This is a genomic window from Psychroserpens burtonensis DSM 12212 (assembly GCF_000425305.1).
In the GTDB taxonomy this organism is placed as follows: Bacteria; Bacteroidota; Bacteroidia; order Flavobacteriales; family Flavobacteriaceae; genus Psychroserpens; species Psychroserpens burtonensis.
The window spans coordinates 57,672-115,342 of record NZ_AUDE01000011.1; the positions used below are offsets into that span (position 1 = coordinate 57,672).

At 32.0% G+C, this 57,671-nt stretch carries 46 protein-coding genes and 1 tRNA gene (2 of these 47 cut by a window edge); 23 read left to right on the top strand and 24 right to left on the bottom strand.

What is annotated here, in order from left to right; translation table 11 throughout:
• Together H593_RS19880 and H593_RS0104865 are read right to left on the bottom strand one after the other, a co-directional pair.
• A protein-coding gene (locus H593_RS19880) for a M56 family metallopeptidase (protein WP_084142268.1) crosses the window boundary here: on the bottom strand, positions 1-1,789 show its 5' portion. Its footprint begins 662 nt before the window's first position; the window shows 1,789 of its 2,451 coding nt (coding positions 1-1,789); its start codon is at positions 1,787-1,789; its stop codon lies off the left edge, out of view.
• A gap of 83 nt (positions 1,790-1,872) precedes the next feature.
• On the bottom strand, positions 1,873-2,244 hold the full coding sequence (locus H593_RS0104865; RefSeq protein ID WP_028871404.1) for a BlaI/MecI/CopY family transcriptional regulator: 372 nt from the start codon (positions 2,242-2,244) through the stop codon (positions 1,873-1,875).
• A gap of 125 nt (positions 2,245-2,369) precedes the next feature.
• Between H593_RS0104865 and H593_RS0104870 the strand changes: the two genes are divergently transcribed.
• On the top strand, positions 2,370-3,740 hold the full coding sequence (locus H593_RS0104870) for a M28 family peptidase (protein WP_028871405.1): 1,371 nt from the start codon (positions 2,370-2,372) through the stop codon (positions 3,738-3,740).
• Between the two features lie 71 nt (positions 3,741-3,811).
• Here the strand turns inward: H593_RS0104870 and H593_RS0104875 are convergent, their stop codons facing one another.
• The gene (locus tag H593_RS0104875) at positions 3,812-5,200 is read right to left on the bottom strand and encodes a dipeptidase (RefSeq protein ID WP_028871406.1); all 1,389 of its coding nucleotides are present in this window, start codon (positions 5,198-5,200) and stop codon (positions 3,812-3,814) included.
• Between the two features lie 118 nt (positions 5,201-5,318).
• Between H593_RS0104875 and H593_RS0104880 the strand changes: the two genes are divergently transcribed.
• Positions 5,319-5,400 (top strand) — tRNA-Leu (locus tag H593_RS0104880).
• Positions 5,401-5,774: 374 nt separating this feature from the next.
• On the opposite strand, the gene H593_RS19885 is transcribed toward H593_RS0104880, so the two are convergent.
• The 12 genes from H593_RS19885 to H593_RS0104940 form a co-directional block, all read right to left on the bottom strand.
• Positions 5,775-6,452 carry a hypothetical protein gene (locus H593_RS19885; protein WP_051229623.1) on the bottom strand — a complete coding sequence of 226 codons (678 nt, stop codon included), beginning with the start codon at positions 6,450-6,452 and terminating at the stop codon, positions 5,775-5,777.
• Between the two features lie 173 nt (positions 6,453-6,625).
• Positions 6,626-7,501, bottom strand: a complete 876-nt coding sequence (locus H593_RS0104890; RefSeq protein WP_028871407.1) for a PD-(D/E)XK nuclease family protein — start codon at positions 7,499-7,501, stop codon at positions 6,626-6,628.
• A gap of 62 nt (positions 7,502-7,563) precedes the next feature.
• Entirely contained in the window at positions 7,564-8,241 is a 678-nt protein-coding gene (locus H593_RS0104895) for a hypothetical protein (RefSeq protein WP_028871408.1), read from the bottom strand.
• Positions 8,238-11,423, bottom strand: coding sequence for a type ISP restriction/modification enzyme (locus tag H593_RS0104900; RefSeq protein WP_028871409.1), 3,186 nt, complete (start codon positions 11,421-11,423; stop codon positions 8,238-8,240). The genes H593_RS0104895 and H593_RS0104900 overlap by 4 nt, the downstream gene beginning before the upstream one ends.
• A 314-nt stretch (positions 11,424-11,737) precedes the next feature.
• Complete coding sequence (locus H593_RS0104905) at positions 11,738-13,432, bottom strand: ATP-dependent nuclease (RefSeq protein ID WP_028871410.1); 1,695 nt, start codon at positions 13,430-13,432, stop codon at positions 11,738-11,740.
• 133 nt (positions 13,433-13,565) lie between these two features.
• Positions 13,566-14,228 carry a hypothetical protein gene (locus tag H593_RS0104910; RefSeq protein ID WP_157588778.1) on the bottom strand — a complete coding sequence of 221 codons (663 nt, stop codon included), beginning with the start codon at positions 14,226-14,228 and terminating at the stop codon, positions 13,566-13,568.
• A 457-nt stretch (positions 14,229-14,685) separates the two neighbouring features.
• Positions 14,686-14,823 (bottom strand): hypothetical protein, encoded by a 138-nt coding sequence (locus H593_RS20740; RefSeq protein WP_157588779.1) that lies wholly within the window; start codon positions 14,821-14,823, stop codon positions 14,686-14,688.
• A 118-nt stretch (positions 14,824-14,941) separates the two neighbouring features.
• Positions 14,942-15,898 carry a DUF6371 domain-containing protein gene (locus tag H593_RS0104920; RefSeq protein WP_028871412.1) on the bottom strand — a complete coding sequence of 319 codons (957 nt, stop codon included), beginning with the start codon at positions 15,896-15,898 and terminating at the stop codon, positions 14,942-14,944.
• A 119-nt stretch (positions 15,899-16,017) separates the two neighbouring features.
• Positions 16,018-17,367 (bottom strand): DUF3987 domain-containing protein, encoded by a 1,350-nt coding sequence (locus H593_RS0104925; protein ID WP_028871413.1) that lies wholly within the window; start codon positions 17,365-17,367, stop codon positions 16,018-16,020.
• Between the two features lie 67 nt (positions 17,368-17,434).
• Complete coding sequence (locus tag H593_RS0104930) at positions 17,435-17,719, bottom strand: helix-turn-helix domain-containing protein (RefSeq protein ID WP_028871414.1); 285 nt, start codon at positions 17,717-17,719, stop codon at positions 17,435-17,437.
• Between the two features lie 102 nt (positions 17,720-17,821).
• Positions 17,822-18,718: a hypothetical protein gene (locus H593_RS0104935; RefSeq protein WP_028871415.1), complete on the bottom strand. Its 897-nt coding sequence runs from the start codon at positions 18,716-18,718 to the stop codon at positions 17,822-17,824.
• The gene (locus H593_RS0104940; RefSeq protein WP_028871416.1) at positions 18,718-19,977 is read right to left on the bottom strand and encodes a tyrosine-type recombinase/integrase; all 1,260 of its coding nucleotides are present in this window, start codon (positions 19,975-19,977) and stop codon (positions 18,718-18,720) included. The genes H593_RS0104935 and H593_RS0104940 overlap by 1 nt, the downstream gene beginning before the upstream one ends.
• 425 nt (positions 19,978-20,402) lie before the next feature.
• On the opposite strand from H593_RS0104940, the gene H593_RS0104945 reads away from it, so the two are divergent.
• Positions 20,403-22,778 carry a GAF domain-containing protein gene (locus H593_RS0104945; protein WP_028871417.1) on the top strand — a complete coding sequence of 792 codons (2,376 nt, stop codon included), beginning with the start codon at positions 20,403-20,405 and terminating at the stop codon, positions 22,776-22,778.
• An 18-nt stretch (positions 22,779-22,796) separates the two neighbouring features.
• Here H593_RS0104945 and H593_RS0104950 read toward each other — a convergent pair whose 3' ends face one another.
• Complete coding sequence (locus H593_RS0104950; RefSeq protein WP_028871418.1) at positions 22,797-24,002, bottom strand: Pycsar system effector family protein; 1,206 nt, start codon at positions 24,000-24,002, stop codon at positions 22,797-22,799.
• Between the two features lie 181 nt (positions 24,003-24,183).
• On the opposite strand from H593_RS0104950, the gene H593_RS0104955 reads away from it, so the two are divergent.
• The 5 genes from H593_RS0104955 to H593_RS0104980 all read left to right on the top strand — a co-directional run bounded on the left by H593_RS0104955 (position 24,184) and on the right by H593_RS0104980 (position 31,837).
• Positions 24,184-25,746: a protein adenylyltransferase SelO gene (locus H593_RS0104955; RefSeq protein ID WP_028871419.1), complete on the top strand. Its 1,563-nt coding sequence runs from the start codon at positions 24,184-24,186 to the stop codon at positions 25,744-25,746.
• A 252-nt stretch (positions 25,747-25,998) separates the two neighbouring features.
• The gene (locus H593_RS0104965) at positions 25,999-26,280 is read left to right on the top strand and encodes a DUF427 domain-containing protein (RefSeq protein WP_028871421.1); all 282 of its coding nucleotides are present in this window, start codon (positions 25,999-26,001) and stop codon (positions 26,278-26,280) included.
• Positions 26,281-26,313: 33 nt separating this feature from the next.
• Positions 26,314-26,838 (top strand): peptide-methionine (S)-S-oxide reductase, encoded by a 525-nt coding sequence (locus H593_RS0104970; RefSeq protein WP_028871422.1) that lies wholly within the window; start codon positions 26,314-26,316, stop codon positions 26,836-26,838.
• Between the two features lie 10 nt (positions 26,839-26,848).
• Positions 26,849-28,066 (top strand): bifunctional alpha/beta hydrolase/OsmC family protein, encoded by a 1,218-nt coding sequence (locus H593_RS0104975; protein WP_028871423.1) that lies wholly within the window; start codon positions 26,849-26,851, stop codon positions 28,064-28,066.
• A gap of 72 nt (positions 28,067-28,138) precedes the next feature.
• Positions 28,139-31,837, top strand: a complete 3,699-nt coding sequence (locus H593_RS0104980; protein ID WP_028871424.1) for a metallophosphoesterase — start codon at positions 28,139-28,141, stop codon at positions 31,835-31,837.
• Here the strand turns inward: H593_RS0104980 and H593_RS0104985 are convergent, their stop codons facing one another.
• Positions 31,838-32,647, bottom strand: a complete 810-nt coding sequence (locus H593_RS0104985) for a hypothetical protein (protein WP_028871425.1) — start codon at positions 32,645-32,647, stop codon at positions 31,838-31,840. It abuts the gene before it with no gap.
• A 123-nt stretch (positions 32,648-32,770) separates the two neighbouring features.
• On the opposite strand from H593_RS0104985, the gene H593_RS0104990 reads away from it, so the two are divergent.
• Both H593_RS0104990 and H593_RS0104995 read left to right on the top strand, forming a co-directional pair.
• The gene (locus H593_RS0104990; RefSeq protein ID WP_028871426.1) at positions 32,771-33,457 is read left to right on the top strand and encodes a glycerophosphodiester phosphodiesterase; all 687 of its coding nucleotides are present in this window, start codon (positions 32,771-32,773) and stop codon (positions 33,455-33,457) included.
• The gene (locus H593_RS0104995; protein ID WP_028871427.1) at positions 33,454-34,680 is read left to right on the top strand and encodes a BaiN/RdsA family NAD(P)/FAD-dependent oxidoreductase; all 1,227 of its coding nucleotides are present in this window, start codon (positions 33,454-33,456) and stop codon (positions 34,678-34,680) included. Before H593_RS0104990 ends, H593_RS0104995 begins: the two co-directional genes overlap by 4 nt.
• Here the strand turns inward: H593_RS0104995 and H593_RS0105000 are convergent.
• Positions 34,658-36,910, bottom strand: coding sequence for a response regulator (locus tag H593_RS0105000; RefSeq protein WP_028871428.1), 2,253 nt, complete (start codon positions 36,908-36,910; stop codon positions 34,658-34,660). The genes H593_RS0104995 and H593_RS0105000 overlap by 23 nt on opposite strands.
• A 190-nt stretch (positions 36,911-37,100) precedes the next feature.
• Between H593_RS0105000 and H593_RS18525 the strand changes: the two genes are divergently transcribed.
• The 7 genes from H593_RS18525 (at position 37,101) to H593_RS19890 (ending at position 45,016) form a co-directional block, all read left to right on the top strand.
• A complete protein-coding gene (locus tag H593_RS18525) occupies positions 37,101-37,574 on the top strand; it encodes a DUF1697 domain-containing protein (protein WP_245585011.1) in 474 nt (157 codons plus the stop codon).
• A gap of 96 nt (positions 37,575-37,670) precedes the next feature.
• Entirely contained in the window at positions 37,671-38,756 is a 1,086-nt protein-coding gene (locus H593_RS0105010) for a diphosphomevalonate decarboxylase (RefSeq protein WP_028871429.1), read from the top strand.
• An 81-nt stretch (positions 38,757-38,837) separates the two neighbouring features.
• Positions 38,838-39,767, top strand: a complete 930-nt coding sequence (locus H593_RS0105015; RefSeq protein WP_028871430.1) for a mevalonate kinase family protein — start codon at positions 38,838-38,840, stop codon at positions 39,765-39,767.
• 48 nt (positions 39,768-39,815) lie between these two features.
• Positions 39,816-40,718 carry a geranylgeranylglycerol-phosphate geranylgeranyltransferase gene (locus H593_RS0105020; protein ID WP_028871431.1) on the top strand — a complete coding sequence of 301 codons (903 nt, stop codon included), beginning with the start codon at positions 39,816-39,818 and terminating at the stop codon, positions 40,716-40,718.
• The gene (locus tag H593_RS0105025; RefSeq protein WP_028871432.1) at positions 40,719-41,669 is read left to right on the top strand and encodes a carbon-nitrogen hydrolase family protein; all 951 of its coding nucleotides are present in this window, start codon (positions 40,719-40,721) and stop codon (positions 41,667-41,669) included.
• A gap of 39 nt (positions 41,670-41,708) precedes the next feature.
• Positions 41,709-42,578 (top strand): pseudouridine synthase, encoded by an 870-nt coding sequence (locus H593_RS0105030; RefSeq protein ID WP_028871433.1) that lies wholly within the window; start codon positions 41,709-41,711, stop codon positions 42,576-42,578.
• A 140-nt stretch (positions 42,579-42,718) separates the two neighbouring features.
• The gene (locus H593_RS19890) at positions 42,719-45,016 is read left to right on the top strand and encodes a response regulator (RefSeq protein WP_169338347.1); all 2,298 of its coding nucleotides are present in this window, start codon (positions 42,719-42,721) and stop codon (positions 45,014-45,016) included.
• 16 nt (positions 45,017-45,032) lie between these two features.
• Here the strand turns inward: H593_RS19890 and H593_RS0105040 are convergent, their stop codons facing one another.
• Together H593_RS0105040 and H593_RS0105045 are read right to left on the bottom strand one after the other, a co-directional pair.
• Positions 45,033-46,034: a transglutaminase domain-containing protein gene (locus tag H593_RS0105040; protein WP_245585012.1), complete on the bottom strand. Its 1,002-nt coding sequence runs from the start codon at positions 46,032-46,034 to the stop codon at positions 45,033-45,035.
• Between the two features lie 26 nt (positions 46,035-46,060).
• Positions 46,061-46,486 carry a carboxypeptidase-like regulatory domain-containing protein gene (locus H593_RS0105045; protein ID WP_028871435.1) on the bottom strand — a complete coding sequence of 142 codons (426 nt, stop codon included), beginning with the start codon at positions 46,484-46,486 and terminating at the stop codon, positions 46,061-46,063.
• A gap of 554 nt (positions 46,487-47,040) precedes the next feature.
• Between H593_RS0105045 and H593_RS0105050 the strand changes: the two genes are divergently transcribed.
• The 6 genes from H593_RS0105050 to H593_RS0105075 all read left to right on the top strand — a co-directional run bounded on the left by H593_RS0105050 (position 47,041) and on the right by H593_RS0105075 (position 52,786).
• Positions 47,041-48,438 (top strand): type III PLP-dependent enzyme domain-containing protein, encoded by a 1,398-nt coding sequence (locus tag H593_RS0105050; protein WP_028871436.1) that lies wholly within the window; start codon positions 47,041-47,043, stop codon positions 48,436-48,438.
• A complete protein-coding gene (gene speB / locus H593_RS0105055; protein ID WP_028871437.1) occupies positions 48,431-49,372 on the top strand; it encodes an agmatinase in 942 nt (313 codons plus the stop codon). The genes H593_RS0105050 and speB overlap by 8 nt, the downstream gene beginning before the upstream one ends.
• Positions 49,362-50,339 carry a deoxyhypusine synthase family protein gene (locus H593_RS0105060; RefSeq protein ID WP_028871438.1) on the top strand — a complete coding sequence of 326 codons (978 nt, stop codon included), beginning with the start codon at positions 49,362-49,364 and terminating at the stop codon, positions 50,337-50,339. The genes speB and H593_RS0105060 overlap by 11 nt, the downstream gene beginning before the upstream one ends.
• On the top strand, positions 50,339-51,868 hold the full coding sequence (locus H593_RS0105065; RefSeq protein WP_028871439.1) for a bifunctional GNAT family N-acetyltransferase/carbon-nitrogen hydrolase family protein: 1,530 nt from the start codon (positions 50,339-50,341) through the stop codon (positions 51,866-51,868). The genes H593_RS0105060 and H593_RS0105065 overlap by 1 nt, the downstream gene beginning before the upstream one ends.
• 44 nt (positions 51,869-51,912) lie before the next feature.
• Positions 51,913-52,239 (top strand): hypothetical protein, encoded by a 327-nt coding sequence (locus tag H593_RS0105070; protein ID WP_028871440.1) that lies wholly within the window; start codon positions 51,913-51,915, stop codon positions 52,237-52,239.
• Positions 52,240-52,444: 205 nt separating this feature from the next.
• The gene (locus tag H593_RS0105075; RefSeq protein WP_028871441.1) at positions 52,445-52,786 is read left to right on the top strand and encodes a hypothetical protein; all 342 of its coding nucleotides are present in this window, start codon (positions 52,445-52,447) and stop codon (positions 52,784-52,786) included.
• A gap of 14 nt (positions 52,787-52,800) precedes the next feature.
• On the opposite strand, the gene H593_RS0105080 is transcribed toward H593_RS0105075, so the two are convergent.
• The 4 genes from H593_RS0105080 to H593_RS0105095 all read right to left on the bottom strand — a co-directional run.
• A complete protein-coding gene (locus tag H593_RS0105080; RefSeq protein WP_342663073.1) occupies positions 52,801-54,069 on the bottom strand; it encodes an MptA/MptB family glycosyltransferase in 1,269 nt (422 codons plus the stop codon).
• 131 nt (positions 54,070-54,200) lie between these two features.
• On the bottom strand, positions 54,201-55,691 hold the full coding sequence (locus H593_RS0105085; protein ID WP_028871443.1) for a cellulose synthase family protein: 1,491 nt from the start codon (positions 55,689-55,691) through the stop codon (positions 54,201-54,203).
• Positions 55,688-56,386 carry a glycosyltransferase family 2 protein gene (locus H593_RS0105090; RefSeq protein WP_028871444.1) on the bottom strand — a complete coding sequence of 233 codons (699 nt, stop codon included), beginning with the start codon at positions 56,384-56,386 and terminating at the stop codon, positions 55,688-55,690. The genes H593_RS0105085 and H593_RS0105090 overlap by 4 nt, the downstream gene beginning before the upstream one ends.
• 90 nt (positions 56,387-56,476) lie before the next feature.
• Positions 56,477-57,671, bottom strand: the 3' portion of a protein-coding gene (locus tag H593_RS0105095; protein WP_028871445.1) for a 4Fe-4S binding protein. Its footprint extends 386 nt past the window's final position; the window shows 1,195 of its 1,581 coding nt (coding positions 387-1,581); the start codon falls outside the window, past its right edge; it ends in the stop codon at positions 56,477-56,479.

Genomic DNA, 57,671 nt, shown 5'->3' on the forward strand with positions numbered 1-57,671 from the left:
GTAATGCATCTGGGAATGATTCAGCGTTGTTACGTTGCTTGTCGGTCATTCTTTTATAAATGTTTGTAAAGTTTACTAAATCCTTTTCACTTACAGGAGGAATCAATTTGCCTTGTCCTATATCAATAGTTTGTTGTTTTATTGCTTTGGCATAGGCATTGTAGGCAGTCACTTCTTTTCCGGTTGGCTGGTTTTGCTGTGTTTGATTTCCCGGCGGCGGCGGCGGAAGTGTATCAGAAATGTTATCTAAATTATATAGGTCGATTAGTGTGTTGACTTTATTAACCATATCGCTTGGGGAGTTATTTTCGTGCCTAAACACAATATTTTTTGATTTGTTTTTATCATTCCATACGCTTTTAAATTTAGCTTCAACAGACTTCAACGAGCCTGATTTATCATTAACTGAAAACTGCCCTTTGCTGTTTAATAAGATCCAAGTTATTTCGTTTTTTATAACTTTTACTGGAGGCGTTGGAGCTGGAGGTTGAGGCGGGAAATTCGGGAAGGGTTGTGCGCTTTCCTTTTGAGTAGTACTCATGAGTTTGTATAAATAGTTTATGCGTTCAATATCTTTGAGTTTAATGATTGGATTATTTTTGGATTGCGCGTTAATTTTTTTTGCAAGTATATTGTATTCTGCAACTTGCTTTGGCGTAGCCTCCTCTTGTGAATCATTTTGAAATTCTGAGATTCTACTGGTACACACTGTCATTTTTTTTATACCGATCTCCTTCAATTTCTTGGAGACATCTTTTGCGATTTTCACATCGGCATCTTGGAAAACTTTTATGGTCACCTGTAGTTTTAAATCTCGACGATACAGCTCCTCAATATCTTCATAAGTTATTATTTTATTTTCAAGTAAAAGCTCTCCATCTTCATTAAGATATAATTCGATAATTTCTGGTGGAATAATTTCTATTTCAAGCTGTTCACTTTCAGTAAACCCATAAAATAATAATGCTAATACTGGTAAAATTAATAGGCTTCTTAGCCAAATGGATCGTTTTGATGTGTGTGTGTTCATGACTGTAAATCGTTTTTTGATTGATGAATAATTAATGGCATTTGCTAATTCTTGGTGTTCGGCTTTTGATGAGAAAGCCAATAAAATGGTTTGGTATGTTGATGGTTCAATTCCGTTTTGCAAAACAGCGCGATCTGCTAGAAACTCGTGGTTGAGTTTTACGTCGCGTTTTAGTAGATAGATTAAAGGATTAAACCAGAATATGATTTGTAACAGTTCTAAAAGAAGCACATCAATACTGTGTTTTTGTTTTGCATGTGTTTGTTCATGTATAAGCACTTCTTTTGGGATGTCATTCTGCTCAAACTTGTGTTTATTGAAGAATATATAATTAAAGAAGGTATGTGGGGTTTTTAAATTAGAAACCAATACGTGTATAAAACTTCCCGTTTTTAGTTTAGGATTATTCTTAATTCTAGAAATTATAGTATTGAGGTTGATGCAAAATTTCAATAGAAAAACGAAAATACCCAAACCGTAAAGTGACCACAAAATGATTGGTGTATAATTTACTTCAATAACTTCTGGAATGGTTTCAACCATATCAGAATCGGAGACTACAAAAGAGTTGTGTTCTTTATCGATGACAGGCTCTATGTACTCAATAAAAGTTAATGATGGGATCACAAGTGCCAAAACCAATGTGGCTAGCAAATAAAAGCGCTTAAACTTATGGACACTAGATTTTTCGAATAACAGCTTATAGAATACCATAAAAATAGCAAGGCAAGCACTAAATTTTAAAAGGTAGATGAGCATAACTATTTAATTTGATGGTTTTTATTGTTTTTTTATTGTCTCATTGAACCTTGTAGATTCTCTCTATTTGTTATAGTACTAATCTACTTTGGTTTGTTTTTAATTTCGTTATCAATTAAAGCTTTCAAGTCTTCTAATTCTTCTTTGGTGAGATCTGTTTCTTTGGTAAAAAAAGAAGCAAATTGCGAAGCACTATCATTAAAAAATGTTTTAATAAGTGTGTTGACGTGCTTGGAGAAATAGTCTTTCTTTTTAACCAAGGGATAGTATTCACGCGATTTTCCGTAGAGCTTATAGGCAACAAAACCTTTATCTATCATGCGTTTTAAAAGGGTCGCAACTGTGGTTGTTGCGGGTTTTGGTTCTGGATACGCTAGCAGTAAATCTTTCATAAAACCTTTTTCAAGCTTCCATATATATTGCATGAGTTGTTCTTCGGTTCTAGATAATTGCATTGCTCTACATGTTTAGAATTAACTCTACAAATGTAGAGTTAATATTGTTAAAAACAAAATTGCATTAAAATAATATAGTTCAAATACACTATATTTGGAACATTAGAATAAGAAAAACCCCTACAATGAAAGCCTTACACACTGCAATACTGTGCATTTTACTATGTACATTTTCTTCATATTCACAAAACATTGAAGATATCATCAATCAAGTTGATATTGCTAAAATAGCAGTCACTATTAATGAGTTTTCAGGAGAACAAACAACGCTAGTTAACGGTAACACAGTTACTATATTAAATAGAGAACAAGCTAGTAATGAATTAGCTGGAAATTATCTTGTTGAGCAATTTGAGGTACTAGATAATATTACCATAACAGAACAACTCTTTAATACTAACGGTAGAAATGTTATTGCAACTCAAATTGGTAAAACCAACCCTAATGATATTTATATTGTTTGTGCACATTACGATACTGTAGCAGATTTTTGCGCAGATGATAATGCGTCTGGTACCGCTGCAGTTCTAGAAGTTGCTAGATTGTTATCTACACAATGTTTAGATAATACCATTATTTACGCACTTTGGGATGAGGAGGAAATAGGTCTTCGTGGTTCTCAGTTTTATGCTAATCAAGCAGCTGCTCATGGCGATAATATTCTTGGTGTTTTAAATATGGATATGATTGGTTATGATGGGGATGCTGTTGGGCAACCGGGAGATAATGAGTTTGATATTGACTATCGAAATATCGCAGGTTCTGTGGCAATGAAAGACGATATTATTGCAGTTTTAAACGCATATCCCTTTGATTTAAGTGTTATAGAAGTTAATCCAGGAACGACTGCTAGTGATCACGCCAGTTTTTGGGGAGCAGGATATACTGCTTTATTAGTAGGAGAATCATGGGAAACCAATGATGAAACACCTTTTTATCATACAGCTCAAGATCGTTTTGCGACGCTAGATTTACCGTACTTAAATGAGATGGTGAAATTAGTAACCGGTTATATGGTGACTAAGGGAAGTTTAGTTGCTGTAGATAATACGGTAGCGCAAACCACGACAACGCTTACATCCAATCAAAATTCTTCTAATTATCAATGGTTTAACTGTGATACAGATACTGCTATTTCTGGCGCAACAAATCAATCTTTTACTCCAGTGGCAAATGGTAGTTATGCCGTAGAAGTAACTTCTGGGACATGCACAGAGCGCAGCGAGTGTTTAGTATTTGATACTTTAGGTCTGGATTCTTTTTCTGCGGATGAATTGAAAATATATCCAATACCAGCTCAAAATTTTATTATGATAGAACTCTCTTCGGAAATATCTACCGATGTAAACTTGTTTGATGTTTCCGGGAAACTAGTTCTTAATAAAACGATAACGGAAAGCACAGAATTAAATATCAAAAGTTTACCTCAAGGGATCTACTTTCTGAAGGTAAGCACAGATGAAAAATCTGGAACTTATAAGATTGTGAAAAAATAAGACAGTTTTAAAGTCTTCCAATTTCCAAAGAAAAAAAGAATGCCACCAACTATTAATTGGTGGCATTTTGTTTATTTACTGAGCTCCGTAAAATACTTGTAGAATAAAGGTATCGTTTCAATGCCTTTAAAGTAATTCCAAACGCCGAAATGTTCGTTAGGAGAGTGAATAGCATCGCTATCCAAACCAAATCCCATTAATATCGTTTTGCTTTTTAACTCCTGTTCAAATAGTGATACAATAGGAATACTTCCGCCACTTCTTTGTGGTATTGGTTTTTTTCCAAACGTATCATAATATGCTTTTGAAGCTGCTTCATAACCAATACTGTCAATTGGTGTAACGTAACCTTGTCCGCCATGATGAGGTGTAACTTTCACTGTTACACCAGCAGGAGCAATGCTTTCAAAATGTGTTTTGAACAACTCTGTAATCGCTTCCCATTCTTGATTTGGCACTAGACGCATCGATATTTTAGCAAAGGCCTGACTTGCAATCACTGTTTTTGCGCCTTCACCAATATAGCCACCCCAAATACCATTGACATCGAGCGTTGGTCTAATAGAATTACGCTCATTAGTTGAATAGCCTTTTTCACCATAAACGGAATCGATACCTATTGATTTTTCATAGGCATCCAATGAAAAAGGAGCTTTTGCCATTTCTGAACGTTCAGCATCAGAAAGATCTTCAACCTTATCATAAAACCCAGGAATGCTGATGTGATTATTCTCGTCATGTAAAGACGCAATCATTTTGGTTAAAATATTTATTGGATTTGCTACAGCACCTCCATATAATCCAGAATGAAGATCGCGGTTTGGACCAGTAACTTCAACTTCAACATAACTTAATCCACGAAGACCAGTAGTGATTGACGGTACATCTTGAGCTATCATTCCTGTATCTGATATGAGTATGACATCATTCTTCAGTTTTTCTTGATTAGCTTTCACAAACGTAGAAAGATTTACACTGCCAACCTCTTCTTCTCCTTCAATCATGAATTTGACGTTACATGGTAATTGATTGGTCTCTGTCATAAACTCCATAGCCTTGACATGCATATACATTTGACCTTTATCGTCACAAGCACCGCGAGCAAATATCGCGCCTTCTGGATGAATAGCTGTTTTCTTGATTACAGGTTCATAAGGTGGTGAATCCCATAATTCAATAGGATCTGCAGGTTGTACATCATAATGTCCATAAACGAGAATGGTAGGTAAGTTTTTATCTATTGTTTTTTCGCCATATACGATTGGGAAACCTTGAGTTTCACAAATTTCAACATGATCACAACCAGCCTTTAAAAGACTGTCTTTAATAATGTCTGCAGTTTGAAACACATTATCCTTGTAAGCAGGATCTGCACTTACAGATGGTATTTTAAGAAGGTCTATAAGTTCATTCAGAAATCTATCTTTATGTTCTTCAATATAGGATTGAAAATGTAGCATATTTTAGTTGTTTTAAGATTCTTTCAAAAATACAAAATCAATAAGCAATATTTTCTTAAATAAAGTTAATTGAATTAAGAAACTATTTTTTATATTTGCAATCCCTTTTGGGACAAATGCAGGCGTGGTGGAATTGGTAGACACGCTAGACTTAGGATCTAGTGCTTTACGGTGTGGGAGTTCGAGTCTCCCCGCCTGTACAATAAGCCTTGTAAATCATTGATTTTCAAGGCTTTATTTTTTTGGTTGACAATGGAGTTGACAAACTCAAGGTGTTTAATTCAATCTTTATTCCATTATTTACTGAAATCATCACTTTTAGTGCCTACAGGGAATAAGATATGATACCAAAGAGAATTTAATGCATATCTTAGATATCTAAACCAATAAAGTTTCTTTTTTATCATAATTAAATTTAGTTTTCGGTATTATTGCCAACGGTCTTGTGTATGGTTAGTTGCGTGATTAAGGAACTAATTTAGCAAATAAATCACAGATAGAATATTCCGCAGGAATGTTCGTAAGTCGGCAGTGAACAAGCAATTAATTATACACCGTGTTGTATGTAGTTTTTTTATTCAAAATATTTTTGAACTTTGTATTCTATTCCAATGTTAGATGTATTTATAACTTCAATTCTTGATCCTTTAAAGCCTATTATTTTTCCTTCGTTTAAGTCGTATGATAAATCTTGGTTAAAGGCAGGGCGAATCATATTATTTATGAACTCGCGATATGTGAATTTTACAACATCACCTTCTTTTCCATTATAAATTAGTTCTTTTTTAAAACAATCTTCACAATTTTTATCAACTATTGTGGTTTTAATAACTTCAATATTGCCCTTTTTAGATTGTTTGGTTATAAATCCTTTTCCACTGTTTTTTACATAAGGAATATAAATTTTTGTTTCGGTATTATAAGCGACTCCTACTGTGCCTCGAGGATAGCGATATTCTTCATCATAACAATATAACATCCATATTTCTCTTGTAATACCATAGTACGGTAATTTGTCTCCAGCTTTAATTGGGTATTTAATAATTCCAATCTTTAATTCAGGCGAGGATATAACTTCTAATGCTTGAGTGATTTTTTCATAACCAGATACTATAATTGAATTTCCAATTTCGGCTGTATATATTTCATTAAGTTCTTTAGTATTATATAATTCGGATTCTATGAAGTCATTTTGTCCAAATGCAAGTATTGGAAAAATTAAAAGAATTAAGGTCTTAAATTGTGTTCTCATATTTTTTTTAATTACATACAACGGTCTTGTATATGAAACGTAGTGCGGAAAATAAGCGACTACTTTTCGGATAAGCACAAGCCGAATTTTTAAATTTTACTGATTATTTTATTTTTGGCAATTCGTCAAATTTAAAAATTTGGCGACTTCCTAAAAATGCCTGAACCTTCCTGTTAGCCACAGGTTTTGTTTATTTTTTCCAATATTACTTTCAAATCTGTATTATAATCAATTGAAAATAGTGTTTTTTCTTTAACTTTTTCATTCTTCCACTTTTCAATATTAAATTCCGTTTCGTTTATTCTAATTTTTAAACGATAATCATCTTTTCTAATATCTAAAAATCCTCCATTAATATTATTGTAAAATTCATTTACAATATCATTCTCTAATAGATATTTACTTAATTCATTTAGTTTGTTATGCCTTTTTGAGCGGATTCTACGGTTTTTAATTGTCTGAATAAAATCTTTCAAGTAGAACGAGTTTTCGTCATTATTATTAAAATAATCATTTGGTAGTTTATCTGTTATATTTTCAATAAAATCACTTAATTGTATTTGCTTAAATTCTTTATTGTTTTCGAGATAAGTTTTTGTTTTTTCTAATGGTATTTTGCTATAAGGTGTTAGAATTACAAAATATTGATTTTTATTAGAATAATGTTTATCAATGTATTTTTTGTAGATTTCTAATGGATTATTGAAATCGTGATTTATTTTAAACTCTATACAGATAACAAAATCATCGGTTTCTATTAATATATCAATTCGTTTATCCTTTTCTGTTTTTACTTCCGTTTTTACTTTTGTGTTCTTTATTGATATTTTATTAAATGGGTTAGAAACATTATTCTTTAATAAACCACTTTTATCATATGGTATTAAGTTGTAGCATTCAGTATTCAGCAATGTGTTTATAAATAAACTATCCAAATTATGCTTTTCATTAGGTCTAAAATAGAATGCTAATAAATTAGCTATTGGAACTTCTTTATTATGAACTTTTAAGACTTCTAAAAATGTTTTTTTTGGATTTTGTGAATTCATATTTTGGGAAAATGTTATAATAAATATTATAAATGTGTTTCTAAATAAATTAGCTATAGTATTTAACTTTTTGTTTTATTCAATTTTTCAATATCAAAACCTACTCTTTGAGCTTTTTCATACATCCAAATTTGAGCTTGTTGTATTATAGAATCAATTGTCTTATTCATCCAAACAGCTGAACCAAATTTTTCGCTTTCTGGAACAAATGAATCGTGAAACCCTATTGACATATTAATAATTCTTTCTTTATCATCAGCAACTTTTAAAGATGAAAAAATATGTGACTTTTCTAAATGTACAAATGAATTAGCTGCTTTATATATATCAGTAACCCATTCCATATTTTCAACTTTTGAAATTTCAGTATATAGTAAAAAATCACTTAAGTTTTGTTTAGTTCCTCTAAGTTTCATCTTCTTTATTAATTCACCTCCCATAACTTTAGAGGCAAAAGTATTTCTGTCGTATTCTGAAATAATTGAAGCATACAATCGTAACAATGTGTCAATATTAATTCTTACTAATGGAGCAGCTGCAATAAAATTGTTATCTCTAATTAATGATGTATATGCCTTAGAAATATTAACAGTGCGGTTTAATGCAGCAATCAAAAAAATATCAAATATTTCCATTTTGGGAGTAATTGCCGTTAGCTGTTGCCCCATATTGATAATTGCTTTTGATTTATTGTCAATCTCAATAAGCAACTGTTCTTTTGTTAGTGTTACGTAGCTCATTCAATCTCAATATTATCAATTTCTTTCATCAATTTGTCCGTTTCTGAAAGAGCAACTATTATTTTCTGATAATGCATAATCTCATCAAATTCTAATATTCTTTCTCTGCGGTCTTTCAACCACTTTTGGGCAGGTTGATAACCTCCAATATATAATTCCCAAGCTGTTAATGGTATATTTTCAAAATATTGCTCATCATTTATCCAAACCTTTCCTTTTGAGTTGTCAATTGGTTCATATCCTATATCGTTTTTTGACAGTTTTCTAGTTATTTTATTATCACCACTTTTAGGGTAACTGGAAATATATTCTTCGACCTTTGGGGTTTCTAATAAATGAAATTGGCGTAATTCACCTCCTAATTTTACTAATTGCAAAAAGGTTTCTTTATCTTTTGGGAAAGGAATTCTTGCGAAGTCTATTTTTAATAATTCTTTGTATTTTTTTCTATAATTAGGTGAATGTAAAACAGCATATATGTAATCTAAAATATCAATTGGGGCAAAACAATTTTTAGTTAATTCTTTTTCATTAGTGAATGTCAAATCTAATTTTTCAGCAATTTCATTTACAATCTCTGAATTTAGATTAGGTATTCTTTCTGGGGCATTTATAAGCGTTTGCTGTTGATTAATTTCATTATCTATATATAAAGGCAAATGATAAGATTGAATTGTTCTTTCTGCGCATTTCATTTCAGACATTAGATTTGTAATAAAAAAGCTATCTATAGTGTCTGACTTATTTTGTCTACCTAACAATAAAGCAAGATTGTTTCCTGATAACATATGTTTCATAGTCTTACCTCTTGGATAACCAATAAATCCTTTTGATTTTCCAGTGTAAAATGTCCATTTATTGTCAAAAGGACGATGTGTTATCTTGACTATTTTAGGTTTGTTATTTCTTAAATCTTCTTTTGCGTATGGAATCTTCCAATCTCTATTATCAGCAACTAAATTGTATTTATTTCTAATTTCTTCATCATCTAAATTAAAAAAGTCATTTTTGATTTGCTCTAACTCTTTCTGCTTATATTGTAAGCAAAGAGCATCTCTTTTTGTTTGTATTCCAGTATTATAATTACTGAAGAGCTCATTTACTTTAAAGCCTTTTTGATAAATATCTTTATTTGAAAAGTCTTTTGGAACAAAAAAGTAATATGGTTCTTGGTATTTAATGCTATTCCAAGAAATTGAATTAAAATTGTTATTAATTAAGAATTCATATTTAAAATCTCTAACTCCATAGACATCAGTGTGAAACACCTTTCCTAAAGTTTTTCCTTTTTTCTTTTTTGACTTAACAAAAATATTAATTGAAACACCTGTCATAATATCAAATACATTTTGGTCTACAGTTCCATCTGGTGATGTTTCTTTCTTTTTAGCATTTCCGTGTAAATCTATTATATAAATACTATCGAAAGTTTCGAGTAGATTTTTACGCATTTGTCTATGTGTAACTCCATCAAGAAAACTATTACTTGAAATATATGCTAAAATACCTTCTCCATTTTTATCTATATAATGTTGACCATAACGAATGAATTTAATGTAATCATCATCAATATTTATTTTACGTTCATTTAAGTCTTTTTTGTAATCAATTAATAAGTTTTGTATCCATTTCCCTTTATTACTACTACTAATTGCGTACGGTGGATTACCAATTACACACATTACAGGTGTGTCTCGTTTTATATGGTTTGCTTCATTCGCTTCACTACTTAACCAATTTGCAAATAAAGTACCTGTATCTGGATGAGCTTCTTCTAAACTATTGGTTAGATAAACTCTTGTTCTTTGGTTTTTAGTTGGTTTAAAACCAGATTCTTTTAACAACAAATCTAATTGTAAATGTGCCATTGCATAACTTGCCATTAAGAGCTCAAAACCATTTAGACGTGGTAAAAGATGATTTTCAACATAGCCACTCCAAATACCTTCTTGACCTTTAAATTTTTTGTTTATATGTTTTATTACTTCGGCTAAAAAAGTGCCAGTTCCTGTGGCTGGGTCAAGAATTTGAACTTTATGCACCTTTTGGTCTACTTCTTTATATCCGCTTTTAAAATTTTTATTTGGGATGTCGGTTTTTACTTTGATAGTCGTTTTACTTGTATCGGCAAGACCTTGTGGTAAATCAAATTCCGTTTTTAAAATATTATCAACAGCACGAACAATAAAATTTACAATAGGAGCAGGAGTGTACCAAACTCCTCTTTGTACTTTTAGTTCAGGGTCATATTCACTTAAAAAATCTTCGTAAAAATGGATGATTGGGTCTTCCATTTTTGTTGACTTTCCGTAATTTTTAAGAATTTCTTCTACATTACACGCTAAAAATATTTCAGTTAGGTTATCTACAATCCATTTAATTCGGTCGTCAATATCTGGTCCAGCAATGTAACCAAAGAGTTTTCTTAAAAACGGATTTGATTTCGGAATCAATTCAGAAGCTTCTTGTCGGCTGAAAGTATCTAAAGTAGGGTCGTGTAAACGAGCAGCAAACATTCCATAAGCTATCGTTTGAGCATAAACATCTGCAAATCCTTTTGGAGTAATATCGTGAATCAGAATATTTTTAAAGGCAATCATTTGCTCCTTTAAAGTACTGTCTTCATTATGCGTTTCATCACTTGTTAAAGCATTTTCAATAACATCAGAAAGAAGGCGAGCTTTACCCGCCATCATTTCTGCTAATTTTTTAGAACTTTTGATGTTTTGTCCAATGTGAGTACAAAAGTCTTTGATTAGATTTTCAAATGTTGCAAAATTTTGAGGAAGGGCAACAATTCCTTTTTCAGTTATTTCTGCAATGGCAATTTTTGTGATAAATTCCCCGTCATTGTATAAATGAAAATCTATGTAATCCGTAAAAATCAGATTGTCTAATGATGCTTTATATCGGTCAAATTGTTCTTTGTTTACCGATTTCTTTTTTCCTTCAAGGTCTTTGTCTCCAATATCTTTTGCTTCAATAAATCCTACGGGAATATCTTTTTTTGTCAAGATATAGTCAGGTGCTCCGCAAGATTGTCTTTTCGGTTCGTTCGTAGCTCTTACTTCAGGGATTAAACTTTCAATCAGTTGCTGTAAATCTCCTCTAAAAGTATGTTCAGTAGCGTTTCCGAGTTTATATCTCTGATTTATGTTGTCAATGTAATTTTCTATTGTCATATTTCAATTCTCATTATTCTCGGTGAGCGTTGGCTAAAAATAGCTCTTTTGGTTTTTAAGCTTTGGCTGTAACGTTGGCAAAAACCAAATGTGCTATTTGTGCGGCTGGTTTTTTTTCAGCTTGCAGGTAACGTCTCGGCTATGGTTAGTGCGGGAATTAAAAGTAATTAATTTCCGATTAAGCACTTAGCCAAAACTTTTTGTTTTGTTTTATCTTTTTATTTTTAAAGCCAAATCAAAAAGATTTGGCGGACTTGGTTAAATGCATTAAACTTTGGGGTAAGCACCAAAACCCGTATTAATTATAGCCATTGTTAGCCACTGCCTTTTAATTGTTTGTTTATTTTCTTAACAACTTTGTAAAATTCTCCATAATATTCTTCATTAGGTAAAGAGTTTTGTTTCATTTCTTCAAGATATTTACCTTTCAGTGAATTTTTTGCAGACTTTACTTCCTCTTTGTCGTCAGACATTAAACCTTGAACTAAATCAGTGTTTTCTGCATTAACTTTATTAATAACGATATCTGTAAGCAAACCTTCAACGTTTCTTTTACCACTTGTATCTTTTCCTATTATTATGTAGTCTTTATCTTTTACTAATCCAACTCTTTTAAGGTTAGGTTCTACCTTTTTAGAAGTGTCTAAATCAAGTGTAATGAGAATGCGACTGAATCTATCTACAATGAATTTTAGTAGTTGATTATTTGTCATAAAGCCAAAACCGTCATAAGAATAAATTTCTCCTACAAAGTCTAATTTATTAGAGCCGTGTTTTTCGTCTTTTAATAATTCAAAATATTCTTTGTCGATTTTTCCTTCTACGAAAAGTATTGTATTGTCTTTTGAGAAAAAAGCATCTTTTAGAGATTCAAATTCAGGTCCTATCATTCCTAAAGCAGTTTCAAATGGAGCTTTCCAATTATCATCACTAACTTCTTCAACATATGCTTCTCGTAATTTCTTACGTTCAATTTTTCTATTTATTAAAATATTTGATTTAGGACTCTTGTGACTTAAAAGGTAAGGACTATGAGTCGTACAAATTAGTTGTATTTTATATTCTTCAGATAAATCTTGAAGAATTCTTCCAAACTCAGCTTGTGCAGAAGGATGCAAAAAACTTTCAGGTTCTTCTATAATAACAACTGGTGTTGATTTATTTTCTGTGTCCTCTGATTCAACTATTCTTTTTGCATTAAAAATACTTTTTAAAATTAGAGTTCTATTTTTTGTTCCACTTCCCCAATCTTCCAAAGGAATATCATAGTCTTTTTCACCTAAAGTAATCTCGAAAGGAATTCTGTCTAAATTTATTCCCGGGAAGTTAAGACCAACATCATATTTATCTTCAAGTCTGCCAATTAATTGAGATAAATCTTTTCTGTGTTGCTCAATTAATTTTTTTAATTCTTTAGTTAGAGCTTGTTTTTTACTTTGTAAACCAGCACTACTTTGAGATGTAAAATCATCAATAAATCCGTGAACATTTCTTCTGAAAGCCCAAGACATATCAGTTTGAGTGGAATTATGAAATATAAGTGTTTTTGTATTTCTTATTTTTTGAACTATTTCTTTTGATTTATATTCCTCTATTTCTACTTCGTTTATAATTAATTTTATAATCGGATTAGAAATGTCTGCTTTTAACTCAAAATGTAATTCAAGAGTAATGTTTTCCTCTTTCTCATCTTTTTTTCCTAAACCAAATGTATTAACATATTTAATAAGAGATGAATCAAAATTTTTATACAATAATATTGTTGCACATATTTTTATAGATTCATTTGTTTCATTTTTCTTCCAAATAGGGAAATCAGATTTGTAGTTAATCTCTATGTCATCTCCACTAAACATTGAATTATCACCAAGGATAAATCTAAGAACTCTTAAAATGTTAGATTTTCCAGAATTATTTCTACCTGAAATTGCTGTATAATAAGAATCCAAACTGATTTCAAGTTTTTCTATGGTTCGATAATTTTCAATGTTCAGTTTTTCTATTTTCATAAGTTTTTTTTGCGGTTGTGGCTAACAATTAGATATACTTTATAGTCTATATTCTCATTATAACACTAAGATAGCAATTCTTTATTTTTTATGAATGTTCTGAATGCTATATATACATTGTTGTGTATAGTTTTTATTTTAGATTATCGTAAATCTCTAATGTTTTTTTAATGATACTTTTTTCTTTTGATGTTATAGTTCTGTCATTGTGATATTGTCTTCCTTCGTATCTTACTTTAGCAGATTTAGAGTTTGCAATTCTATCTAATATTAACCGTTCATTTGTCCCAACTTGCATATCTAACCATTCCCAAATTCCTGAATTATTGTCTCTTTCCCAAGTTCCACTTATCGTATATTGCTCTCCGTCAATCAATAAAATTCCTCTATTTATAAACAGCCAATCATCAGAAGCGTATTGCAATTTTAGTCTTAACCAATAATTATCTCCTTTTTGTCCAATATATGGATAAATGAAATTCCTATTTGCATAAAATGGTGTTCTTGGATCTCTGTAAAAAGTGTTTCCTTTAAATTCGTCTTCACTCTTTTTGAATGATTTTAGTGCTTTTTCTGCTTTGTCTTTTTTCTGTTTTTTAACAATCGCAATACTGTCTTTGATTTTTAAGTTTTGTTTTATTTGGACACTATCAATTTCTTTGGTTGCGATTCCTTTATTAGTCAAATTGTTTGTTCCTGTGTCTGCACTAAAGATTCCAGCTAAAATTACGCTTATTACAAAAAGTCCGATTATGCCTAAACATCCGATTCTTAATATTTTATAAATTTTCGTCATTAAGTTTAATTTATACATGGTTTTATATGTAAAAATGCAACATTCGCTTTTTCTTTTCTTACGGTTTTCCGTATTAAGCTTAATTTTTAGGAGCGCACACACAGTAAACAATGGTTTATGCAATTCGTTATATGCACTTTTTATACTCCAAGAAGAAGTTTTTTAGCAAGCTCTGTCGTGAATTCTATGAGTAGTTTTTTATTTCAAATTATAGAACTGCTGATTTGACTACAATTGTTATGTAATTTTTGGCAATAAAATCTCGTGTTTTTAATTATCGAACTGTCGATTTTGACTACAAATGTTATGCATTTTAAAAATCGAACTGTTGATTTTGATTACATATGTTATCTAATTGATAACATATGTAATTTATTTCGCTATACAAACTGTTTATTTTAATTTATCGAACTGTTTAATAAAAGTTAACAGAGTATTCTAAGAGTTAGTGCTGGTGTTATTTCAAACTCTTCTTAAATTCTTCTCTGATTATATCTCTTTCTTCTTTCGAATAATTATCTCTATTATCTAAGTAGGTATTCAAATCTATTAAAGATGCTAATGCGGCTTTTAATTTTGAGTTCGAGTATTTCATAATATGTTATTCTGTTAAGAGTGGAAAATATAAGTGTAAAATAAAAATTGTTGTTTTAGAATTTAATAAAATACTTGTTTTAATACGTTTTTAGTTAATGCTAATTATACTTGATACATTAAAAGTTTATAAGTCTAAAAACGTCTTCTAAATCATCATTATAAACTCCTTCTAATTTTAATTCGGCATCAGACTTTCCGTTTGTCATATCCCATAATTTTGCGTCTATACCTATTTCTCTCAGGTATGGAATTTTAGAATTAATAATTTGAACTGCATTGTTTGACATATCAGGAATAATCAAAACTGTATAACCAATAAGACAGTTTATCTTTTTGTCTGTCAGACCATTAGCGCCTCCGTAGGCAAGCCATGTGTATTTGGGTAGAAGTATAGAGCCAACTATAGCTGTTTTCGCGCCTTCAACGAGAACTACAATTTGATTTTTACTGTTTCTTAATTCATCAATCAGTAAATGCTCTCCAAATAAGCAAGAAAAGTATCCTTTAGCGTTTGTATATGGCGAATAGACAACAGGAGTTCTCTTTCCTCTATTATCAAAAAATTGTATTTCTGATTTTTGAGTTTTTAAACTTTTATTAATATTCCAAAATATTGTTCCACCTCGTTTAGATGTTCCAATTACGTACATTTCTTTGGCTTCTTTAGTCTTTTCATTACCATATCTATTTCTCAAGTATTTCAAAAGATTGTTTTCAGGTTTTATGTGGTAATTTTCCCAAATAACGCTCTCAGTAATATAATTTTGTGTAATTTTTTTTTGCTTTTGTTGATTGCTTCGAATTTGTAATTTAATTTTGCTTAGTTCATCATAGCTATTAAGAGGTGTGAACCTTTCTAAGCCATTATCCCAAATGCAGTAAACTCCATTTTTATTTATATAAATAGTTGGAGGTAAATTAGATTTTCCGCATGAATGGCAGTACCCGTATTGATCTGGAATACCTGAATAGTTAGCGAATTTACCGTCTTTATTTCGTTTATTACAGCAGGGAGTTATTAGCTTATAATTCCTTTTATTTTTGAACTTATATTGAAATTCTACTCTTTTCATATTAATTGTTTAGTACGGAAACTGGAAACTGGAAACTTCCAATATTAATTGAATCTATTGTGTACACTGAAAACATTGACTCAGCGGACTTAAGTTTCCAGTTTCCAGTTTCCAACGTTTCAATTTTTTTTATTAAAGTGTTTAGAAACTTGACCTCTACTTAAACCTGTAACATCAACTACACTTTTTTGTGACGAACCATTAATTTTTGCCATTTTTATAAGCTTGGTCATGAATGATTTTTTGTCGAAAGTTTTGTCCTGATATTCTAATATCATTTTGAAATTTGTAAAATAAAAATCGTTTATAAGAATAGCCAAATTAACAGTGTCTAAGCTTATTTTTGATTGATAATTACAGCCTTCGGATTTTTTTATTAAATGTACGAGTAATACTATTTTATGAATAGAAATCAACATTTTAGAGACATACTCTTTGGTGTGGTCTGTCAAATTATTTTGTTGATTTAATAGACATTGCGAATACTGATGAATTTTTTCTTGTGCATCTAACTGAATTGCTATCGTGAGTGGTTTTTCTGTTTGTTCACTATCAAAGGAATCTTGATTTTCAATAGAGGATCTATAGTCGAGTAAGTTCTTTAATAAGGCTGAGTAATTTTCTGTTGTAGACTTAGGAAACACTTTCTTCGTTATTTTGTTGTTTTTAGTCAAATTAACAACGAACAATATTCTATCAATAAAACCGCTCTCTAAATTTCCATTTGCAAACAGTTTAGGTATAAATTGATGTTGAATAGAGCCTAATAAAGTTGGGTAACTTTTCTTCAGTCTAAAGCTGTCTGTCGTTTTTCTTCTTATATCAATTTCACTGTTAGTGAACCCTTGAAGATAAAAGATGCGCCAAAGATTACCCTCCTGACTGCTTTTATTAGCCATTTTCTCAATTAAAGCATCTAATTCATCAGTATACATACCAACAGAATAAGGGTTTTCGTAATGAGCGAAATGCATCGCTTCGATAGTCGCGTTCTGATATAACAATTGCTTTCTAATCACTTTTGCTGTTGACAATTCTTGTTGAGTTGAAATAGCTTTTTTTAAATCAGCATCCTTTATTTTGAAATTATCGTATTCATCATCATCAAATTCTTTTAATGGATTTGTAGCAATTCGCATTGCCTCCGATTTTGTGTCACCACGACTACCTACAACTGCAAAATATAGGTTGCAGTAATTTGTATAATTCATACAATTAATATTGAATGCTAATCCTGAAGCATTACTAAAAGCAAAGAGAATAGAGCTTAGTAGAAATTCCTTAGGTACTCTTTTGTAATAAAACGAATCATTTACTAATTCCCTTATTTGAATTGGTAATTTTAAGAGTATTTCGTCAAGCTGTTTTAAAGCATAATCCTTATTAGAACAAGTAAGGCTATCGATTTTATTTTCTATTTGCTTTAAATCGTGGTTTTTATCACTTTTATTAGTATCTTTATTTAGCATATAAGTTTATTAAATTAATAATGCGAAACCCTATGGTTCTCCTAAAACCATGGGGTTTATTCTTTTATTATCGTTTGTGTTTTAGTGATTTGACCTCTTTAAGTGCGTGGTCAATAGCGGAGCGATTAATAAAGATTCGACGTCCGATTTTGTATGCGGGTAGCATACCTTTTTTAATGTAATTATGAATGGTTAATTCAACTACCCCTAATTCTTCAGCGACCTCTTTAACTGATAGCTTTTCCTCTTGATTTTTCGCTGTTAGTGGAGCGAGTTTTTTTTCAATAACGTCTTCTAAGTACTGAAAAAGCTCAGACTTAGAAACGTTATGAACTTGTGTTACATTTGTCATACGATATGGTTTTTGATTAAACTATATCGTAAAATTATACGTATTTATACTATTTTAATTTGACTAAATTTGACCAGTCAAAGAGTCAAATTAAAATAAGTACTATTCAGTAAAGGTAGCTGCTTCAAGATATTCGCTGTACTTCGGAGAGTCCTTAAAGTATGAATAGTTTTGTTTACTAAGATTACAATTATCGAATGTATTATTCATTGCTTCAACAATATCAATATCGTCACCTCCTATTTTTACATAATCCATTCTTCGTAAACTAAATGCTATTGCTACCATGAAAAAATTAGCTCCTTTTTTTTGAAATTTTTTAGGAAGTATTATTTCTAATCCGTTTTTAGTTTTAGCAACCAGCTTTTTCTCGATTAATAGTCTGATTATTGAATCATACTGGTCAGGAATATTGAACATATCTTTCAATGTTTTACCGTTCGCTCTCTTTATGGGAGCTTTAAAATCATCCAGTTCCAATAGTTTTTGCTTGATAGTTTCTAATAAATTATAGATTTCAAAAACTTCTTTCCATGTATTTAAAAGTTCATTTAGGTGATCAGAAGACCGACTTAGCTCCACTAATTTGTTATGAAAAAAGTCGTTTTCCGTGAGATTATTGAATGCTACAATTATATTATCAAATTCGTCATCAAGATATTCATATACATATTCCTTCCAGTTGGAAATTCCGTAATTTATGCCCCCAGGAAGTTCTGCATATAATATAAACATTTCCAGATATTCATCAACAGGATAATATTTAGCATACATTTTATTTAGATACTTTATTTTATCTTCTTTTTTTAGATATGCATTAATTTTTGTAAATAACATTGAAGCATCCTTATGACCATTACTCATGCCTATTTCTACACTAAATTTCATTAACAAGTAGACCGCATCTTTAATGTCTTCTTTTTTTAATGTTAGATATCTTCCATCTGTACTAAGTATTTTAAATGTGTCATTTTTTGAATTGTATTCGTAGTCTTGCATTATGCTTTTTTAAGTTTTGGTAATTCCATATCGCTAAAAGCAGCTTCAACTGCTTCTTTCCTTGCTTTATCATCTACTTTATGATACATATTGAAAGTTTTGAGGTCTTTATGACCCGTGATGCTCATAACGGTTTTATCTGCAATTCCTTTATTTCTCAATATTGATATAAACGTTCTACGCGCTGTATGCGTAGTGATGCGTTCATAAAAAGGTTTTATGAAAACCGTTTGCTCCACTCCTTTAATTCTTGTGTATTCAACGTCATGTATCATGCCTGCATTTTTTAATACTACTTTTATAATTTCGTTATGTTTTTGGTTACTTATTAAAGGTAATTCGTAATCATATTTTTCTAAAATGAATTTAGATAATTTAAATAACGGTATTTGGCGAGTTTCTTTGGCTGAATCTTTTTCCTCCTTAAGAACTATATAATTGTTTTCAATAGTCCTTTTGTTTATAGTTTTCATTTCGCCAAACCTTAATCCTGTGAAACATTGAAATATAAATATATCTCTAACTTTTTCCAAACTTTTTGATTTACAGTTATGTTCAAATATTATGGTTAATTGTTCTTCTGATAGGGCTTCTTCTCTCGTTAAAACTCTTGTTGGCTTTATGAATTCTTTAAACACATCGTTGTAAGTGTATTTATTTTTAAGAGACCATAACATGAATGATTTGAAAAAACCAATGTTACGCGATAGTGTATTTGTAAAGTGACCTTGATCTTCATAACAGAAATCTACAAATTCAGAGTAGAATTTTTCGTTTATAAGACCAAAAGTAAGTTTGAAATTTCGTTTCTTTTCAAACTCAAGGAGGTGATTTCTTAAATTTATGTATTTTTTGACTGTGTTCGGTTTCCAAAGTTTATGTTTTTCTTTTTCATCCATGAATTTAGCATATGCTTCAAAAAATAAATTTTTCTTTGTAGAAGATTTTTTGAATTTTATATTAAACTCTGATTTCAATATTTCTGACGTTAGAAATTCATCCAGTTTCTTACTGCGTGACTGTAAATTCTCGAAGAGTAATGAATATCTGTCTAATTGACCTTTGATTGCCGAGGAATTTACATCTTTAGAACGACCTTTTAGCTTTGGGCGGTTTTCTTCAAAACTCCAATGAGTAGGATTTATTTTCTCACCTGTAGAATAAACAAATTTGAAGTTCTCTCTTTTAAAATAGCAAGAAAATAAGATTAACGTTTCTTTCTCGTTCTTGGGTTGTTTTAAATAAAATGTTTGTGTCATAAATTAACGGTTGACAATTCAGTTGACAATTATATTACATTTTAATATAACCGCCAATTATATTGAAATATATTTTTTTAGTGTTTATAGGTGTTATCCCAGTGTTTAGATGTATTTAGGTGTTATTAAATATATTAAGTTCGAGTCTCCCCGCCTGTACTTAAATAAAAAGCTGACTTATATAAGTCAGCTTTTTTTTGTTTACATATGAAATAAGCCTTCATGATTTTGATTACTTTAAACGACTGTATAATAATACAACAGTGCTGAGTGTTAATTTAAGAGAAGTTAGACGAGTTGCAATTAATATCATTTAAAAGAGTGTTTGTATTCTGCTTTTATTGGTAACAATACGGGAGTAAGAAAGTCTTATTTATAGCGACCAATCTATTAAGTTGTAAATTTGCAAGAATGAATGTGTTATTATGAATGATATTAATGAAAATATTGAATCTCCGTTTACACTAAAGGTAAGCTTTGATCAAATTTTGAAGCACTATGAGGTATTATCAAAAAGTGATGACGAATTTATTGCAGCAAAAGCGTGTCGTGTTCTAAAAACTGCTGAAGGTTACCCTGAACTTAGAGACGGTATTATTAATTCACAAGATTTAGTAACAAGAGAGAAAGAAATAAGAATCATTCTACAAGATTCGTTTAGTCCAATTTTGACTAAAAATGAAATTAAGACTGCTTCTGTGCCATTTCATAATCTTATTTTTAATTCTTCTGAACGTTTTAAATCCATAATAGAAACAGCGGGTGACGATTTTGAATTACAAATTAAGAACATGCCAGAAGATGATAGTTATATCATTGCTTGTACCATCATTTTGTCTTTTTGTTATGGCTATCATATAAATTTTAAGCGACCATTTTATTACGAAATTCCTGATGCTAACGGCATCATGCAGTATTATAAAATATTATATAATGCTGATTTTGTTGAAATAATTCCATCTAAAAAGGCTCCAAAAATCACTCAGGAAGATGTCGATGAATTATTAGATAATTTTGACAATATGGAAATGTGGAAAGAGAAGTTCCCACCCAATAGTTATACATTTAAAGGTTTTGTGATTTCAAATATTTTTAATATTACAGATGATCAATCCATCTCCAATATTAAATCAAGTTTAATAGGGGAAGATAAGAGAAAAGATAAAAGTTTTATGGAGGATTTCCATCAAATTTTCCAGTCTCTTTTGGGTCTTAAAGACATTAAAGTTGGTTTTTCTATTTATAATGAAAAAGAAGATACTTTTGAACATGTCTATGGAGAAGGCATGAATAGTTTTCTACTTAATCATTTAGATACTAATGATTGTTCAGATACTTTATGCAAAGTCTCATACAATAGATTATTGAAAGAAAAGAAGTTCTACGCTGTATCTGATGTAGATAAATTTCATAAACTTTCTAAAGGAAAAGCGCCACAGTATAAAACCTTAAAAGAACAACATATTAAAAGTGCAATTTTAGCTCCAATTGCTAATGAAAATGGCTTACTGGGAATTCTAGAAATTGTTTCAGAACGACCTAAAGTTTTAAATAGTATCAATGCGAATAAATTGAAGGATGTCATGCCATTCATAGTTTCGGCAGTAGAACGTTCTAAGAACGAAGAGCAGAATTTAATTGAAGCTATTATTCAGCAAGAATGTACTTCTATTCATCCAAGTGTCAATTGGCGTTTTGAGAAAGAAGCGAAAATTTTTATAAAAGATCAATTTAATGGTAATAAGCCTAGTTTTAATAAAATAGCTTTTGAAAACATTTACCCTTTATATGGACAAATAGATATTAAAGGTTCTTCAGATGCCAGAAATTGGGCAACGCAGCAAGATTTAACAATTCAGTTGAACGGTATTAAGTCAATAATAGAGGCTGCCTTTGACATTGAAAAGCTACCAATTTACGAGCAGTACTTGTACCAAATAGAAGCTTTTTTAGAAGGGTTAAGCACACATTTTCAAGTGGACAGTGAGCAACAAATTTCGGTATTTATAAAGCAAGATATAGATCCTTTATTAGAGCATTTATTAGTAGTTGAATCTTTAAGGACACAAGTAGAGTCATACTTTGGTAGTATAGATGATAAAGTAGACGTTTTGTATAATCATAGAAAAGAGTATGATGATACTATCGCTTTAATTAACAAAGAAATGGCGTCACTTTTAGATCAAAAACAAGTAGAAGCTCAAGTTATGTATCCTCATTATTTTGAGCGTTTTAAAACTGATGGTGTAGAGCATAATATGTATATTGGAGAATCTATTACCAAAGAAAATAGTTTTAACCCAATTTATTTGTACAATTTAAGATTGTGGCAATTGCAAGTAATGTGTGAAATGGAAAACTCATTCTACTTAATGCAACCTAACTTTCCTGTCAAATTAGATGTAGCTTCAATGATATTGGTATTTAATCAGCCATTATCGATAAGTTTTAGAATGGATGAGAAACAATTTGACGTTGATGGTACTTACAATGCCAGATATGAAATTGTAAAAAAACGTGTTGATAAAGCTTATATTAAAGGCACGAAGGAGCGTGTAACCCAAAAGGGAAAAATAAGTATTATCTATTCACAAAAACAAGATGAAATAGAATATTTAAGATATGTGAAGTTTTTACAGTCTAAAAAGTACTTAGATAACGATATTGAAATTGTAGAGCTTCAGGATTTACAAGCAGTCACTGGTTTAAAAGCGATTAGAGTGAGTGTTTTATATCACAAAGATAAAGATGACCAATCATTTTACACTTATGAGGATTTAATGAAAGAAATCAGCGCTTAAAGTCTTTTTTTAAGTAAGCTATATAGCTGTATTTCCGCCTGACAGTTGAAATGCTACAGCAAACGCAATTACACTTATAATAATACCAATCATAAAAACGGTGTAGGTTACTCTCAGTAAATTATATTTACTATTTAGCACTAAACCGAGGAAATATAAATCCTTCGTAAGTGAACTGTATAGATAATCCCTGTCTTGCATCATTTCTGACATAGCCCATTCAAACTCATCGAGCTTCATTTTATGAAAATTTCCGAAGAATAAAAGATTGACCTTTTTATTAGCAACATCTTCTTTTGTAAACTTACCTTGAGTCACGTTTGGACGCGTAGCTAAAACAGATAAAATAATTGAAGTGACAGTGAAAATAGTGAAAATTACGGTTGGCCAAATCAAATAATCATTTGAAGGATTGTCAAGTTTAGATACTAAATTTGATAATACTAAAGAAAAAATTATGGCATTTACAGATAATAGGATGTTAGCTTTTGTGTCTGCAATATCACTGAGTGTTATATGATTTTTAAGAGCGACTCTAAACATAGTTTCAATACCGCGTTCTGGTAAATCCATTTTTGCTTTTTTAAAATTTAGCTCTGCTTTTTTTTGCTTTAGTTTTTCAGTATTCTCTTTAATTTTATTCTGACTTTGAAGTAGATTAGCTAAATTTTTTCCTTTACGTTTTTCCCATTTGCGAGCGGCTATATCTGTGTAAAACGCATGCTGTGTTAAAAAAGAAATATTATCTTTAACCCAATCTGTTTTACCTATAACTTTCTTTAAAGTCAATTCTCTTTCTTTTTTTAATAAAACGGCATAGTCATCATACTTTTTGCTAGAAACATGAGCGCAGTCCGCATCTTTTATAATACCCTCTAGTTTTGTTTTTGGTTCGTAACCCATTTGGGTTGCTAAAATGATATTTGTAATCATGTCGATAGTTTTCTCGTCAACATCCTTAGTCTTTAAAAACTCAGAAGCAATTGTTACACTTTCCTTTTCATGACCTTCAATAGTCTTTGTGAACCCTGTGTCATGAAACCATGCTGCAATCTCTAAAACGTTCTTTTCAATATCATTTAGTTCATGAGTTTTAGTTAACTCTTGTACTTTTCTAACAACACGTTGCGTGTGTGGTAGATTATGATAGACAAACTTAGAATCTAAATTTTCGTTTAAATAACTAATTACAAATTTCTCTGCTTCTACAACAAGTGTTTCCATGTGGGTTTTTAGTTTATTGAGTAAAAATACTAAACTTTAATTAATGACTATTTAAGAGAGGGCTTAGTCGTAAATTTGCCAAAGACTTTCACTGACAAGATCTGTAATTTTTCAGTAAAGTTAACGACTATTTTTTTGTAGATTATGGGCCTACAATAAGCATTTTAAACTTTTTTATAAAATGAAACTTAACTTAAAAAATAAATTCACAAAAGAACTTCCTTCTGATCCAGTTAAAGAGAATGCTAGACGTCAGGTCAAGGAGGCTTGTTTTTCTTATGTAACACCTAAACGGACTAAAGCTCCGCAAATTCTCCATGTGTCTCGAGAGATGGCTAATAGTTTAGGGATTACAGAAATAGATATTGAAACCGAAACTTTTACTCAGATTTTTACTGGAAATCAACTGTTTCCTAATACAACACCATATGCGATGTGTTATGGAGGACATCAATTTGGAAATTGGGCAGGACAATTAGGTGATGGTAGAGCAATTAATTTGTTTGAAGTTGAGCATGATAACAAACTATGGGCAGTACAACTTAAAGGTGCTGGAGAAACGCCATACTCCAGAACAGCTGACGGCTTAGCTGTTTTACGTTCATCAATTAGAGAGTATTTATGTAGCGAAGCTATGTTTCATTTGGGAGTGCCAACAACAAGAGCGTTATCATTGGGGTTGTCTGGAGATGAGGTGATGAGAGATATGTTGTATGATGGTAATCAAGCTTATGAAAAAGGTGCGATTGTTTCTCGTGTAGCGTCTTCGTTTTTACGCTTCGGAAATTTTGAAATCTTCGCAGCTAGGAAAGATCATAAAACCTTAAAAACCTTAGTTGATTACACTATAAAACACCATTTTACGCATTTAGGAACACCTTCAAAAGAGAGTTATATCGGGTTTTTTGCTGAAGTGTCAAAACGTACGCTTGACATGATTATTCATTGGCAACGCGTTGGTTTTGTTCATGGTGTGATGAACACCGATAATATGTCTATTCTGGGATTAACTATAGATTATGGACCTTATGGATGGTTAGAGGGATTCGATTATGGATGGACGCCAAATACAACCGATAGTCAGCATAAACGCTATCGTTATGGAAATCAACCGAACATTGGGCTATGGGATTTATATCAGCTTGCCAATGCGTTGTATCCTTTAATTGAAGAAACAGAGCCTCTAGAGACAGTCTTGGAGAATTATAAAACTGATTTTGAAAATAAATCTTTAGAAATGATGCGTTCTAAATTGGGTTTAGAGCAAAGTGACCACAAAGACAGTGAATTGATTCAAAGGTTAGAAGATGTTTTGTTGCTCACAGAAACCGATATGACAATATTCTTCCGAAATTTAAGTAATTTCAAATTAGGAGACGCTGGAAAAGGATTACAGATTGTTGAGGATTCATTTTATGTGCCTAATGAAGTGTCAGACACAATTGCTCAACAATGGAGAGATTGGTTTAAAAGCTATGATGTAAGATTGAAAGATGAGTCGCTTTCTAATACTGATCGAAAAGAAAGAATGAATGCTGTTAATCCAAAATATGTGCTCAGAAATTATATGTCTCAATTAGCTATTGATGATGCCAATAAAGGCAACTATAAATTGATTGACGAGTTATTTCAAGTTTTAAAACAACCGTATGCTGAGCAACCAGAATATGAAAAGTGGTTTGCTAAACGACCCGATTGGGCAAGACATAAAGTAGGATGTTCCATGTTATCTTGTAGTTCATAATGTCAATTTTAGAACGTATTCAAAATTTGCCAAAAGGGTATAGCGCAGTTGTATTTCAGAAAAAAAAATATGGAGTTACAAGAACCGACTTTAATTCTGGAAAAAGTATAAAAGTGTGTGCAGAAGAATTAGCAGGAAATAATTTTATAAGCCTAAATTATTATGCAACATCGAATAGAGACTTATTGAAACCTTGCGAAATGGAAGAACAAAAAGTAATTCAATTTTTAAACAATTATAAATTCATAGATAATGAAAGCCATTTGGAATCATCTAGTTATTGCAGAAAGTGATCATACAATCGTGATTGAAAATAACCATTATTTTCCTAGTGAAAGTATTAAAGAAGCGTTTTTTAAACCCAGTAAAACGCATAGCATGTGCCCTTGGAAGGGAGAGGCATTTTATTATACTTTAGAAGTAAATGGAAAAGAAAATATAGATGCTGCGTGGTATTATCCTGAAGTTTCTGAGTTGGCAAAATCAATCAAGGGATATATTGCTTTTTGGAAAGGTGTGCAGGTAACAAAATAACTTAAAACATTTTTAGTAACTTAAGAAAGTAAAATGGAAACTGAGATAATTGGTTTTGGAGGTGGGTGCCATTGGTGTACAGAAGCCGTTTTTCAATCTTTGAAAGGCGTCGTTTCTGTTGCGCAAGGTTATATCGCATCCAATCATGAGAATTCAAGCTTTTCTGAAGGTGTTTATATTGATTATAACCCGAAAACAGTTAACCTTCAATTGCTAATTAATGTTCATTTATTGACGCACAAAAGTACTAAAAATCATTCTATGCGTTACAAATATAGATCTGCGATATACACCTTTTCTCAAATTCAAAGAACAAAAGTAGAAACTATTTTAGTTGAGTTGAATAAAAATAAAGGCGATGATTATATTACTGAAGTTTTAGATATTGAGACCTTTAAAGCGTCAAACGAAGAGATTACAAATTACTATTATAGCAATCCTGAGAAGCCATTTTGTAAAACCTTTATAAATCCTAAATTAACTTTACTATTAAAATATTATAGTGATGCTGTTGATTTAGATAAATTAAGTCATTTAAAGTTGGCGTTAGCCTTATAATAGATCAATTATGAAAAACCAGAAATTAAAAATAGAAAATAAAAAAGGTCATAAACTTCAAGCTTACTTGGAATTACCAGCAAATCAAAAACCGAACTACTTTGCCATTTTCGCGCATTGTTTTACATGCAGTAGCTCTTTGATTGCAGTGAGAAACATTAGCAGAGCGCTTACTAATCACGGTTTTGGAATTGTAAGATTCGATTTTACTGGATTAGGAAGAAGTGAAGGGGAGTTTGCTGATAGTCATTTTTCGGCAAATGTTGATGATTTGATAGCAGTGAGTGATTTTCTAAAAGAACATTATGAAGCACCATCGCTTTTGGTTGGCCATTCTCTGGGAGGTGCAGCGGCTTTAGTTGCAGCCTCTCAATTAGATCATATAAAGGCTGTGGCTACGGTTGGAGCTCCATCAACGATAAGTCATGTGAAGCATCTGTTTTCTCATGGCATAGACGATATAAAAAATAAAGGCCGAGTCGAAGTTAATATAGGAGGAAGACCTTTTAAAATTGATGAAGAATTTATATCAGATTTTGATAAAACTGATTTACGTGCAGTAGTTAAAGCTTTAAGAAAACCACTCTTAATTTTACATTCCCCAACAGATACTATAGTTGGCATTAAAAACGCAGAACAATTATATAACAATGCACATCATCCAAAAAGTTTCGTGACTCTTGACGATGCAGATCATTTATTATCAAAGACTAGAGACAGCTCTTATGCAGGAGAAATAATAGGTGCTTGGGTAAAACGATATTTTCCGCAGCAAGAAAACAAAATGTTAGATACTGCAGGAGAGCAATTGGTTGCGCATTTAAATTTGAAAGAAGATAATTTTACAACAACCATTCAAACGGCAAAACATAATTTTATTGCAGATGAACCAGATTCGGTTGGAGGAGATGACTTTGGGCCTTCTCCTTATGATTTTCTCAGTGCTGGATTGGCTGCTTGTACCGTAATGACTTTAAAAATTTATGCGGAGCGTAAAAAATGGGATTTACAAGAAGTCTATGCTCATATCACCTATTCTAAAAAACATAGTGATGATTTGATGTTAGACGTGGATACACCCACTAGAATTGATCATTTATCAAAAAAATTGACTTTTATTGGTGATTTAGACGAGTCGCAAAGACAACGATTAAAAGAAATTGCTTCAAAATGTCCCGTTCATAAAACATTACAAAGCGAAATAATTATTGATACAGAACTTACTTAATACGACTTTATTGAAAACCTTTAAGACCTATTAGAATGAGAATCAATATATTTATAAATCAAACTCTTTAAAATGAAAAACGCCAACCAACTAGCAGTTATTTTCATGTTAAGTCTATTGTGTAATGCTTGCGCGACATATAAGCCTCAATATAAAAACGAGAATGCGTCTAATACATTGCCAGATAAAGAAATTGAACATTCGTTTTATTTAATTGGTGACGCAGGGAATTATGAACTAGGTGCATCTTCTGAAGTTTTAAATGCTTTTAAAATAGAATTAAGTGAAGCTTCAGGAAATAGTACAGCTATTTTTTTAGGAGATAATATCTATCCTATCGGGTTTCCAGATAAAAATCATAAATATAGAGAAGTTGCTCAAAAACGTCTTAAAGCACAAACAGACGTTACTCAGGATTTTAAAGGAAGAACTGTTTTTATTCCGGGGAATCATGATTGGTATTCTGGTATTAAAGGTCTAAAAAGACAAGAAAAGTATATTGAAGATGCGCTAGGGAAAAATACATTTTTACCAGAAAATGGTTGTCCAATTGAAAAAATTCATGTGTCTGACGATATCGAATTAATCCTTATTGACAGCCACTGGTATATCACTAATTGGGATAATCATCCAACACTTAATGACGATTGTGAGATTAAAACAAGAACTGCTTTTTTTGATGAATATAGTAGTCTAATAAAAAAAGCCAGAGGTAAAACAACCATAGTTGCTTTGCACCATCCAATGTATACTAATGGGTCTCATGGAGGGCAATTCACATTTGAGAGTCATATGAAACCACTTCCTATTCTTGGGACAATAAAAAATATAATTAGAAAAACGAGTGGACTTGCGAATGTTGATTTACAAAACAAACGTTATAATGAGTTTAAAAAACGTTTGGTTACCATCTCACAAGAAAATAAAAAAGTGGTGTTTGTCTCTGGTCATGAGCACAGTTTGCAATATATAATAGAAGATAATCTACGACAAATTGTAAGTGGTTCTGGCTCTAAGATTTCAGCGACACGTAATGTTGGAGGAGGGCAATTCTCATACGGAACTCCAGGTTATGCAAGACTGGATGTGTTTCAAGACGGTTCGTCATATGTGCGTTTTTATTCGGTTAATGATGACAGTATCGTTTTTGAAACTGAAGTGCTCGAGCAAGATGTAAAAAAATCATCAATAACGTATCCTGAGAGTTTTCCGAAGGAAATGGTAGCCTCAATTTATTCCGAAGAAGAAACAGATAAATCAAGGATTCATAAATTTCTTTGGGGAGATCGTTATAGAAAATTGTACAGTACTCAAGTGTCTGCTCCAACAGTAAATTTGGATACGATGTATGGTGGCTTAAAAGTGGTGAGAAAAGGAGGGGGTAATCAATCTAAGTCTTTACGTCTTGAAGATAAAAATGGTGCTCAATACGTCATGAGAGCACTCCGTAAAAATGCTGTACAATATTTACAGGCTGTCCTATTTAAAGATCAATATATTGAAGGTCAATTTGATGATACAAGTACTGAAGATTTAATTCTTGATGTCTTTACAGGTTCCCATCCTTATGCGCCTTTTGCGATTGGTACATTATCTGACGCTGTAGGTATTTATCATACAAACCCCGTATTATATTATATTCCGAAGCAAAAAACATTAGGTTATTATAATGATGAGTTTGGAGATGAATTGTATATGATTGAAGAGCATACCTCAGAAGGGCATAGTGATTTGGCGAGTTTTGGCTTTCAGGATGAGGTTGTTAGTACAGATGATATGATGAAGAAAATCCATAAGGATGAAGATATTGTTATTGATGAAGCCTCATACATTCGTGCACGTTTATTCGATATGCTAATAGGAGATTGGGATAGACATCAAGATCAATGGCGTTGGATAGAGTTTAAAGAGAATGGTAAGAAAGTATATCGCCCTTTGCCAAGAGATAGAGATCAAGCCTTCTCTATTATGTCTGACGGTGCTTTATTGACTGCTGCTGTAGCTATTATTCCAACAGCAAGATTACTTAGGAAGTATGATGATGATTTGGTAGATGTTAAAGGCGTTAATTTTGAGCCTTATCCTTTAGATATGGAACTCATCCAAGCTTCAGATAAAGCAGTTTGGGATGCTCAAGTAAAGGCCATTCAAAAGGGTATAACCAATGCTGTCATTGAAGAGGCGTTTTTAAACCTTCCAGAAGAGGTTCGTGATGAAAGTCTTGATGAGATGAAACAAAAATTAAGAGCAAGATTAGGTAACCTTCAAGCTATTTCAGATCGATATTTTAAATTGATTAATAGGTTTGCAGTAGTAAAAGGGACTAATAAAGATGATTATTTTACAATAGAATGTTTTTCTGATGGGAAAGTTAAAATAGTAGCACAACGTATTAAAAAAGGAAATAAAGGCGAGGTGTTTCATGAACGTATTTATAACAAAGAGTATACTAAGGAAATCTGGGTTTATGGACTAGATGATGACGATGTCTTTGAAGCTAAAGGGAAGAATAATAAGATTAAAATAAGATTGATAGGTGGGCAAAATAACGATATTTACATTATTCCTGATGGCGGTAAAATATCTGTATACGATTATAAAAGTAAGTCCAATGATGTTTCTCAAGCCCAAAACGCTAAGTTGAAGTTAAGAGATGATTATGAAACCAATGTATATGATTATAAAAAATTAAAGAATAATACCAATCAACTTTTTCCAACAATTGGCTCTAATCCAGATGATGGTTTGAAAATAGGGGTTAGTAATACCTATACAGCTTATGGTTTTGAGCGTAATCCATTTACGTCTCAGCATACGATTTCAGCAGCATATTATTTTGCTACTCAAGGATTTGATTTTAATTATAAAGGTGAATTTGCTAATATTATAGGGCATACTAACTTCGGTTTTGAGGTCCATTTCAACAGTCCAAACTATGCTGTAAATTTCTTCGGTTTTGGTAATAGTACTCCTAATCCAGAGGCAGATGAAGACGATGGATTTGATACAGGTTTAGATTATAATCGTGTAAAAATAAGAACCTTTAAAGCAATGCCTTCATTAATTTGGAGAGGCGAACAAGGCGCTAGTTTTAAAGTAGGTGTATTTTTCGAATCTAATGAAGTTGAAGAAACTTCAGGCCGATTTATAAATCAATTTATTCCAAATAATACTGAAATTAATGATGAATTCTATGGTATAGAGACACAGTATCATTTTGAAAATAGAGACAATGATGCTTTTCCTACTTTAGGTATGCAATTTGGTTTGCAAGTAGGTTATATAAATAATATTTCAACGAGTAAGGGTTTTTCTTACATATTACCAACCTTGGGGTTTGATTATAAATTAATTCCTAGCGGACAATTAGTATTAGCAACAAATTTAAGAGGACATCTTAATTTAGGTGACGACTTTGAGTTTTATCAAGCTGCTACTATAGGCGCTAATACAGGATTACGTGGTTATAGAAATCAACGCTTTACAGGAAAAAGTGCTTTTGTTCAATCTACTGACGTACGATGGGATTTTATGGATTTGAAAACAGGAGTACTTCCTATTAGTATTGGTATTTTTGCAGGTGCCGATTATGGTCGTGTTTGGACTGACGATGATTTAGTAGGCGACGCTTCTTTTAATAAAAATGATTGGAACACGTCTTTTGGAGGAGGCTTTTTTATAAACATGGCCAATATGATGAATGCCAATATTTCTGCCTTTAGCAGTGACGATGACGTACGTTTAGCTTTTAAATTAGGTTTTGGGTTTTAATCAATCGAGTCCAAAACTATATATATTTCCACCTTCATTTTTAGTTCTCTCGTCTGTGATAAGGACTTTGCGAGAGCTAATAAAGTTAATGCCTTCTTTTTGAGAATCGTGATTAAATTCAATGGCTTCAATTGTTCCATTTAAAAAATCGTCGGAGGTGTAATCAGTAAGTTTCCATAATTTATCATGGTTCAATAAAGCAACTATTTTGCCATCTTCACTAATATCTGCAGACGTTACTTTTGTGTTTTTTCCTTTTAATTTTACTTCGGACAGGTAACTAGCTTCATGATCACCTATAGTATTTGGCACTTTGAAAAGCTTTGTTTCTTTATGGTCTTTGCTGAAGATATAGAAATAATCATTGTACAGAAAAAAGGATTCAAAATCTTGAGATTTCATTTTCTTCGGAAGCTTAAAACTAATAACCTCTGCAGTACTAACAGCACTCGCCTTTTCAGGATTAGTGACTTTATAAATGGCAAAGTTTTTACGTTCTTTATTGTTATTTCCAAAATCACCAATATAGATATTTCCGGAGTCATCAGAAGTTAAATCTTCCCAATCGATATTTTGAATATTGTCAATACTAATATCCTTAATAATATCACCTTTAGCATTTAATCCATATAAATTGTTTTTATTGCCAGCATCTTCAATAACCCACAACAGATCAGAGTTCACAGTTTTTTCAATAGCTGAAATCTCTTTTAAACTTGAAGGTGAATCGGCAACCACAGTCAATTTCCCTGTATGACATGATGTAGAAATTAGTATGGTAAATAAGAGTAAATAGATATTCAATTTCATAGTGTGTATTTCAAAATTAAATAAAAGAAATTTTCTTCGTATTAGAAAGCTTAGACTCTTAAAGATTTGATAAAAATCATAATGTTGATATTTCTATGTTTGAATTTTATACATTTATACGCTATGAAAAAACCACTTAAAATGGGGCACCGAGGCGCAAAAGCTTACGTTATTGAAAACACTATAGAATCCATTGAAAAAGCACTTGAACTTGGTGTTGACGGTATTGAAGTTGACGTGCATAAATGCGCTTCTGGCGAGCTGGTAGTATTTCATGACTTTACTCTAGATAGAATGACTAATGGCTCTGGAGAATTAGGGAAATATTCGTTAAGTGAATTAAAAGCTTTAAAAGTCAAGCAACAATTTTCTATTCCAACACTTGAGGAAGTTTTGGCTGTGGTTGATAAAAAGTGCGTTATGAATATTGAGCTTAAAGGTAGGGATACAGCAAGTAGAGTTTGTAAAGTTATCACAAATTTTATTGAAGAAAAAGGATGGAAAAATGAGGATTTTATAATCTCTAGTTTTCAACATCACGAACTTGAAGACGTCTACAACATTAATCCAAATTTTAGATTAGGCGTGTTGACAAAAGCCAGTGTGACAGATGCTTTAGAATTTGCTCAAACCATTAATGCTTATGCGATACATCCAAATTATGCGTTATTATCAAAAGGTAATGTGAAGTTAGCTCAGCATGAAGGTTATAAAGTCATTACTTGGACTGTTAATGACGATGAATCTATAAAGCGTATGATTTCTTATGGTGTAGACGCGATAATCTCTGATAATCCAGATAGACTATGAGCCATTATGATATTATAATAGTTGGAGGAGGCGCTGCAGGTTTTTTTGCAGCGATTAATGTCGCTGAACAAAATCCAAAATTAAAAGTTGCCTTACTAGAGCGCGGAAAAAGCGGACTTCAAAAAGTGAAAATATCTGGAGGTGGACGATGCAATGTCACTCATGCAGAATTTATTCCATCAGAATTAGTGCGCAACTACCCAAGGGGTGAAAAAGAATTATTAGGACCCTTTCATCAATTTATGACAGGTGATACTATCCAATGGTTTGAAGACAGAGGTGTCGCTTTAAAAATTGAAGACGATGGTAGAATGTTTCCTGTGACTAATAGTTCGCAAACCATTATCGATTGTTTTCTAAAAGAAGCTCAAAAGCATAAGGTTGATATTTTGTATAATCATGCTTTGAAATCGATAATTCATTCAGGCAAAGATTGGCTTTTAGAAACTTCGCAAGGCGAATTCTCTGCCACTAAATTAATGCTGGCTACAGGAAGCAATCCTAAAATTTGGAAATTGTTAGAACAATTAGGTCACACGATATCACAAGCTGTACCATCATTATTCACCTTTGATATTAAAGATGAACGCATCAAAGATATTCCTGGAGTAGTAGCTCTGGATGTTGAGGTGAAAGTAGTTGATTCAAATTTATGGAGCGAAGGACCATTGCTTATTACACATGTAGGAATGAGTGCTCCTGCTATTTTGAAATTGTCTGCTTTTGGAGCCATAGAATTGGCCAAACGTGATTATGATTTTGAAATAGAAGTGAATTTTATAAAGCAGTCATTGGATGATTGTATTGAGCAATTAAAAACATTAAAGCACAATTTAGCAAAGAAAATAGTACTTAAGTCTGCTCAATTTGAATTGCCAAAACGACTATGGCAAAAACTGGTTTTAGCATCACAAATGACTATTGAAACACGTTGGGCAGACCTTACCAAATTTCAAATAGAACAATTAGCCTCTCAGCTTACTAAAGCAGTATTTCATGTGACAGGTAAAAGTACTTTTAAAGAAGAATTTGTAACTGCAGGTGGTGTCAATTTAAAAGAAGTGAATTTTAAAACCTTTGAAAGTAGGCTTCATGAAAATCTATATTTTGCTGGCGAAATTTTAAATATTGACGCTATTACTGGAGGATTTAATTTTCAGAATGCATGGTCAGGTGCTTATATTTCGTCACTTGCTATGTCTATTGGTGATGAGCTAGATTAGAATATGATTGTATTATATTTCTAAAGTCTTCAAAATTATAGGGTTTTGTAATGACTTGATTGATACCAGATTTCTGAGCTTTTTCTTCAATTTCATTAGAGTTTAATGCAGTTAAAGCTAAAATAGGAATATCAGGATTAAACATTCTAATATGTTTTGTGACTTCAAAGCCATCCATATCTGGCATATTGATATCCATTAAAATTAAATCAAAATTCTTATCCTTTACAATAGAAATACTTTGACGACCGTTAGATGTAGTTTCACAAGTATGACCTTTAATTTTTTCAATATTCTTTTTGGTTATAAGTAGATTAATTTTATTATCATCTACAACAAGTATATGCGCTTCTGTGTTATGTAGAGAATTTATAGTGCTTAAATCTTCTTTATTATTACGTGATATTTCAAATGTTGCTTCAAAAAAGAAAGTAGAGCCTTTCCCTTTTTCTGAAATAAAATCAATATCTGTATTGTGACTTTTCAGTAATGTCTTTACAATATAAAGTCCCAACCCAGATCCGCGACTATTTTGATCTAAAAACGTTTTGTTTTCAAAGGCATTAAAAACTAAAGAGCGATTTTCTTTAGCGATGCCTATTCCTGTATCCTTTACTTCAAATAGAAGCGTTACATGGTTTGCAGTTCTATCTTTCTCTTTTACACTAATTGAGACAGAGCCTTCTTTGGTGTATCGTATGCCATTATAAGCAAGGTTAATTAGTATTTGACTAAATGCTACTTTATCTATCAATATATACTCATCATCTTTGGATTCTTCAATATCTATATAAAAATTTAAACCTTTATTTTTAGCTGCTATTTCTACAGTGCTGGTTACATTTTTAATAAGATTATTCATCTTATCGGGCTTTAAGCGTAAATTTTTGTCTTCAAATCTTAGTTTAGTAGCTTGTAAAACATTGTCAATTAATAGCGATATATAATTACTTGAAGAAATCAATGAATTTAAATACTTCTGCCTCTTTTCTAAATCATCTTCTTGCTTTATGAGTGTTGCTAGGCCATTAATACCGTAAATAGGAGTCCTAAGTTCATGGCTCAATATGGAGAAGAATTCTAAACGCTCTTTATCGGTAGCAACAAGTTTATCATTGGTGACTTGTAGCTCTTTATTAATTAAATTTATATTTTTTTTTGCCTTATAGTAGAAAAGGAAAATAATAAGAGATAGAAATAATATAAAGCTTACTATTATGGTTGAAATTAAATACGTTCTTGAAAGCTGGGCTTCATTTTTACGCGTTTTTTCTGTGAGTTCCAACTGCTGTTCAGTGGTTATGATTTTATAAATAAGTTCACTGTTCTTTATACTTCTTTCTTCATAGTCTCTAAGAGCATCGTATTTGTAGGTGTCAGATTTTAGCAAATAGCTATTCGCTGAATCTAAGTCTTTGATATTATTTTTGTAATATAAAAATTTATAATAATTAAAGGTCGCAAGCTTCCTATACTTATCTTTTTCTCTCGATAATGCATCTTTGAGTTCATCTTCACTAATATTTAGTAATTGATCAAACCCATTCTTCTTGTAATTGTTGGATTTTATTTTTGCTACTGCATTGTGGTATTCAAAATATATTTTGAAGTTCTTCTTAGATACTGTGGTTTTGTATTGTTTTGAGTGTTTTAAAGTGTTAAAATCGGTGACGTCTAATTTTGAGATGGCATATTTGGTCGTTGATAAAAGGCTGTCGTTCTCTAAACTGTAATAGTGCTTTTTGATTTTGTTCACAAGATTTACAAATTGCAGCTCGCTATTGAGTTGCTTTGAATGCTGTTGAGTAATTGGATAGATGCTGTCAAATTTATTAAAGTATTTGCCATCGGCATATGTTGTCGTCAGTCCAGTTAGAGTAAGATCTTTTTCTTTACTCAATTGCAGTGAATCAAATATGGCTAGGGCTCGGTAGTAATAATCTTCTGCATTTTTGTAATTTCCCATCTCAGCTAATACTTTACCGAGATTATAATAGGTTTTAGCTTCAGCCGCTTTAAAGTTATTGTTTTTGGCAAATAATAGCGCTTCGCTTAAAAGAATTGTAGCCTCGTAAAGACTATCATTACTAATAAGTCTATCTAAATTTTGATTATCAAATGTACATGATGTTTCTGCTAGTTTATTTTCAGTTTGCGAAAAAGTGTTTAGGTTACAAAATAGAGTCAAGAAAAGAAAGAAAGCGGGATGCTTTTGTAAGTTTAAGGGCATTCTTGTAGGGTATTAATACGTGGGGTTCGGGTAAACCTACATGATTTTTAATTAGTAAGCATTGAAATATTCAGCTTAAACAAATTATTTTGCTCAGAAAAAAATAATCAATAAAAAGTAAAATTCATTACTTAGCATGTTTTGTAGTTCTAATGCGAGGTATAAATGTTGCTGGTCATAAAAAGTTCCAATGGCTGAGCTGCTTGATTTTCTGTTAAAAACAGGCTTTGAAGCGGTGAAGACCTATATTCAAAGTGGAAATAGTATTCTACAATCTTCAAATGATAATACTGAAATTGAACCTAAAATGAGAGGCCTAATCCAATCTCATTTTAAATTTGATGTTCCCGTTATGGCTAGAACTAAGGCTGAGCTGCATCGAGTTTTTGATGCTTGTCCATTTTTCGAAGATAAAAAGAAGAACAGTTATTTTGTTTTACTGAGTAAAATTCCAAAGCCACAATTGGTAGATGAGGTGATGAAAATTACTCATGATAACGAAGTATTTCACATCATCGATGATTGTATTTATTTTAATTATTTTGTCGGTTATGGCAATTCTAAATTTAATATGAATTCGTTTGAGAAAAAACTAAATGTAAAAGCCATATCACGTAACTTGAAAACAATAGTAAAGTTAATCGCAATGTCTTCGGAAAATTAAAAAGACCAATAGATATTGCTTATTTTTGCGAAATATAGATTAACAATTTTTAAAAGTCTGTTTTAGGCAGTCTTTGTTGTAGAAGTAATATTATACATGACTGAAAAAGATTTCATTTCAAAACCCTATTCAAAAACTCTAGAAAGCGGAAGTTTCACTTGGTCATCACCTAGTAATATCGCTCTCGTAAAATATTGGGGGAAAAAGGAAGATCAAATTCCAGAAAACCCGTCGATTAGCTTTACTCTAGATTATTGTAAAACAACCACGACGCTTAGTTTTTCTAAAAAAGAAAAGTATGAAGAGTTTTCTTTCGATGTGTTTTTAGATAGTGAACAGAAGGACGATTTTAAGCCAAAAATAGAAACGTTTTTCAAACGTATTGAAAGGTATTTACCATTTTTAAAAGCGTATCATTTTAAGATTGAAACGTCTAATTCCTTTCCGCATAGTTCTGGTATTGCTTCATCAGCCTCAGGTATGAGTGCTTTAGCGTTGTGTTTAATGAGCATAGAGCGGTCATTGAGTGAAGTAGATGTGACTGAAGTATACTTCAACCAAAAAGCATCATTTTTATCGCGGTTGGGCTCAGGAAGTGCCTGTCGAAGTATTGAAGGTGATTTGATTGTTTGGGGCACACATCAAGAGATTGGTGGTAGTTCAGATTTATTTGGGATTAAATACCCAAAAGATGTTCACGAAAATTTTAAAAACTATCAAGACACGATTCTTTTAGTTGATAAAGGCGAAAAGCAGGTAAGTAGTACAATTGGTCACAATTTGATGCATAACCATCCATATGCTGAACGACGTTTTGAACAAGCTCATGAGAATATGTCTAAACTGATTTCAATTTTCAAATCAGGAGATTTAGAGGCGTTTACAAAAATAGTTGAAAGTGAAGCGTTAACACTACATTCTATGATGATGACGAGTATGCCTTACTTTATTTTGATGAAACCAAACACCTTAGGAATTATTAATGCTATCTGGGCTTTTAGAACTAAAACCAATTCTAAAATCTGTTTTACTTTAGATGCAGGAGCCAATGTTCACGTCTTATATCCCGAAAATGAAAAAGAGACTGTCATAGAATTCATTAAAAATGAATTAGTTACTTATTGTCAAAATGAACATTATATTAGTGACCAAATTGGCTTTGGTGCACAATTAATTTCATAGATTTATAACGCTATTAACTATTGGTTTTAAACCAAACAACAGAATAATACGTATATTTGTTAAAGGAATTGCCCACAAAATATGAAAGGACCTCTTTTTTACTCTAAAATCTTACTCTTTGGTGAATATGGAATCATCAAAGATTCAAAAGGTTTGTCTATCCCTTATAACTTTTATAATGGTGCTTTAAAGACAGACGAAAATCCGTCGAAAGAGGCTATAAAGTCAAATGAAAGCCTAGGACGCTTTGTGTCTTACTTAAAAAATATTGAGGCAAAATTAGTGATTTTTGACATAGTGACTTTAGCTAGTGATGTGGAAGCAGGAATGTATTTTGATTCTTCAATTCCTCAAGGTTATGGTGTTGGCAGTAGTGGTGCCTTGGTCGCTGCTATTTATGATAAATATGCATATGATAAAATAACAGTTTTAGAAAATTTGACGAGAGAAAAATTATTAAAACTTAAAGCCATATTTTCTGAAATGGAATCGTTTTTCCACGGAAAATCCTCTGGATTAGACCCATTAAATAGCTATTTAAGCATCCCAATTTTAATTAATTCTCAAGATAATATTGAAGCTACAGGTATTCCAGCTCAACAAGCCGATGGTAAGGGAGCTGTGTTTTTATTAGACTCCGGTATTATTGGAGAAACGGCTCCTATGGTTCATATTTTTATGGAAAATATGAAGCAAGAAGGGTTTAGAAGCATGCTTAAAAATCAGTTTATCAAGCATACAGATGCTTGTGTAGATGATTTCTTAAAAGGTGATGTCAAATCATTATTCAAAAACACAAAGCAACTGTCTAAAGTGGTACTTAACCACTTTAAACCTATGATTCCTCCACAATTTCATGAGCTTTGGAAAACAGGAATCGAAACCAACGAATACTATCTTAAACTTTGTGGATCAGGAGGAGGAGGTTATATACTGGGCTTTACTGAAGATATCGATACTGCAAGACAAGCTCTAAAAGATTACAAGTTAGAAGTGGTTTATAACTTCTAATACGCTTTCGTACTTAGCTTTATTCAGGATTTCATCAAATTTTTTTTTATGTTTAATCGAAAACAGAAACACATTCTACTTAAGTTTTTTAGCATGTTTTCTGTAGTTCGGGGTTATAACATTCTCGTTATTGTTATTGCTCAATATTTGACATCTGTCTATATTTTGGCACATGACAAAACACTTAAAGAAGTTCTTTTTGACCTTAATTTGTTGATGCTTGTATTAGCATCTGCTGCAACAATAGCTGCTGGATACATCATCAATAATTTTTATGATTCTGAAAAAGACTTAATAAATCGGCCTAATAAGTCTCAACTTGACCGATTATTGAGCCAAAATACGAAACTCTCATTTTATTTCGTGCTCAATTTTTCAGCAGTCATTATGGCGAGTTATGTCTCTTTTGGAGCAGTGTTATTTTTCTCCCTTTATATCTTCGGAATATGGTTTTATTCCCATAAGTTGAAAAAGCTTCCTTTTATTGGGAATCTAACGTCTGCTGTGTTAACAATATTGCCATTTTTTGCCATTTTCTTATATTACAAAAACTTTGAATCGGTAATTTTTGTACATGCAGTTTTCTTGTTTTTAATGATTTCAATACGTGAATTGACAAAAGATTTAGAAAACCTTAAAGGCGATTTATTACTTAATTATAAAACCATACCTGTTGTTTATGGCGAAAATGCGTCAAAAATCATGTTGACGGTTTTGATCGCATTAACTAGCATTCCTTTGTATTTAGTACTCACTCGTTATGATGTGGGTCACATGTATTTGTTTTTCTACCTTTCTATAATCTTGTTGATAGTTTTTCTAATACTACTTTGGATATCAAAAACGAAAACTCATTTTTTGATACTGCATAATATTTTGAAATTTATTATTGTAGCAGGTGTGTTTTGTATTGTCTTAATTAATGTCAATGTTGTTTTAAACCGAATCTAAATGAATCATAAACTTAAAGTTGCTTTAGCCCAAATATCACCAGTGTGGTTGAATAAAATTGAAACACTTAAAAAGGTTGAAAATGCGATCAATGAAGCCTCAATAGAAAACGCAGAGCTCATTGTTTTTGGAGAAGGATTAGTTCCAGGATATCCATTTTGGTTGTCATTGACGGGAGGAGCAGAGTGGAATACTAAAGAGAATAAAGAGTTACATGCGCATTATGTTAAAAACTCAATTACGATAGAAAAGGGAGATTTAGAGGGTGTTTGTAAATTGGCAAAAGAGCATGAAATGGCAATTTATTTGGGGGTTATAGAGCGTCCGGAAGATCGCGGTGGTCATAGTATTTACGCGTCATTAGTATATATTAATCAAGAAGGAATTATCCAATCTGTTCACAGAAAATTACAACCAACATATGATGAACGTCTTACTTGGTCTCCAGGCGATGGTAATGGTTTGCAGGTGCATCCACTTAAAGATTTTACCGTTGGCGGTTTAAATTGTTGGGAAAACTGGATGCCTTTGCCAAGAGCAGCACTCTATGGGTTAGGTGAGGATTTACATATTGCTGTGTGGCCAGGAAGCGATCATAATACGAAAGATATTACGCGTTTTATTGCTAGAGAATCTCGCTCTTACGTGATTTCTGTATCATGTTTGATGTTTTCGAAAGATTTTCCTGATTCAACACCACATTTAGATAAAATATTAGAAAGGTCACCTAAGGTTCTAGCTAATGGCGGAAGCTGTATTGCAGGACCCGATGGAGAATGGTTGGTAGAACCTGTTTTGCTTAAAGAAGGATTGATTTATCATACTATAGATTTTAACCGTGTGTTAGAAGAACGTCAAAATTTTGATCCTGTAGGGCATTATTCAAGACCAGATATCACACAATTGTCGGTTAACAGAGAACGTCAATCTACGATTAAATTTGTAGATTAGTTCAACTAATATGCTACCTTTGCGGAAAATTTACATATCATGAGCAAACAGCAAGGAAAGTCGGGAAAAGGAAGTAATAAGCCTACTAATAAAAAATCAAGTAAAGGGCGTAGTGATGCAAAAGGGAAAAGTTTTGCTCGTGAAGAGGCTCCTATTAAGAAAAAGGCAGCTACACCTTCGGCATCAAAAAGACCTTCTAATCCTGATGAAATTAGATTAAATAAATACATTGCAAATTCTGGTGTTTGTTCTCGTAGAGACGCAGATATGCATATTGCTGTTGGTAGTGTTACTGTAAACGGTAAGATTATAAATGAAATGGGCTATAAAGTGAAATTTGAGGACGATGTTCGTTTTGATGGAGCTCGTATAAACCCCGAGAAAAAAACATATGTACTGTTAAATAAACCTAAAGGTTTTGCCACAACAACAAGTGATAGTAAAGGTAAAACAGTAATGGATCTTGTAGCTAATTCAACAACTGCTCGTATAAAACCAATAGGAAGATTAGGTAGAGGTTCAACTGGATTATTGTTGTTTACTAATGATGATTTGATTGTAAAAAAATTCACTAATTCTAAAACTGGTGTATCTCGATTATTTCAAATTGAATTGGATAAAGATTTGAAACATGAGGATTTTAAGAAAATTCAAGAAGGGATTAAGCCAATGGGTAAACTTGTAGCAGTAGAAGAAATTAGTTATATCGATGGAGCTCCTAAAACTCAAATAGGGCTTAAAATTAAAAACACAGGGAACTCTATTTTACATACTATTTTTGATTATCTAAAATATGAAATCGTACGTGTCGATTGTGTACAAATAGGTCACTTGACCAAAAAAGATTTACCTCGTGGTCACTGGAAACATTTAACAACGCAAGAGATCAATACCTTGCAGATGTTGTAATAATAGTTAAGATCTTATTTATCAATAGCATACCTTAATTATAAACAACTTTACTGTCATAAAACCCCTGATAAACAGATTTTTTGTGTCATTTGTAGATGTATTTTTATATATTAGGCCTTGAACTTGCATGGCCTACTATGAAAATTTCAACTCAGATTGTTTGTCTTCTCTATTTCTTTGTGTTTATATCAGTGCATGCACAGTCAGAATATACAGACGATACCATAACTGATATATCTAATTTTGAAATTTCAAAACAACTTCCAAAAATATCTAAAGATTCTACTCAGGTTGAGATGATAGCGCATATCGATTTAGCATTGATTTGGATGAAAAAAGAACACTACAAATTCAATTTTGCATCACCTTTAGTTTACGCCGAGGATGCTTTATTATTGGCAAATAAAATTAGTGACAAATCTTATCTACATGAGACCAGGAGTATACTAGGTAACATCATGCTGCGTATTAAGGATACCGCTAATGCAAAAGCGATGTTTCTGAAATCTTTAAAAGATGCTGAAGCTTCCAATGACAGCACGATTATATTGGCTAGTAAGGGGAATTTGGCAAACGCTTATTACTACACAGGTGGTTATAAGCATAAAGCAATAGCCACTTATATTGATGGTTTAGAAATTGCAAAACGTTTGAATGATACCACTAGGATGTTTATAATGCACCATAACGTATCTAGAATTTTTATTGAAAATAAAGATATAGAAAATAGTCAATATCACACTGGTGAATCAGCTAGATATTTGGAGTATCTGGATAACCCTTTCTATAAATCAGGACAACTTAGAAACGAAGGTATGTTGTATGTTCTTTTAAATCAGCCAGAAAAGGCAATTGAAAGGTTTAAAGAGAATATTAAAATTGCTGAAAGAAAAGAGGCAATGGATGGTATTATTGAGGGGTATCAAGGCTATATAAAAGCTTTAGAACTTAAAGAAGATTATAAAACACTTTATGAAGTTAGCAAAAAGCTTAAATTTTATACGGATAAGAAGTCGAAAGATGACGACAATCAAACAATTGATGCAGTAAAATCAAGTATTAGTGTAGCTCGTTATAAAGAGCAAATAAAATCTAAAGAGCTCGAAAAAGAACGATTAGAGCATCAGGCTGAGGATAGGGGTTTCGTGCTTTTTGTTGTATTGGGTGTCCTTATATTTATCTCTATAATATTTGTACAGACTTATAAGTCAAATATAAAGCGTAAGGTTTTAATAAAACATTTAGAGGACAAAAACGCTCTGTATTTAGAAGCCAAAATGCAAAGTGACGAACTCATAAAGGCAAAAGCCAAGTTTTTCGCGACAGTAAGTCATGAGTTGAGAACACCATTATATGGTGTTATTGGTCTCAGTTCAATACTACTAGAAAACAAAGATTTAAAAAAACATGAAAACGATTTAAAATCATTAAAATTTTCGGCTAATTATCTTTTAGCGCTTGTAAATGACTTATTGCACATTAATAAAATTGATAACCATAGTTTTACAGATGAGGAAGTTACTTTTAATATAGAGGATCTCTCTTCTACGATTATATCCTCCTTTGAGTATATAAGGCTACAGCATGAAAATAAAATAGAGATTGCTATTAGTAAAGATGTCCCTTTATTACTTAAAGGTAACTCAGTTAGGTTGTCTCAAATTTTTATGAATTTAATTGGTAATGCTTGTAAGTTTACTGAAAAGGGAGTGATTAGTTTAGACATAAAAGCTATTGCAAACACAGGTGATAAAGTAAAGCTTCAATTTATTATTAAAGATACAGGTCCAGGAATTGAGCAGCATAGACTCAAAGAAATCTTTAATGAATTCACTCAAATTGAATCAGAATCAAGCTCAAGAATGTATCAGGGAACAGGCTTAGGGTTGTCAATTGTAAAAAAATTAGTGGGGCAAGGTAAAGGTTCCATTTTTGTCACGAGTAAAATTGGAAAGGGTACTACATTTCAATTTAATTTAGAAATCAAAGTAGCATCTGAATCTGAAAAGAAACCTATACCAATTTTAGATTTCAAACAATTAATAAGTAAACGTATTCTTATCGTTGAGGATAATCGTATTAATCAAACTGTTACAAAAAGAATTCTCGAACAAGCAGATGTTATTTGTCAAATAGCGCAAAATGGAGAAGAAGCTATTATTCTAGCAAAACAATTTTCATATGACTTGATTCTAATGGATATTAATATGCCAGTAAAAAATGGTATTGAGGCTACAAAAGAGATTAGAACGTTTAATAAACTCATACCCATAATTGCGCTAACTGCAGTTGAAATAGAGGAACAGAAGTATCAAATTTTTGATTGTGGAATGAATGATATAATTTTGAAGCCTTACGATATAGACCTTTTTAAAAAGACGATTATTGCTAATCTATCACCGCAAGTCAAAGACGAATTAAGAAAATTAGCTTAATCAATTAATGTGATTGCTATTTAACGCTAAATGTATAAGTAGAAATCAAATCGTCACTAATATAGAGATGTACATCATAAAATCCATTGGAGTTAAATTGATATTCTAATTGAAGTGATTGGTTGTCTATAGTAATAGAGTTGGGCTTTACCTTTTTATTAGTAAATCCATCGTCAATTAAAAAATGAACACTTTCTATATCAATGATTTTTTTAAGTTGATATATAAATCTTACTATCTCATTTTTATGCAATGATTGATGCATCTGCTTTGGAGTATTGTGTTCGGTTAGGTTTGTGTATGCCTTACCATAGAGAATAGGTGCTGCTAGGAAATCATTAAATAAGTAGGCTTCGTTCTCCATAAGAGTCCATTTTTCGTCTTGAGGAAAGTGATTAATGATAAATAAATTAGTATTAGATAGAAAGTACCCATCATTATATTCAAATTTAAAAATATTGGTTTTAGGGTCAGGTATACCACTTGCCCATGTTGGGTCACACAGATACCACTTTTTATCCAATTTCACAGCATTCCAGGAATGGTTAGGAGGATCAAGTTCGTCAATATCTGTCATGCTAGTTCTACCATAACCATGAACAATCTCACAATTTAAATTAGCTAATTTAGAGAGCTCTTGCACAATGTAGGCATAGCCTGTGCAAAGGGTTCTTTCCTGTTTTAAAAGCTTACGAAAGACCTCTTTTTTAAAGCGGTCATTCCAAGTTTTGAGCTTGATACTATCATTTTGATACTTGTTTCTTTTGCGTTTGTTTCTTAGATAAAGAGTGTAATCATTTGCAATATTGTGACAAACCCACATATAAATGGCTCTAAAACGCTCAGCATCCGTATCTAAGTGTGATGTGAGGTTGTAAACGAGCATAGGCATATTATTAAGCCCTTCATTTTTGCATGACAATGCTGCTTGATCTGCTTTTGAAAAATCAATATGATCAAAGTCAGATATTTGAGCATGAGATTGAAATGCAACGATGAAGAGCAATAGATATCTCATATGCATATAATACGTATAATTAAACCTTAATTTGAACGCTTCGATTTATAGGGTTTGTCAGCATTTGGCGCACCCATCATTTCAACAAGGTCAGATGACATTAATAAATTGATATACGTTGTTTTAGCATCAATTATAATATTTTGTTTTTCAAATCCCAAGTAGCTAAATACTAAAATATCGCCAGAGCTTAATGACTTCGGAAATGTGAATTCTCCGTTTTCATCTGTAATAACACCAATTTTACTGCCTTTAAGAACAATGTTGACCCCTAGTAATGGTCCCTTATCATCACTTACTTTTCCTTTAATGGTTAATTGTTGGTCGACATTAATAGCGGTAGCAACATTTTGCGATTGTGCATACACAGGATTGGATATAAGTGTAGCAAATATTGCTATAGTCATAAAACTTAAGGCTTGTGCAATGTTCTTAATTGTTAGTGCTTTCATAATTATATATGTTTTGTTTGCATCAAATTTACGCACGCTTAAAACGATTTACTAACTAGATTGAGTTAACAAGACGTTTGACTTAGTGAAAACCGCTTTTAAATGAGTCTACCATAAAATTAAAGATTAAATAATTAATAGACTTAAAAAAAATTTAAAAAAAAAAGTAGAATGTAAAACATATCAAAAAATAAATTAAATTTGCATCGCTTTTAGAGTAATTAAAGTCTAATAAGCCAAGCACATAGCTGAACAAATTGAACAATGTTTATACGTTTGGGTTTTTGAAAATTAGGAAGTCATATTCAAAAGCAGCTTATAGATTAAGTAACCAAATTTTAGAGCTAACTTCCGCTTACTTTATCGTCATGAGCCAACATCTGTTTGGTTTTATTCCTACGACTCATCCTCAACTGCAGGTATGAGCATTATTTTTTATTAAGTTTTTTTGATGCCAAAATGACGATACGTCATTAATATTTTATTAAGTTTTTGTTGACTTAGTCTGGTGTTGACCTTCATAATTTATAGATAACTTTTTTTTAAAAATAAAAATGAATACAAAGTATATTGACTTGGTAAATCAAACTTTTGATTTTCCTCAGGAAGAGTTTAAACTTAAAAATAAAACTTTAGAGTTTCATGATATTAACCTTATGGAATTGGTCGAGCAATATGGAACACCTTTGAAGTTTACATATTTGCCTCAAATTTCTAATAATATCAATCGCGCCAAAAAATGGTTCGCAGATGCTATAGAGAAGAATGACTATAAAGGAAAATATAACTATTGTTATTGCACAAAAAGCTCTCACTTTAAGCACGTGCTTGATGAAGCTTTGTCAAATGATATTCATATTGAAACTTCTTCCGCTTTTGATATTGATATTGTAGAACGTTTAAAGGCCGAAGGTAAGATCACAGATAATACCTTTATTATAAGTAATGGATTTAAGCGTGCTCAGTATGTCACTAATATTGCTAGATTAATTAATAATGGTCATAAGAACTCGATTCCTATCATTGATAATTACGAGGAGATAGATTTGCTTTCCGAAGAAATAAAAGGAAAGTTCAATGTGGGAATTAGAATAGCCTCAGAAGAAGACCCGAAATTTGAGTTTTATACTTCAAGGTTAGGTATTGGCTATAAGAATATCGTTCCTTTTTATAGAAACCAAATACAGAATAATAAAAAAGTCAAACTTAAAATGCTTCACTTTTTTATCAATACAGGCATTCGTGATAATGCGTACTATTGGAATGAACTTACAAAATGCTTAAAAGTTTATACAAGTCTTAAAAAGATTTGTCCATCGTTAGATAGTTTAAATATTGGAGGTGGTTTTCCTATAAAAAACTCATTGGTTTACGATTTTGATTATGCGTATATGGTTGACGAGATCGTCAATCAAATCAAAACAGTTTGTGAAGAGGAAGAGGTCGAGGTACCAAATATTTTTACTGAGTTTGGTAGTTTTACAGTAGGAGAAAGTGGAGGAGCGATTTATGAAATTTTATATCAAAAACAACAAAATGATCGCGAAAAATGGAATATGATTAACTCCTCTTTTATTACAACATTGCCAGATACTTGGGCCATTAATAAACGCTTTATTATGCTGCCAATTAATCGTTGGCATGAGAGTTATGAGCGTGTGCTTTTAGGAGGTTTAACTTGTGATAGTGATGACTACTACAATAGTGAACAGCATATGAATGCTATTTATCTTCCTAAGTACAATAAAGAGAAACCACTCTATATTGGGTTTTTTAATACAGGAGCTTATCAAGAAACTATTGGTGGATTTGGAGGTTTACAACATTGTTTAGTCCCTTCGCCAAAGCATATTTTAATACAAAAGGATGATGACGGAAACATCACCACAAAACTATTTAGTGAACAACAAAAAAGTGAAGACTTACTTAAAATTTTAGGTTATAATGAATAATAAAACTTACGCAGGAATCGAAGAGCATTATGCTAAACTAGATAGTTCTAAGATTGTCTTAATTCCCGTGCCTTATGATGGCACAAGTACATGGCAAAAAGGAGCAGACAAAGGCCCAGAGGCTTTTTTAAATGCTTCGGAAAACATGGAGCTTTATGATATCGAGACTGAAACAGAAGTGTATAAACAAGGTGTATTTCTGGCAGATGCTATTACTGAAAATACTTCGCCGGAAAAAATGGTGGATGAGGTACATCAAATCACTAAAAAATATATCAAGCGTAATAAATTTGTAACGACTTTTGGTGGAGAACATTCTATTTCAATTGGAACGATTAGAGCATTTAATGAGTGTTTTGATGGTCTAACCGTTTTGCAAATTGACGCACATGCAGATTTACGCCAGCAATATGAAGGTAGTAAGTGTAATCACGCTTGTGCTGTTTATGAAGCTAGCCAAACTACAAATTTAATTCAAGTTGGGATTCGTAGTATGGATGTTATGGAAACGACGGTAATGGATAAGGAGAAAACATATTTTGCTCATGAGATGGCAGAAGATGATTCTTGGATGGATTCTGCAATAGAACAAATGACAGATAATGTCTATATTACGTTTGATTTAGATGCTTTTGATCCCTCAATTATGCCATCAACAGGTACTCCAGAGCCTGGAGGATTACTTTGGTATGAGACTATTGAGTTTTTGCGTCAAGTATTTGAAGAAAAGAATGTAGTAGGTTTTGATATTGTTGAATTGTGTCCAAACCCAAAAGAAAAATCTTCAGATTTTCTAGCAGCAAAGTTGTATTATAAAATGCTAACTTATAAATTCTTAAACGAAAACACGGACGCCGATTTCGATAATAATATTAACGAATCTAAAGGGAACTCTAATAAGGTTTCTAAATTTAACGATAACGATGACAACTAATAAAGGACCAATTTCACAATTTATAGAAAAGTATTATCTACACTTTAATTCAGCAGCTTTGGTTGATGCAGCAAAGGGGTATGAAGCTCAATTAAATTCTGGTGCAAAAATGCTAGTATCGCTTGCTGGTGCTATGAGTACTGCAGAATTAGGTAAGATTTTCGCAGAAATGATTCGTCAAGATAAAGTTCATATTATTTCTTGTACAGGTGCAAACTTGGAAGAAGACATCATGAATTTAGTCGCACATTCACATTATAAACGTGTTCCAAATTATCGTGATTTGACGCCTCAAGACGAATGGGATTTGTTGGAGAAAGGCTTAAATCGGGTGACAGATACCTGTATTCCAGAGGAAGAAGCTTTCCGTAGAATTCAAAAGCACATTGTTAAGATTTGGATGGATGCCGAAGCTAAAGGCGAACGATACCTTCCGCACGAATACATGTATAAACTTTTGCTTTCAGGTGTATTAGAAGAGCACTATGAAATTGATTTAAAAGATTCATGGATGTATGCAGCTGCAGAAAAAAACTTACCTATTGTTTGCCCAGGTTGGGAAGATAGTACTATGGGTAATATTTTTGCAAGCTACGTTCTTAAAGGAGAATTGAAAGCTAGCACTATGAAGTCTGGAATCGAGTACATGACTTTTTTAGCAGATTGGTACACAGGTAATTCAAAAAAAGGAATTGGTTTTTTCCAAATTGGAGGCGGTATTGCTGGTGACTTTCCTATTTGTGTTGTACCAATGTTATATCAAGATATGGAGCGTCCAGAGACACCATTTTGGAGTTATTTCTGTCAGATAAGTGATTCTACAACAAGTTATGGATCCTATTCTGGAGCTGTGCCAAATGAAAAAATCACTTGGGGAAAATTAGGTATCGATACCCCGAAATTTATAATTGAAAGTGATGCGACTATTGTAGCACCATTAATTTTTGCTTATCTCTTAGATTTATAATGGAAGAACATAAAATTGAAAATATAGAATTAAAATACTTAACGGTTGATGATTTTGAAGAATTAAAATCGGCAACTTTAGAGTCTTATGGTGGTGTTCTAAATTCTTATTGGAAAAAACATCATATTGAACGCTTGACTAATATTTTTCCTAAAGGTCAAGTGGTGATTAAAATTGATGGCAACATTGCAGGTTGTGCATTATCACTTATTGTTGATTATGATAAAATTGATGATAACCACACCTATGCAGATATTATTAGAGGTGACTCATTTAAAAATCACGATAGTGAAGGTGACGTTCTCTATGGAATAGATGTTTTTATAAAACCTGAGTACAGAGGATTACGCTTAGGAAGACGTCTCTATGATTATAGAAAAGAGATTTGTGAAAACTTAAACCTAAAAGGAATCGTTTTTGGTGGTAGAATGCCAAATTATCACAATCATAAAGAATTGACACCAAAAGAATATATCGAAAAAGTAAAACATAAGGAAATTCATGATCCCGTTTTAAATTTTCAAATATCTAACGATTTTCATCCAGTTCGAGTTTTAAAAGGCTACTTAGAAGGTGATACTGCATCCAATGAATATGCAGTTTTAATGGAGTGGGATAATATTTATTATACCAAAAAAAGCAAAAAGGCAAGTTCAGTAAAAACGGTTGTTCGATTAGGTTTAATTCAATGGCAAATGCGCACCTACAATAGCCTAGAAGAACTCATGCAGCAAGTTGAGTATTTCGTAGATAGTGTAGCGGCATATAGATCAGATTTTGCGTTGTTTCCAGAGTTTTTTAATGCTCCATTAATGGCGAAGTACAATCACATGCATGAGCCAGACGCGATTAGAGAATTAGCAAAATATACAAAGGTGATCGTTGAAAAAATGCAACAATTATCTATCTCATATAATATAAATATCATAACAGGTAGTATGCCAGAGCTTATCGAAGATAAGTTGTTTAATGTAGGTTATTTGTGTCGTAGAGATGGCAGTTTAGAGCGTTATGAGAAAATTCATGTGACTCCAGATGAAGCTAAAATTTGGGGAATGCAAAGAGGTCATAAATTGCAAACCTTTGAAACAGATGCAGGCAAAATAGGAATTTTGATTTGTTATGATTCAGAATTTCCAGAATTATCAAGGTTATTAGCAGATGAAGGTATGGACATATTATTTGTTCCGTTTTTAACAGATACTCAAAATGGATATTCGCGAGTGCGTTTATGCGCGCAAGCTAGAGCGATTGAAAATGAATGTTACGTTGCTATTGCTGGTAGTGTAGGTAATCTGCCTAATGTGAATAATATGGATATTCAATATGCGCAGTCGGCTGTATTTACACCTTGTGATTTTTCGTTTCCAAGTAATGGTATAAAGGCAGAAGCGACTACAAATACAGAAATGATATTAGTTGCAGATGTTGATTTGAGTTTGTTAAGAGAATTACACTCTTTTGGTGCAGTTAAAAATTTAAAAGATAGAAGAAAAGATGTTTATGACGTTATAAGAGTTAAAGAATAAGTAGTATATTTAACATAAATTAGCTCCAACTATTAAACTAAAAAATGAAAAACAAAGACGCAAACTTAAAACGAGTTATCGTTGATTTTAAAAAATTAACCCCAGAAATTCTAGCATTATTAGTGCAAAAGTATCCTCACGGATATGACGATGATAATATCATATCATTTAAGAATGCTAAGAATGAACTTGTGGAGGCTGTGGAAGTCTTAACAGAAGACACAAAATATCTTGTCAAAGTGAGTACAAAACTGGAACTCACAATGGAAAATTATGACGTTGAGGATTATGAAGATTTTGAAGAGGATGATTCAGAGGCAGTACAAGATCCAGATATGGAAGCAGCCGAGGAAGAAGATTTTGATGATTAATTTTTAAGATTATTTTTGATTCTACCTTTCATAATATAATTTAAAATGTTTGTTTAAAAACCAATTTGATATAAGCAACTGCATAATACGTATATATAATATTCCACGCGTAATTCATAAGATGAAATTACTAAAAGCACTCTCGGACTTGTAGTGGCAATTTTCCGAAGAAAAAACTCAATTTCAACGTTTTAATTATTTTAAGATGAAAACAAAATCATTTACAATTGCTAGTTTTTTTATTTGCCTTTTTACTTTAACTTCTATGACTACTGTACAGGATACACAAATTTTTGAAGGTGTTTATGACGGTAATGAAGATTATGGATATAATTTCATCGGTATGGATCAAGATGGAGAAGAGTTTACAATGACATTTCAAAACATTGATGAAGTACTTTTGAAATCATTTAATTTGAATACAGATAAATTAGTAGGTTCTAAATTTACAGTGTCATACACTTCAAAAACAGAAAAATCAGAAGACGAAGATGGTTATGAAGATGACGTAGAGGTTTATACCATCACAGCCTTAAAAAAACTATAATTTTATAATACTATTTATGATTTAGCCAACTCAATTGAGTTGGCTTTTTTGTTCTTTTGAAATCGACTAGAAAAGAATACTTCCCAAATAAATACAACGTAAACAATCAGGTATTCTAAAGTAATAATCCAGAGATTTTCAGACTTATCTGCTTTATTGAGATGTCTATAAGCAAAGTAACTTAAAATAATAACGAAACTCCAAACTAAGGGAAATTTATAATTAGTAAATACACTCAAAATTAAAAGTGTTGCAATGTACCAAGGGTGAACTGTGGTGCTTAAAAACAGATAGAAAGAGAATGCAAAAAGCATATTTACAAAAAGTATTTTAGTATCAATTTTTCTTCGGAAAAGGGCCAAACCTATAATACATAAAAACACCAAAATTGGTAAGATTTTCCCAATCACGGCAATTTCATTATATCCTGTATACCAGTACCCAATTTTACGAGCTAAGTAATAAATGCTCGCATTAAATTCAAAATTAGTGAACCATAGTGCAACGGTTTGGGAATAGTTGTTTACAAATTCTAAAGAGAAAAAAGGAGTGAATAATAAGATTATAGTGATGCCTATAATACTATAGAAACCAATTAGTCTTGATAGTCCATTCTTGGTCGTTGAGCTTGTCGAAAAGAACCATTTAAACATCAAAGGTAAAAACAAAAGTGGTATCAATTTCACAGAAATGGATAACCCAAAAGCAACAGCTGCTAATTTCCATCGACCTGTATGTAAGAGATATAAACTCCATATCAGAAAGAAAATCATGACACCTTCAAAATGAAGGTTTCCGGTCAATTCTATAATAATAAAAGGATTGAGAATATACCAAAAAATATTCTTAACAGGAATATTAAGTTGTTCTAGCAAGCGTTTTCCGAAGAAAAAAGTTCCAAAATCTGCTGCGACAATAAGTAAACGAAGCATAATTGTAGAACCTAAAATACTATGACTGGAGAATAGAGCACTAATCAAAAAGCAGAGCTGATTGATTGGTGGATAATTGGTGTAATGACTACCGTTGAGTTCTCCCATACCTGCATAAAGCGCTTTAGCTTCTGCAACAGGAAAACTGCTTCCAGCTTGTATAAATGACTCTGGTGTGTAGAGATAAGGATTTAATCCTTCTAGAATCATCCGTCCATCCCAAATAAAACGGTAGAAATCCTGCGATAAATTCGGAATTGCTAAAATAAAAACAGCTCTAGATGAAAATGCAATTGCAGTTAAAAGCTTGATGTTGTTTTTCGCGTATTTCAGAAGTAAAAGAAATACCAAAAAAACCGAACAGTATAATGTAATAAGTTTAATAGACTCCGTTCTAACTAAGTCATAAGCAAAAAGCCAATAGAGAAAAAAGCTAACAAAAGTGAGCAGTAAAGAAACCTTATTAAGTTTCCAAAAGGGTATCAAAACTTAGATGTTATAGATTTGAAAAAGACATAACCAAACCCAATAAATAGCATCAAGTGAAAAGGGAATAACCCAAAGTCACCACCTTGATCACCAACAACAAATGCGCTATATAAGCCAAATGCAAAATACAACATTAGGATCCCTTCAAGAATGACATGAGGTGATATTTTTTTCTTTAAATATTTGTTGCCTTTCCAAGAGTCTTTGAGTGTACTGATATTAAATTTTGGAGTGCGCACAAATTCACTACGCTTACCAGCATGACCTTCTAAGACAGCAATTGAGTTATGAAGTGAAAAGCCCATAGCAATTGAGAAAAAAGTAAAGAACATACCGACGTAACTAAAGAATTTTTTGAACCCGCTCCCATAAATTTCTTTATACATAAACCAATAGCAAACAAAGAAAATAACGGTACTCATTACAAAGAAACTCATAAAGTAAAAGTAGAATCTCAAATGTTCATATTCATTTTTGATGTATAACATAGGGATACTCAAAACAGCGACAAGAAATACATTTAAAAACATCGTACTGTTCAATAAATGAAGTAAACCATGTACTTTCGTTTTAGCAGATATATTATTTGAGAGGATAACGCGAGTACACATTTTTCTAAAGTTTTCGGCACCACCTTTATTCCATCTAAATTGTTGTGAACGCGCAGCACTAATAACCACAGGTAATTCGGCAGGCGTTTCTACATCTTCTAAATATTTGAATTTCCAGTTTTTAAGTTGTGCTCTATAACTTAAATCTAAATCTTCAGTTAAGGTGTCACCTTCCCAGTTTCCAGCATCGATTATGCATTCTTTTCTCCAAACTCCAGCAGTACCATTAAAATTAATAAAATGCCCTTTACTACTGCGTCCTACTTGCTCTAAAGTAAAATGTGCATCTAGTGCAAACGCTTGAATTTTTGTTAGTATAGAGTAATTTCTATTGATATGACCCCAACGTGTTTGTACAACCCCAATTTGAGGGTCTTTAAAATAAAGTATGGTACGTTTTAACCAATCTTTCTGCGGAAGAAAATCGGCATCAAAAATAGCAATGTACTCCCCTTTAGCAATTTTAAGACCTTCTTTAAGTGCGCCCGCTTTAAATCCACTGCGATCTATTCTAGTAATGTGTGTAATATCTAAACCTGTACTTTTAAGTTTTTCTATGTGCTCACGGGTTGTGATTACCGTTTCATCTGTAGAATCATCAAGTACTTGAATTTCTAATTTGTCTTTTGGGTAATCTAAAAGCGCAATATTATCTAACAAACGCTCCATTACATACATCTCATTAAATACAGGGAGCTGAATAGTGACTAGTGGGATTTCATCTGGATTAGAAAAGTCAAATGTTTCACAATCTATGTTAGCTTTTTTCGATGATAAATAATTAAAAAGCAAGTTAAGTTGCGCTAACGCATACATGAAGATGAGTAGGATAGCAATAGTATAAATGACTATAATTGTCGTTTCAAGAATCATTGTTTAAAACTGTATTTAAAAATCCAACCTAAGATTTTTACGCCTGCAAATATAGCACCTTTTACCGTACCTGAAACTTTTGAGACACCTATTCTATTTCTGTAGTTTACAGGTACTTCGACATAGTTAAATTTCTTACGTAAGGCCTTGAGTTGCATCTCAACCGTCCAACCATAAGTTTTGTCTTCCATTTTTAATTCTAGAAGCTTATTATACTTGATAGCTCTAAAAGGTCCTAAGTCTGTAAACTTAGCTCTAAATAAAATAGACATTAATGTTGTTGCTAGCCAATTTCCGAAGATTTGAGGAATAGTCATCGACCCTTTTTCTCTTAATTCTTTTACTCGTGATCCAATTACAAAATCTATATTCTCGTTTAGAATTGGAGCTACTATTTTTGTCAATTCCTCAGGGTAATCACTGTAATCACCATCTAGAAAGACAATAATATCTGGTCGCTCAGCTTTCTCTAAGTTAGCGATATAATCCATGCCTTTTAAACAGGCATAACCATAACCTCTATTATTTTCAATAAGAACTGTTGCTCCAGCGTTTTTTGCATTGATTTCGGTATCATCGTTAGAGTGGTTACTGACGACAATAATTTCATTAACAATATCTGGAATATCCTTGATGACAAAACCGATAGAGTCTGCTTCATTATAAGCTGGGATGATCACTTTTATCTTGGGCATTTAAGGATTTTTGGATTGCAAATTTACAACTTTGAAATTTAGATAAATACAATCGCATTTTCTGGTTTCTGAAAAATTGAAACCTCTTATTTATTTCTGATTAACAAGGTCCATTAAGTCTACATCATTACCTAAAAGTATTTCTGTAGGATTAATTCGTCCATCTTCAGGACCATTCTCTAATTTTAAAACACCACGCGGACAAACAGCACTGCAAACACCACAGCCAACACAACTAGAACGCACTATGTTTTCTCCTTTTTGGGCATAAGCTCTCACATCAATTCCCATTTCGCAATAGGTAGAACAATTTCCGCAAGAAATACATTGTCCACCATTGGTTGTAATTCTAAATTTTGATTTAAAACGTTGTACAAACCCTAAATATGCAGCAAGTGGACAACCAAAACGACACCAAACGCGATTTCCAAAAATAGGATAGAATCCTGTGCCAATAACTCCAGCAAAAATAGAGCCTATCACTAAACTGTAAATGCTTTGTACGGTTGATGTTTTAATGCCTAAAACAGTACCTGTGTCACTAAAAAAACTATACAGAGTCATAGCAGTCATTACGATAACAAAGACTAAAACGCCGTGGACTAAATAACGTTCAACTTTCCATGCAAATAATGATTTGTCTGAGTGCTGCCTGTATGGGTCACCAAGTGTTTCTGCCAAGCCACCACAACCACAAACCCAAGAACAGTACCATCGTTTACCAAAGAAATAGACCATTATAGGAACAACAACTAAGGTGAGGGCAATTCCCCAAACTAGAATAAAAATTCCTATGCCACCAGTGTTAGTTAGCTCTTTTAAATTCCATTGAAAAAAGAAATCGTAATCTAGAGGGAAGGCATTTTTGAAATCGTAATAGGGCATTTGCAGTCTTACCATAATTTCAGGAATGATAAAAGCAAATACAATTTGAAAGAATAAAACCGATGTAGTTCTAAAGACTTGATAGATATTATGACGGTATTTTATATACATTCTTACCGCCATTACTGTCATGACTGTGCAATACATAAAGCCATAAACAAACCAATGTCCAGCAGGATTTCCACTTAAGGCCTCACTAATTGGATCTACCAAAAGTGTCCAATTGGTCGCATATTCTGATGCAAAATAAAGGACTAAATAAAACGATACTAAAAATATAAAAACCATCCAGCCAATCCAACCTCGATTTGTAGCACTTTGATGATAAATACCATCGTTTTTTATGCCTTTTTTGCCGAGTAAAATGACGTTTGGTAGTATGAACATTAGTGCGCCTATG

Coding starts and splice junctions, on each gene's coding strand:
- H593_RS20740 (WP_157588779.1), bottom strand. CDS start 14,823: ATGAAATACTCGAACTCAAAATTAAAAGCCGCATTAGCATCTTTAATA.
- H593_RS0104895 (WP_028871408.1), bottom strand. CDS start 8,241: ATGAGCTACGTAACACTAACAAAAGAACAGTTGCTTATTGAGATTGAC.
- H593_RS0104925 (WP_028871413.1), bottom strand. CDS start 17,367: ATGCTAAATAAAGATACTAATAAAAGTGATAAAAACCACGATTTAAAG.
- H593_RS18525 (WP_245585011.1), top strand. CDS start 37,101: ATGGCTGAGCTGCTTGATTTTCTGTTAAAAACAGGCTTTGAAGCGGTG.
- H593_RS0105085 (WP_028871443.1), bottom strand. CDS start 55,691: ATGATTCTTGAAACGACAATTATAGTCATTTATACTATTGCTATCCTA.
- H593_RS0105050 (WP_028871436.1), top strand. CDS start 47,041: ATGAATACAAAGTATATTGACTTGGTAAATCAAACTTTTGATTTTCCT.
- H593_RS0104970 (WP_028871422.1), top strand. CDS start 26,314: ATGGAAACTGAGATAATTGGTTTTGGAGGTGGGTGCCATTGGTGTACA.
- H593_RS0104910 (WP_157588778.1), bottom strand. CDS start 14,228: ATGACGAAAATTTATAAAATATTAAGAATCGGATGTTTAGGCATAATC.
- H593_RS0104900 (WP_028871409.1), bottom strand. CDS start 11,423: ATGACAATAGAAAATTACATTGACAACATAAATCAGAGATATAAACTC.
- H593_RS0104905 (WP_028871410.1), bottom strand. CDS start 13,432: ATGAAAATAGAAAAACTGAACATTGAAAATTATCGAACCATAGAAAAA.
- H593_RS0105040 (WP_245585012.1), bottom strand. CDS start 46,034: ATGAGATATCTATTGCTCTTCATCGTTGCATTTCAATCTCATGCTCAA.
- H593_RS0105020 (WP_028871431.1), top strand. CDS start 39,816: ATGTTTAATCGAAAACAGAAACACATTCTACTTAAGTTTTTTAGCATG.
- H593_RS0105065 (WP_028871439.1), top strand. CDS start 50,339: ATGGAAGAACATAAAATTGAAAATATAGAATTAAAATACTTAACGGTT.
- H593_RS0105010 (WP_028871429.1), top strand. CDS start 37,671: ATGACTGAAAAAGATTTCATTTCAAAACCCTATTCAAAAACTCTAGAA.
- H593_RS0105000 (WP_028871428.1), bottom strand. CDS start 36,910: ATGCCCTTAAACTTACAAAAGCATCCCGCTTTCTTTCTTTTCTTGACT.
- H593_RS0104920 (WP_028871412.1), bottom strand. CDS start 15,898: ATGAAAAGAGTAGAATTTCAATATAAGTTCAAAAATAAAAGGAATTAT.
- H593_RS0104980 (WP_028871424.1), top strand. CDS start 28,139: ATGAAAAACGCCAACCAACTAGCAGTTATTTTCATGTTAAGTCTATTG.
- H593_RS0104955 (WP_028871419.1), top strand. CDS start 24,184: ATGAAACTTAACTTAAAAAATAAATTCACAAAAGAACTTCCTTCTGAT.
- H593_RS0105075 (WP_028871441.1), top strand. CDS start 52,445: ATGAAAACAAAATCATTTACAATTGCTAGTTTTTTTATTTGCCTTTTT.
- H593_RS0105025 (WP_028871432.1), top strand. CDS start 40,719: ATGAATCATAAACTTAAAGTTGCTTTAGCCCAAATATCACCAGTGTGG.
- H593_RS0104940 (WP_028871416.1), bottom strand. CDS start 19,977: ATGACACAAACATTTTATTTAAAACAACCCAAGAACGAGAAAGAAACG.
- H593_RS0104870 (WP_028871405.1), top strand. CDS start 2,370: ATGAAAGCCTTACACACTGCAATACTGTGCATTTTACTATGTACATTT.
- H593_RS0104965 (WP_028871421.1), top strand. CDS start 25,999: ATGAAAGCCATTTGGAATCATCTAGTTATTGCAGAAAGTGATCATACA.
- H593_RS0105030 (WP_028871433.1), top strand. CDS start 41,709: ATGAGCAAACAGCAAGGAAAGTCGGGAAAAGGAAGTAATAAGCCTACT.
- H593_RS0104975 (WP_028871423.1), top strand. CDS start 26,849: ATGAAAAACCAGAAATTAAAAATAGAAAATAAAAAAGGTCATAAACTT.
- speB (WP_028871437.1), top strand. CDS start 48,431: ATGAATAATAAAACTTACGCAGGAATCGAAGAGCATTATGCTAAACTA.
- H593_RS0104985 (WP_028871425.1), bottom strand. CDS start 32,647: ATGAAATTGAATATCTATTTACTCTTATTTACCATACTAATTTCTACA.
- H593_RS0104990 (WP_028871426.1), top strand. CDS start 32,771: ATGAAAAAACCACTTAAAATGGGGCACCGAGGCGCAAAAGCTTACGTT.
- H593_RS0104890 (WP_028871407.1), bottom strand. CDS start 7,501: ATGAATTCACAAAATCCAAAAAAAACATTTTTAGAAGTCTTAAAAGTT.
- H593_RS0105015 (WP_028871430.1), top strand. CDS start 38,838: ATGAAAGGACCTCTTTTTTACTCTAAAATCTTACTCTTTGGTGAATAT.
- H593_RS19890 (WP_169338347.1), top strand. CDS start 42,719: ATGAAAATTTCAACTCAGATTGTTTGTCTTCTCTATTTCTTTGTGTTT.
- H593_RS19885 (WP_051229623.1), bottom strand. CDS start 6,452: ATGAGAACACAATTTAAGACCTTAATTCTTTTAATTTTTCCAATACTT.
- H593_RS0104945 (WP_028871417.1), top strand. CDS start 20,403: ATGAATGATATTAATGAAAATATTGAATCTCCGTTTACACTAAAGGTA.
- H593_RS0105045 (WP_028871435.1), bottom strand. CDS start 46,486: ATGAAAGCACTAACAATTAAGAACATTGCACAAGCCTTAAGTTTTATG.
- H593_RS0105070 (WP_028871440.1), top strand. CDS start 51,913: ATGAAAAACAAAGACGCAAACTTAAAACGAGTTATCGTTGATTTTAAA.
- H593_RS0104875 (WP_028871406.1), bottom strand. CDS start 5,200: ATGCTACATTTTCAATCCTATATTGAAGAACATAAAGATAGATTTCTG.
- H593_RS0104930 (WP_028871414.1), bottom strand. CDS start 17,719: ATGACAAATGTAACACAAGTTCATAACGTTTCTAAGTCTGAGCTTTTT.
- H593_RS0104935 (WP_028871415.1), bottom strand. CDS start 18,718: ATGCAAGACTACGAATACAATTCAAAAAATGACACATTTAAAATACTT.
- H593_RS0104950 (WP_028871418.1), bottom strand. CDS start 24,002: ATGGAAACACTTGTTGTAGAAGCAGAGAAATTTGTAATTAGTTATTTA.
- H593_RS0104865 (WP_028871404.1), bottom strand. CDS start 2,244: ATGCAATTATCTAGAACCGAAGAACAACTCATGCAATATATATGGAAG.
- H593_RS0104995 (WP_028871427.1), top strand. CDS start 33,454: ATGAGCCATTATGATATTATAATAGTTGGAGGAGGCGCTGCAGGTTTT.
- H593_RS0105060 (WP_028871438.1), top strand. CDS start 49,362: ATGACAACTAATAAAGGACCAATTTCACAATTTATAGAAAAGTATTAT.
- H593_RS0105090 (WP_028871444.1), bottom strand. CDS start 56,386: ATGCCCAAGATAAAAGTGATCATCCCAGCTTATAATGAAGCAGACTCT.